Consider the following 55,847-nt stretch of genomic DNA (forward strand, 5'->3'; position numbering starts at 1 on the left):
CTTGGCACACTATTGAGTTCTCAAACAACAGACACACCCGGCACCACCCAACCAAACGGTTCAGGATCGCTCCGGAGCAACTTTTCAAACTTACCCGATCCTCCGTTCCGACGCAAATCCTTGTTCCAGGATTCTCGTCGGTGGGAAGTCGTCCCCACCTCTTCCAGAGGTGGGGACGAAAGCCCTACCAGAAGTGGTATTGATTTTGGGGTTTTGGCCGCCCGGGGTAACCAGCTCTTCGCTGTCTCCCTCGCGGCGACTTAGAAAACAATACACCTCCTCGGGCGGCTCCGCAAATCCCCTTCCGGGCCCTCCTGTTCCCCGTCATCCCGCGGACAAACCGGTCGTCGGCACCCAAACCCGCCACCCGCCGTCGGACTTTCCTTGTATGTGCTGCACCACAGTGACGGACGGTTAAAAGCAGAAAGGGCCGGCAACCGTGAGGTTGCCGGCCCTTTCTCAAGCAGCTGGTTTCAGCGGGGCTGAATTACCAGGAAGACTTGGTGATGCCCGGGAGTTCGCCCTTGTGGGCCATGTCGCGGAAGCGGACACGGGAGATACCGAACTTCTGGAGGGTACCGCGGGGACGGCCGTCGATGATGTCGCGGTTACGCAGACGGATCGGGGACGCGTTGCGGGGCAGCTTCTGCAGGCCCAGGCGGGCTGCTTCGCGTGCTTCGTCGGTTGCGTTTTCGTCAACCAGGGTCTTCTTCAGCTCGAGGCGCTTTGCAGCGTAACGCTCAACGATGACCTTGCGCTGCTCGTTGCGAGCAATCTTGGACTTCTTAGCCATGGTTTAGCGCTCCTCTCGGAATTCGACGTGCTGGCGGATCTTGGGGTCGTACTTCTTCAGGACCATGCGGTCCGGATCGTTACGACGGTTCTTGCGGGTTACGTAGGTGTAACCCGTGCCCGCGGTCGACTTGAGCTTGATGATCGGACGTACGTCCTTGTCCTTAGCCACTAGAGCTTCACCCCACGAGCGAGAATGTCGGCGACGACAACGTCGATGCCGCGTACGTCGATGGTCTTGATGCCTTTTGCAGAAACCTGCAGCGTGACATTACGGCGCAGGGACGGAACCCAGTAGCGCTTCTTCTGAATGTTCGGATCGAACCGACGCTTGTTGCGGCGGTGCGAGTGCGAAATGCTGTGCCCAAAGCCCGGCTCGGCTCCGGTCACTTGGCAGTGTGCTGCCATGACTTCTCCTCAAGAATTGAAAGTAATGATCCGCATATCTGTTGCTGGACCATGCTGCTAAGGGCGACCCAAAAATGAAGAAGGGCAACGGTTAGTCACGCAACTTGAGCCCCTAACTACCGGCCGCCCTGGAGAAATTACCGGACAACCGGAGCAATTGCGCACGCTCCGCGCACTTAGCGCCTACCAAGTCTACGAGTTCATGCAATTAAAGACCAATCCGGCCCCGGAGGGTGTATAAGGAGGGCCGGCGGCTAGAGCCGGGTGAGCTGGGGGTACTTTGGCTTCAGGCCGTCACCCGAGGACTTCCCGGTAACCCGCCGGACAACCCAGGGGCCCGCGTACTCACGGAACCAGCGGGCGTTTGCGCGGAGGGCATCCACGCCATCGAGCTCCGGGACGGGGGTCATGGGCGGGACGTCGATGGAGTGGTCATGTTCCAGGACGTCCAGCACGCGCTTGGCCATGTTGGCATGGCCCGCGGCGGACATATGCATCCGGTCCTGCGCCCACATACCCCAGTCGTAGTATTCACTGAAGCGCCAGTAGTCCACCAGCAAAGCGCCGTGATCGCCGGCGATGCCGCGGACCAGTTCGTTGTAGATGGCCGTCCGTCCGCGCGTCGTGCTGAAGACCTTCGAACCCCGGGCGTCGAAGCCGGTGAACATGACCACGGCGGCACCAGCGTCGCGCAGTTTGGCGATTGCGTCGTCGTACTCCACCAGGAGGTTGTCGATGTCGATCCTCGGGCGCAGGATGTCGTTGGCACCCGCGTAAATGCTCACCAGGGTGGGTTTAAGTTCGACGGCGGCATCCACCTGCTCAGCCAGGATCTGGCGAAGCTTTTTTCCGCGGATAGCGAGGTTGGCATAGCCGAAGCCAGGGTCAGCGGCTCCCAACTGCTCCGCCACACGGTCCGCCCAGCCGCGGATACCGTTGGGGCGGGTGGGATCGTCGTCGCCCACACCTTCGGTGAAGGAGTCACCAAGGGCCACGTACCGGGTAGTGAAATCCATTCGGCTAGTTTGCCATCAGTTGCTGGGAGCAACCAACCGTGCCATGGCCGCCTAGCTCTCCCGCAGAATCCAATGGTCGGCGTCCAACCGGCCTACCACTTTCTCGCCGATTCGCGCCAGGTCCAGCACATCCTGCTCCGTCAGGGCGTCCAGGAACAGGTCCCGAACCGTCTCAACGTGGCCGGGTGCCAGGCCCACGATGGTCGCCATGCCTTCTTCGGTGAGATGGGCCGTGGTGACGCGGGCGTCGTGCGGATGCGGACGCCGCTCCACCCACCCCCGCTTCTGCAGCTTGGTCACCACGTGCGAAAGCCGCGACAACGACGCGCTGCTGCGCGCAGCGAGCTCACTCATAGGCAGGAACCGCCCTTCCGCCTCGGACAGCATGGCCAGGACTGTGTAGTCGAAAAGGGATAGCTTTCCCGCTGCGTGGAGCTTGGTGTCGAGGGCCGCCGGCAGGAGCGTATTGATGCTTACCAGGGCCAGCCAGGCCCGGCGTTCGTCGGCGGTAAGCCAGCGGGGTTCGGTCATGCGCCCATTCTACGAGAAAAGGGCGGTTGATCCTTCAAGTAGCGGCGGAGCCGGCCGGTAGGCTGGGCGCATGTATGTTGTCTCACTGAGCTACCGGGTCCCCCAGGACATCGTGGACTTCCATAACGACGCGCACATCGCCTGGCTGCAGAAGGCTTTCGACGACGGCGTGTTCATCGCCGCCGGGCGCAAGGTCCCGCGGACGGGCGGTATGTTGCTCTCGAGGGCCGACCGCGCAACGCTTGACGCCAGCCTGGCACAGGACCCGTTCTATTCGAATGGCGTTGCCGACTTCGAAGTAGTGGAGTTCCACGCCGCCAGGGTGGCATCGGGCTTTGAGAACCTGCTGGACAGTTAGCGCCAAGTACTACCCGCCGGGGATTTGGCGGCGAGCTTTTTCAGGCCGCCCTTTGGCGGCACCTTTACCGGTTCCGGCCAGCGCGCCGTGAGCTGGTCACCTAGCGTGACGCCGCGCAGTTTCCGGCCGAACAGCGGCAGGACCCAGTCGTGGATCCAGCGCCGTTGGCGCTGCTCCCACTCCCGGAGGCTGAGCTTTGCCGGCGGTTCCCAGTCCTTGAGCCGGATCTTGTGCGGCACTCCCAACTGGTCCAGCACCTGGCCCGCCAGGTACTTGTGTCCGGCCTTAGACATATGGAGCCGGTCCGAGTCCCACATCCGGCGGTCATGGAAGGCGTCCAGGCACCAGTAGTCCACCAGCACGGCTCCGTACTTGGCTGCGAGGGCCCGGACTTGCTGGTTGTAGAAGTTGTTGCGCTTCTTCAAGGGCTCGAGGAGCGCGGAAACTTTCACATCGAAGCCCGTAAAGAGCACCAGGGTGGCGCCCGTATCCGCCAGTTGCGCCACGAGCTTCTCATAGTCGTCCATGAGCACGGCCATGTCCGTCTTCAGGTCCAGGATGTCGTTGCCGCCGGCGTAGAGCGTGACCAAGGTGGGCCGCATCGTCAGCGCAGGCTCCAGTTGCTCGCCAATGACGTGCCGGAGCCGCTTGCTCCTGATCGCCAGGTTCGCGTACCGCCATCCAGGCTGCGCCCTCGCCAGTTTCTCTGCCACCCGGTCCGCCCAGCCCCGGACCCCGTTGGGCAACCGCTCGTCCCGGTCCCCGACCCCTTCAGTGAAAGAGTCTCCAAGAGCAACAAACACCCGCCGCCCGGAATCAGGAAGCAAAGGTTCAGGCACCAGCCCAACGTAACGCTGTCAGGAAAAGCGAGGACGACGGCGGGATGAACATTGAGTACGAAAGCGTCCGTGAATAACCGGCTTTAAGTGCGAGAGGGTTGGAGGAAAACCCACGTTAAGTGCGAGAGGGTTGGCGGGGGCTGCGACGAGGGAGATTAGCCCTCGGCTTTGCCCTGGCGCCAGTACCCCATAAAGGCAACCTGCTTCCGGTCGATTCCAACGTCGCGGACAAGGTACCGCCGCATGTCCTTGATAACCGCAGCTTCCCCGGCGATCCAGGCGTAGAAAGGCATGGCACCAGCGGGCATGTCCGGGTTTTTGGTGGCTTGGATTTCGTCCGTCTCCATCCGCTGGGGGGTCTCCCAGAGGATGTCCACGTCCACGTTGACGTCCTCCGGCTCCGGTCCGGCGGCGCCGTCAGCGGCTTTGATGGCCACCCACCCGGGCACCGGAACCGCCTTGCGCACCGCTTCCTGGAGCAGCTCGCCGTGCGGCCGGGACCGTCCAATCGCGGCACCGCGCGCGAGCCAGGTGACCTCGATGTCGGCGGGCGAGGACAGTTCGAGGAAGTCGCCTGCCTCGGGGACCTCCAGGAAGGCGTGTCCGGTCATGTATTCCGGCAGGCTTTCCAGGATGGCGGAAATGGCAGGGACAGCCGTTTCATCGCCGGCGAGCAGAATGCGCTGCGCCAGTCCGGGCCGCCACTCGATGCCGCCGTAGGCCTCCGCCGTCAGGCACTGCGCGGCGCGGTTGTTCGGGCCAATAAGGGTGATTGCATCACCGGGCTTGGCATTGAGGGCCCAGTTGGCGGCAGGCCCGCCGTCACCATGGCTGTCGAAGTGCATCACGAAGTCGACGTCGATCTCCGGGTAAACAGTGTCCAGGCGGGCATTGCGGACGGTGTAGGTGCGCATGGAGCCGCGCACCGTGGGGTCCATGGCCAGCCATTCACGGTACCAGCCGGCGCGGCCCATTTCGAACGCCGGCAGGGGAAGTTCTGTGCCGTCCGCGGCGAGGGACGGGACCATGAGTTTGATCCGGAGGTCGAGGGTGTCCCCGTTGACGCCGAAGTCCCGCAGCGAGTACCCGCCAAACGTGATCCGGCGGAAGTTGGGGCTGAGTTCCTGCACTGAGGAAACAGTGACTTCGAATGCCAGGGTCATCGGTTCGGTGGAGGCGGCGGCAATATCGCGGGTCTTCATGAAACGAGCTCCAGTTCGTTGGCGGGGACGTGGTGTCGGCCGATCGGAATGATCAGGGGGGTTCCGGAGACAGGGTCCGGGATGACGCGCGACTCAAGGCCGAAGACGTCGCGGACCAGCCCTTCGGTGACCACGTTCCGAGGCTCGCCCACTGCCACTACGGCGCCGCCTTTCATGGCGATCACGTTGTCTGCATAGCGGGCGGCAAGGTTCAGGTCGTGCAGCACGATGGCCACGGTGGTGCCGCGCTGGCGGTTCAGGTCTGTCACAAGATCCAGGACTTCCACCTGGTGGGCAAGGTCGAGGTAGGTGGTGGGCTCGTCCAGCAGCAGGACCTCGGTTTCCTGGGCCAGGGCCATGGCAATCCAGACCCGCTGCCGCTGCCCGCCCGAGAGTTCGTCCACGTTCCTCCCGGCGAGGGCCAGCGTATCGGTGGCTTCGAGCGCCCGCTGCACGGCGGCGTCGTCCCCCTCACTCCAGCTGCGGAAGAAACCCTGGTGCGGGTACCGGCCGCGGCCCACCAGGTCGCGGACCAGGATGCCGTCGGGGGCGGTGGGATGCTGCGGAAGCAGGCCAAGGGTGCGGGCCAGTTCCCGCGCGGGGCGTGAGTGGATGTCCTTGCCGTCCAGGGTCACGGCGCCGGCCGCGGGTTTCAGGAGCCGGGACAGGCCGCGAAGGAGGGTGGATTTACCGCAAGCGTTGGCTCCCACGATCATGGTCACCCGGCCTTCGGGAATTTCGGCGGTAAGCCCGTCCACCACGCAGCGCTGATCGTATTTGAGCGTCAGGTCCTTGGCGTTGAGAACTGCCACGTCAGGCATCCTTTCGGTTGGCCGTGACCAGGAGCCACAGCAGGAACGGGGCGCCAAGCGCGCCGGTGATGACACCCACCGGCAGCGCCGTGCCGTCCAGCAGCAGGGGGGCGAGGTTAGCGGCGACGTAATCTGCGGCGAGGACAATCAGGGCGCCAACCAATGCCGACGCCGGGAGGCTGGCTTTGCCGGTGAAGCGCCGGGCGATGGGCCCTGCCAGGAAGGCGACGAAGGAGACCGGGCCGGCCGCCGCCGTCGCCACTGCTGCCAGCGACACCGCAGTGATCACCAGCGCCAGGCGGGTGGCACCCACCCGGATGCCCAGCCCCGCTGCGGCGTCGGGTCCGAGCTCCAGGATGCGCAACGGCCCGGCGATGGCAACAACTGCGGGAATCAGGACGGCGAGGGAGAGGGCAAGCACGCCGGCCCTCTCCCAGTTGGCGGAATTCAGGGATCCGTTGAGCCAGACGAGGACGTCCGCGGCGGTGCGAATGTCCGCACGGGTCATCAGGAAATTCACCACGGCATGCAGCGCGGCGGCGATTCCTACGCCCGCCAAAATGAGCCGGTTGCCAGCGGCATCGCCGCGGTTGGTTCCGCGCATCGCCCCGCCGCTGGAGATCGCGTAGATGATGGCGGCCACGCCGAGCGCGCCGCCGAGCGCAGCACCAGAGACCGCCGCTCCGGTGGCACCGAACACCACGATGGACACGACCGCTGCAGCGCTGGCACCGTAGCTGATGCCGATGATGTCAGGGCTGGCCAGTGGATTGCGGAGCATGGTCTGGAACAGGGCCCCGGCCAAGCCGAACGCGAGGCCGATCATGGTGCCGATGACAGCCCGCGGCAGCTTGTTCTCCATCACGATGAAGCTTGCCCCGGGGATCTTCTCGCCGCCGGTCAGGTGTGAGAGAAGGATCTTGAAGAAGTCCGGGACGGTGACCGTGTAGCTGCCCAGCAGGATGGAAACAGCGAACAGGATCACGACGGCGGCCGCCAGGATGGCGGTCCGGTTCAACAGCAGCCTTCCTCGGCGTTGCCCTATCACTTTTGGTCCCTTGGACCCCGGTTTGGCAGCCGTAACTGATAGCGCAACGGGGGTTTCTGCGGGTTTCCTGTCTTGGGCGAGAGTCCCTGCTTTCGAAATCATAGTCCCGCCCCCTTGCCCCGGCGGATAAGCCAGACGAAGACCGGCGCCCCGATGAGGGCTGTCATGATGCCGGCCGGGACTTCGCCCGGAAGGAGCACCACGCGGCCGACGATGTCCGCGCCGAGGAGCAGCACGGGAGCCAGCACCAGCGAGAACGGCAGGATCCAGCGGTAATCCGGGCCCGTGAGGAAACGGACAGCATGCGGGATGACCAAGCCAACAAAACCGATGGGGCCGGCCAGGGCGGTGGCCGAACCGCACAGCAGCACGATTCCGAGGGCGGTGATGCCGCGGACCAGACCTACCCGCTGGCCGAGGCCGCGGGCAATGTCGTCGCCGAGCGCCAGGCTGTTGAGGATACGGCCGGTCACCAGCACAATCAGCGCGCCGGCGGCGAGGAACGGCAGGCCGGGCAGCACTACCGACCAGTCCCTTCCTGCCACGCCGCCCACCTGCCAGAAGCGGAACCTGTCCAGGGTGTCCTGGCTGGAGACAAGGATGACGTTCATGAGCGAGAACAGGCCCGCGTTCAGCGCAGCGCCTGCCAGGGCCAGCTTCACCGGGGTGGCGCCGTCCCTGCCCAGGGAAGCGATGAGATAGACGACGACCGCCGCAACTGCTGCCCCGACGAACGCGAACCAGATGTAGCCGGAGAACGTGGCAACACCAAAAACGTAGATACCTGTCACCACGGCCAGGGCAGCCCCGGCATTCACGCCCATAATGCCGGGATCGGCCAGCGGATTGCGCGCCACACCCTGCATCGCTGCGCCTGCAAGGCCGAGGGCTCCCCCGGCCAGGATGCCAAGGACGGTCCGCGGGATGCGCGCATGCACCACGGCGTGGTCGCCGTTGGCGGGATCAAACGCGGTCAGCGCCTGCCATACAGTGCCCAGGGTCAGCCCCCTGGCGCCGATGGCCAGGGAAGCGCCGGCCAAAAGTGCAAGTACGACGACGGCGGCCAGCAGCCAGGCGGCGCGCTTCCCCCCGAAAGCGCGGCCGCGGGACGGGCCGTTAGGTCCTTGTGCCGGCAGTGAGGTGCCGGCACCCCCCTGCCCGGGGGCCGCCGTCGTCGTACTGTGCGTCATGGAAGGGTGCTTACTTCACTGTGTCCGCTGCGGCGGCCAGCTGCGGCAGGAACGTGTCCAGCGACCACGGCAGGCTCAGCGGGGAAGCCGCGGAGATGGACAGCGTCAGGGTGTTGTCCGAGTCGGCAACCAGGGCGCCGTTCTTGATGGCCGGGATCTGGCTGAGCAGCGGATCCGACTTGATGGCGTCGGTAGTGGAGGCATCCGGAACCCAGGTCACGAACACGTCTGACTGAAGCTCGTTGGCTTTTTCGGCGGACCACGGGATGAAGAATTCCTTGGAGCCCTTGGAGTTGTCGTCAACCACCGGAGCGAGTTTCATGCCGATTTCCGAGAGGAAGCGGGGGCGGTTGTCATTGGCGGTATAGACGTTGACGCCGTCACCCTTGGCAGGCTCGAGGTTGCCGTAGATAAAGCTCTTGCCCTCAATTTGCGGGTATTTGGCAACCTTCTCCTTGATGGTGGCCTCGGTGTCCGAGATCAGCTTGGTGGCTTCGGCGTCCTTGCCGAGGGCCTTTCCAATGATGGAGGTGGAGTCCTGCCAGGAGGTCCCGTAAGCCAGTTCAGGGTGGGCCACGACGGGCGCGATCTCACTGAGCTTCTTGTAGTCCTCTTCCGTGAGGCCCGAGTAAGCAGCCAGGATGACGTCCGGGGTGAGTTTGGCGATCTCGGTGAAGTTGATGCCGTCAGCTTCGGAGTACTGGGCAGGAGCCTTGTCGGAGCCGAAGCCGGTGCCGAGGCCTTCCAGCGCTGCATCCTTCCAGGGGGTGGAGCCCTTGTCGTTGCCGCCCCATTCATTCTTGGGAACGCCTACCGGCACAACGCCCAGGGCGATGGCGACGTCATCGTTGACCCACGAGACGGTGGCAACGCGCGTGGGCTGCTTTTCGATGGTGGTCTTGCCGTAAACGTGCTCGATGGTCACCGGGAACTGCGAGCTGCTGGAGCTGGCTGCACTGGCGTCGGTAGTGGAGGAAGCGGGGCCTGTGGCGCAGGCGGAGAGGGTGAGCGCCGCGGCGGCCAGAACGGCCGTGGCCTTGCCGGCTGACTTGAACAGCGTGCGGCGGGTGGCGCTGGGCCCGGAGAAGAGGGGGGAAGTCACGGAACTCCTTAAGTGAATGAAGCGAACTTAAGTAAGGCTAGCCTACCCTCGCGAGCATTACGCAAGGTTTCTGTTTCTTATTCCCCTTCGTGATAAAAGACACACTTCGTCCGGGTTTCAGGTCGCTGGACAGGGAAGATTCGGTTTTGGCAGGATGTCCCTGCCGCGGGTTTAGCCCAGTTTTCGAAAGTTTCAGCAATGCAATCCATCACGCCTCAACACATCCGCTCATCGTTCATCAATGCCAGCCGCTCCGAAGCTGCCAAGCTCACCCTCCCTAAAGACTTCGATTCCCTCGACTGGGAGAACCTTGACTTCCTGGGCTGGCGGGACGACAAGATGCCGCTCCGCGGCTACCTGGTGGTTCCGGGGCCCAAAGGCCTCACCGGAATTATGCTGCGCGCACCCGAAAGCGGCGCCCGGAAAAACCGCTCGGTACTTTGCGAGCTGTGCCGGGACGTATTTTCCAAAGAGGACGTACTCCTCTGGGTCGCCAAGCGCGCCGGACAGTCCGGCCGCGACGGCAACACCGTCGGCACGCTGATCTGCGCCGATTTCCTTTGCTGCGGCAACGTCCGGAAGGAGCCGCCGGCCAACGACATCAACCCGGACCCGGCAGCCGTGGTGCTCCGGCAGATCCGGGGCCTGCAGGACCGGACTGCCCAATTCCTGGGACGGGTGCGGGGCGGTAGCCGGCGCGAACCAGACTAACGCAGAGGAAGCCCGCCCTCACGGATGCGGAGGCGGGCCCCTCGACTGTGGGTCAGCGGTAGGAGAAACTCATCAGCACCGACTTCAGTGCCCGGCCTTCGTCACTCCAGTACCAGGCTTGTGCTGCCTCATCACCTGTGAACCGCGGTTCAGTAAACAGCACATCCGCAGTCAAAATGCGGTCGCCGATCCTGACAGGGGCGTATTGAACCTGCCCGTCCGGCGAGACTGGCGATCCCGGCGTCAGTCCCATCCTGTAATGAGTAGCGCCATCGGCTCGATCAATGAAGAACGAAGAACTGGGCGTGGGAACAGAAGCGCCGATCAGCCCCCGTACCGGATCAGTCTCAATTATGGTCCTGGAGACATTGCCGGCCGTAGCGTCACCAACCTGGCTGTAATAGATGTTGATCTGCTCCTTACCGCTGGCATCCAAGACGGTCGCCGTCTCCACTGCGGGGGACGCCGAAACCTGTTCATGCTCCACGCGCCAGCCTTCCGGGTGGGCAAAAGACAGGCGGCCATCTGCGAACGTGAAGGTCACCGGCCCTTTGGGAACCGGAGAAGAGGTAGCGGCGGGAACGATGGATGCAGAGGGACTCTGCGGAACCGCCCGGGCGGCAGGGCTGGTGGAGAAACCGCCGTCCGCGGCAGTGCCGCCGGCCGCACAGCCCGCGAGGGTGAGGGCTGCGACGGCGGTGAGCGCCATGAAGGTGGTGGCGCGGCGTGCTGGGCGCATCTGTGGTGCCTTTCGAGGGAAGGCCGTCAACCCATCAGGCGTGATGCAGGACCCAGCGTTCCGCACCTGCCCTGTGGGAGCACGACGGCAAGTATTTGATGCGCACCAGCATGGCACCGGGACTACGCCTTTCAATAGCTGCCAGGCAATATATCCATCGATTTGTTATGAAGCCGATCCGTTGATAACGGGCTAGCGCAAAACGATGTCCACCGGGTTCGCTTCGGAGCGCCAGGCTCCTTCTTCGCCCGGCCGCGGCCGGATGACCGGTGCCGTCAGCACTCCTGAACGGTTGGTGCGCTTGTCGCGGAGGATCTCGGTGACAGAGCCAAGATGCCGGGACAGGTCGATGACGTTTTCAGGGGCCGCCAGCAGCAGTTGGAACCCGAATTCGTGCAGCGCCTTGATTCCGGCCCCGGCGAACTCCTCGGATGCCAGCACAAAAGCCTCGTCCATCATCACGGTGCCGTATGTGGTGAAGCCCTGCTCCGCGATGCCCAGCTGGTAACTCAGTGCAGCAGCCATGATGAAGGCCGTGAAACGCTGGCGCTCGCCGCCGGACATGGACCCCGTGTCCGCATGCATAAAGACCTCGGTCTTCTTTGCCCCGCCTTTCTTGCCCGACGCCGGCCCGGCAACTTCCCGGTGCTCCTTGCACTGGATGAACAGGTGCCCGCGCACGTCCAGCACCTCCGCCCGCCAGCGCCGGTCCTCCGGCGCCTGCGAGCCCAAGCGCTTCACCAGGGTCTCCAGGGACTTGTAGCGGGCGGTGAGTTCCGCGTCGTCGTCCCTTTCCCCGTTGGTGCCGTCGGGCCTGCCACTTTCGGGCTTTGCCGGCCGCGCGTGCCGGGCCTTGAGCGCGTTCTGGATGGCGTCCTTGAACTGCTTCGCGGAGGGAGGGAGCGTCTGCTTGATATCCAGCTCCAGGAAGCTGCCCTCGTGGAAGTTGACCTGCGAAAGAATGCCGTTCAGCGGGAGGATACGGCTGGTGATGGAGCGGCGTTCCTCGTCGAGCAGATGCAGCAGTGTGCTGAAGGATTCGTGGGTGCGCTGGTTGAAGAACTGCCTGAACTCCGCTTCCTGGGCGGGCAGCCCGTCGCTGACAATCGCGTGGTAGCGGGTTTCAAAATCGCCGGCAGCACCGATGGTGGTGCCATGGTCGGCCGAGATGGCGCTGCCCCACTCGCGGACGAAGCCCTCGAAAATCCTCGTCAGGCGCTCGGCGGTGGTTTGCCCGCGAGACTCCGCTGCATGCAGTTCAGCCAGCAGGGCGGTCCGCACCCGGTTGGCGAGGTTGTCCAGCTCATGCATCTCCGTCACATGACCAAAATCGGCAAAGTACGGCTCCAGCGCGGTGACGGTGGCGTCCGACGGCGGCGCCTGGGCCAGGCGGTCCCGCGCAGCTTCCAGCAGGGAATCGGAAGCCGTCAGTTGCCGGTCCAATGCCTTGTACTCGCTCTGCAGGACAGCGGCGGCCTCGGTGCTGGCCTGGTGCTTCTGCCGCACTTCCTCGATGGTGGCGCGGAGGGGCTCGAGATCTGCCTGCGCTGCCAGGGCGTCCTTCAGCCGCTGTTCGATCCTGGCAAGCTCGTCGGCCGCAACTGCCGCCGAGACCTGTTCCCAAGGACGGTGATCCTCAGCAATGCGGCGCAGGGCGTCGAGCTGCCGGCTCATCCCCTGATGCGAGTCCTCGCGGGTCTGCGCCAGCTCTGCCGCCTTGGCAACCTCCTGCCGCAGGTCCTCCACCTGGCCGGCAACCAGCTCCAGCTTGGCGGCGTTATCGAACCCGAGGACGTAATCCTGCCGGCTGGTAAACCGGTCGTCCTTTTCCACAGTGTGCCGGTTGCGCTTCACCACGCCGCCCAGGCTGAGGCCCCGGTCCAGCACCGCCAGCTCGTCCGGGTCCTCCACACACGGGTAGGCGAAGTCCAGCGCGATTCGCTCGCGGATCCAGGACCCCGCTTCGCTCGCCACGCCCGTGGTCAGGATGTCCAGCTTGGTGAGCAGGTCGCCGTCGCGCACGTCCTCCAGCGCCAGCGCGCCCCCGGAAAGCGGCTTGGAAACGTCCACCGCCCGCAGCGCGCCGCGCACGTTGTGGCCGTTGAGGTAGCGCGTCACCGCGGCGAAGTGCTCGCCCGGCACCAGCAGCGTGGTGGCAAGGTTGCGGAGCGCGCGCTCTGCGGCGGGGCGCCACTTCTCCTCCCCCTCAGCTAGGTCCATCAATTCACCGGCGAAGGGCATCCGGTCCTCGGGAATACCGGTGGCGCCGGCGATTGCCGCCCGGTTTTCAATGCTCGACGGCGGCAGCAGCGACTTGCGCGTCTTCAATGAGACGAGCTCCTGCTCGGCCGCGGCCAGCTCCCGCTTCTTCGTTGCGTGGGCGTCGAAGGCTTCAAAGCGGAGTTCCTGCAGGGCCTGGGAATCATCCTTGAGCTCGGCCGACCTTGCCGCCGCCTGCTCGTGCGCCTGCTCCCAGCCGCCGGCACTCCACTCCAGCTGGAGGCCGGCGTCGGCCAACGCCTGGCGTGCCGCTTCCTCCACCTGCTGGCGAAGCTTCAGGCCCACCCGGGCGTTTTCCAGTGACTGCTCAATGGCGGAGATGGCGTTGCCGCCCTGGTTGTTGTACTCCGTCTCCAGCTGGCGCAGCTCCTTGGCCAGGCCGTCCCGGACTGCGCGCTCGGCGCCGAGCTCCTTGGCCTTCGCCTGGGCCAGCTCCTTGAAGCGGGCCAGCATCTTTTGGTGGACCGTCACGGCGAGCTGCTGCTTGTAGGCCTCGAATTCCTCCCCGGCGAGGTCCCGCAACCGGTTCGCGTCCAGCAGCGCCTGCGCGTACTCCCTGTTCAGTCCGGGCACCGGGGCCAGCTGGTCCCGCTGTTGCCGGACGTCCTCCAGCCGCTGCCGGATGGACATCAGGTTGCTGAACTCCTCGACGACGTCATCCGCCGCCGCGAGAGTAGCCGGAGCATCCAGGACCTGGTCCCGGAAGAAGGTGTTGACGCTGCCGCCCAGGCCCTTGCCCGCCTGGATAACGCGCAGGAGAGGAAGGGCCTGGTCCGAGTTGATCCCCAGCAGCCGGCGGAAGCGCTCTGCGAACGCCTTGTGCACATCGAAGACCTGGGCGTCCGGAAAAATCGTTTCCAGGGCAGCCTTGGTAAACCGCTTGTCCGCGATGCCCTCGAGCGCCTCCAGGTCCAGCGGCTGGTGGTCAACGAGGTAGAACCGTCCAACGCTCGACTCCGTGCCGTTCTTCGGCAGGTCGAACAGTGCTGACACTGTCACCCGGGTGCCGGCCGCATTGTCGAACGTCAGCGCGACGGCGGACCACGTGGCGCCCGGCCGCTGGAAGGCACTCGCGGACCCCTCCCCCACAGCCTTGTCGCCCACTTTGCCGCGCATGTATGTAAACGTTGTCCGCTTGTCCTCCACGGCCCCGCCAGAGCGCTGCGCAGCGGCCTCGTTGGACCTGGGCCTCGCATCGAAAACCCGGAGCATGGCGTCAAACAGCGTCGACTTTCCCACGCCCGAGTTACCCGTCAGGAGCGTGCCGTTCCGGTCCACATGCATGGTGTGGGCTCCGTGGAACGTGCCCCAGTTGACCACCTGCACCAGGGCAAGGCGCATCTGCCCCGGGTTCGTCAGCTCGCCCAAAGGCAGCATGGTTGCAATGCTCACTCGGCATCCTCCGCTTCGGTGGCGTCCTCGGTTTCAACCGGCCCAACCACCGTGTCCCGGTCAAGCTCGATGAGCGCTTCGGTGCCGGCGGCGTCCGTGGTGGCTGCTGCCAGGGCTTCTATATGGGCGGGAATGTCGCCGATGTTTTCGAAGGGGAGGGCCAGGGGCAGGGCGTTGGAGATGGTGTAGACGTCGTCAAGGCCCGTGGGCAGGAGGAGTTGGCGGGCCAGTAGCTTGGTGATGGCCCTGGTGACCACGTCCGAGTCGCGCAACGCGTCCTGCTGGCCTGCGGGCTGGTAGTGGGTGACCAGGTCGGCGATTTCCTCGCGGGTAATCGTTGGGTCTGTCTGCGCGGTGACGTGCCGGTCCAGCAGCAGGCGCATCCTCAGCAGGACGATGGTTTCCACCCGACTGAGCGCTCGCTGCTGCCGCAGGATGCTGGCACGCGTGCTGCCGCCGATGGCGTCCGGGTGGACCGGGCGCAGGACGGCGATCTTCCGGTCATGGTCCAGCTGCATCGTAAGGAACAGTTCGGAGAGGCGGCTGCGCAGGATGATCTGGTTGTCCAGCAGGACCGTCCAGAGCTTCTCGTCCCGGCCGCCGTCAACGTAGGGACCCTTGAGGAGCTTCACCAGCGCCTGCCGCACCTTCATGGACAGCACGCCGGTATCGCCGGGGAAGAGGGCGGCACCGTCGACGAAGGTGTCGCGGGGGGTTACGGCGCCGGCGAATGGGCGATCGCCGCCCGTCGCGGGCACAGTTCCGCTCTCCACTGGCATACCCCCGTTCTCATCCACATGGCTATCTCCGGGGTCAGCTTCGGGGACCGCCGTCGTCGTCATCTCTTCAGTCATGTCAATCCTTCGGGAGGGTGACCAACGGCAGGTAGGCCCTGCGCGTGGTGCCGTCAATCTGTTCGAAGTCCAAGGCATCCATTGCGTCCCGATCGAAGCCTGCCCCGGCGTGCAGGGCGTGCGAGAGGAGCGCCCGGATGGTGTTGATGTGCTGCTCTTCCGGCGGCAGCTGCTGCCACGCCTCGGAAAGGGTGGAAGCGCCGGCCATGGCAGAGCTGATGACCTCCGGCTTGGCCTTGGCGGTCCGCGGCGAGCGCACGCGGTCCGAGTCGCTGAAGGCGATGGGGTCGGCAAGTTTTGGCGGTGCGGCAAACTCGTCCGGGTCGAAGAGCTTCACCATGGACAGCGACTCGAACCCCGCGTTAAAGAGGACGGGCCCGGGCACCAGCCCCGGCCGTTCCCGTTCGTACGGAAGGGAACGGATCGCCTGCTCAGCTTCGCGGAGCACTTGCCGGAGCCGGACTGACTGGCGGAAGTCATCGCTTTGGACGTAGGTGTTGAGGCTTTCGCTGAGCTTGCCGTAAATCCGCTGGATCTGGCTGTGCTGCTGGCGGAGTTCGGCCACCAGGTTCTTCAAGGTTTCCCGGTCCTCGGCTGAGAGGTCGTCCGCGAACTGCCGGCTCAGGACCTCGCCGATTGCGGACCGGAACCTGAGCTGCTGCTGCGGATCCTCCAAAAACGCCGTGAAGGAACGGAACGTCCTGCCCTCCGGGCTCTGGCGGAGGCGTTTGTCGGCCTCCAGTACCTGCGCCATCGTGGCGCCCTTGGTCAGTGACTCCTCGATGATCTGGTTGCGCAGGCCGCCCACCAGTTCCTCGATCCGGTCACGCATCTTTTTGTAGTCGGCGGGGAGGCTCGCGGCGAGGTCCAGGATGTTTCCGGCAGCTTCAACTGCCTCGTCGTCATCCAGCAGGCCGTCGAACTCGCCGGAACTGATGTCCTGGATGAGCTGCTGGCGCTCTTCGATCTCCTCTTCCAAGGACTCGAGGCGGGCACTCTGGTCCGGATTGGTCTCGTTGGCGAGCTTCTCGACGTCTCCCAGCAGCGTGCCGAGGCGCGAACCGTTAAGGGTGGACCGCTCGCTGGAGAGGCTGTCGAGGAACGCCAGCACACGCGCAGCCGGTTCGGTGACTTCGTAGACGATCTGGCCTGACTGGTTCCGCCGCGTCAGGAACTGCCGGCGCGTCCATTCGTCGCCAAAGGCCTTCCCGTTGGCGCCCCCTCCCAGCCCGGGCTCCTGCCTGCGGAGCTCTTCAAGGAAGGAGTCGACGTCGGCATGGAACTCCTCGAGCGGCAGTTGCGGCCGGGTGCGGGTAAAGGAAGCCTGCAGCACCGCGATCACCCAGGGCGCCGAGCGCGTCAGGGCCCAGGCAGGTCCTTTGGTGAGGAGTTCGAGGTCCCGGAGCCGGGCGCTGATGGCGTCAGCGGATGACCTGGCGGAGCGGGGCACACACTCTCCTTGGGCTGTTTGGGTGGGCGGGGCAGGGGCTCCAAACGGAAAACTGCCAACAATAAGGTTAACGCAGGCGGCCGCGACCGCTCCGTGACCTACTTCGCCGTAGTATCTCGATCCCATATCAAGAGCTCTTCAAGCCTGCTGCGGCTCTGGCTGGGCACGCCGTCTGCCCCTACGCTCATGCTACTGATTTCGACCAAAGCAACGTTTCAGCAGGGGGACTCATGCAGTTCGATCTAAGCGCAGTGGAAACCGCCACCTTGGTATTCGTGGGCACACTGGTGTTCGCCTTTATCCTGGCCGCCTTCGTCCTCACGGCCGGACTGGTGGCGCTGGTGCTGCTGGGCACGGGAAAGCTCGGGTGGACAGTCGTTTCGAAGTCGCTCCTGGCCGTGGTCCATGGCATCAACGCGGGCTGGGACCGGCTGGTGCACCACGCCACGGCATTCGACGCCGCCGGAGACTTTCCGGGGCAGTCCTCCCCTAGCACAGGAACTTACCCGCGGGTAATATTGAGAGACAGCTAAAGGGTTCTCCAACCCGGCGGACCTGGCTAAGAAAGCTATCCGGCCAAGGAGATAACCCATGAGCTCCGCCACTGACAGCCCCTCAAAGACCGCCAGCTCCACCACCAACAGCGCAGCAACGGATGCTCCTGCGGAGGAGACCCCTGTTCCCGCGGGCAAGATCGGCGGGAGCGTCACCGCGGACGAGGCCCGCGCCGTCGCCGAGGCCGCGCGCGAAACCGGCTGGGACCGCCCGAGCTTCGCCAAGGGACTCTACCTGGGCAGCTTCGACCTCAGCCTTGTTCATCCCTGGCCCACCCCTGACCCGGCCGACGTGGAACGGGGTGAGGCGTTTATGGTCCGCCTCACCGAATACGCGCGGACCATGGACGGCCGGATTATCGAGCGCGAGGCGCAGATCCCTGACGGATACCTTCGGGGCCTGGCAGACCTTGGTGTCTTCGGGATGAAGATTCCGGAGGAATACGGCGGCCTGGGCTTGTCGCTGGTGTACTACGGCCGGGCGTTGGCCCTGCTGGGCAGCGTGCATCCCAGCCTCGGCGCCCTTCTTTCGGCGCATCAGTCCATCGGCGTGCCTGAGCCCGTGAAGGTTTTTGGCACTGCCGAGCAGAAGCGGGAGTACCTCCCGCGCTGTGCCGCCGGCGCCGTGACCGCGTTCCTCCTGACGGAACCCGACGTGGGCAGCGATCCAGCACGGATGGGCAGCACGGCAACGCCCACGGAGGATGGGGAGGCCTACCTGCTGGACGGCGTCAAACTGTGGACCACGAACGGTGTGATCGCCGAACTGGTGGTGGTCATGGCCGTGGTGCCGGCACGCACTGATGCAGACGGCACCAGGCACAAGGGCGGCATCAGCGCCTTTGTGGTGGAGATGGACTCTCCGGGCATCACCGTGGAAAACCGGAACTCGTTTATGGGCCTGCGGGGCATCGAGAACGGGGTGACGCGGTTCCATCAAGTGCGCGTCCCGGTGGCCAACAGGCTGGGCAAAGAGGGCCAGGGCCTGAAAATTGCACTTACTACGCTGAATACGGGCCGGCTTTCCATCCCGGGCCTTTGCGTCGGCTCAGGCCGCTGGAGCCTCAAGATCGCCCGCGAATGGTCCAACGCCAGGACGCAATGGGGCAGGCCGGTGGGCGAGCACGAGGCCGTGGGCAAGAAGATCGCTTTCATCGCTGCGTCCGCCTTCGCCCTGGACGCCGTCTTCGAGCTCTCCGCCGAACTTGCCGACGCCGGCCAGAAGGACGTGCGGATCGAGGCCGCCCTTGCGAAGCTCTGGTCGACGGAGATCAGCTGCCGGATAGCCGACGAACTGGTACAGATCCGCGGCGGCCGCGGGTTCGAAACGGCAGAGTCGCTGGCGGCGCGCGGTGAACGTGCGGTACCCGCCGAGCAGCAGCTGAGGGACCTGCGGATCAACAGGATCTTTGAGGGTTCCTCGGAGATCATGCGCCTGCTGATCGCCCGGGAAGCCGTGGATGCGCACCTTGCCGCCGCTGGCGACCTTGCATCGATGGACGCGAGCCTGTCCGACAAGGCGAAGGCCGCCGTCGGAGCCTCCGGCTTCTACGCCCGCTGGCTGCCGAAGCTGGTGGCCGGCGCCGGCATGGACCCGCGCTCGTACGGCGAGTTTGGCCGCTTGGCCAAGCACCTGCGGTTCGTGGAGCGTTCGTCGCGGCGCTTGGCCCGGCAGACGTTCTATGGCATGGGCCGGTGGCAGGCAAAGCTGGAACGCAAGCAGGCATTCCTGGGACGTGTGGTGGACATCGGTGCGGAACTGTTCGCCATGACGGCGTGCTGTTCACGGGCGGAGATGCTGCTTCATACCGCTCCCGACAAAGCCGCGAGCGCCTATGAGCTCGCGGAGGCGTACTGCGAGCAGGCCCGCGTGCGCGTCGACGAGTACTTCGAGCAGCTGTGGCGGAATACGGACGACGCCGACCACCACCTGACCCGAAGGGTCCTCGCCGGTGACCACAGGTGGCTGGAGGCAGGCGTACTGGACCAGTCGGAAGGCACCGGCCCGTGGATCGCAGATGCCTCCCCCGGGGCCTCGCAAAGGGAAAACCTGCACCGTAACTACCGCTGACGCCACCGGTCACAAAATAGTAAGCATCCTTGCTATCTCTGCGGCCCGATGATTGAGTTGACTCATGAGCAGCTCAACGGACCCAGAGAACCTGCCCCCACGACGCGCCCGGGAGGACGCTGACCGGAGCGGAAGTTACCGTGCCGCCGCGGCTGATGATGCCACCCGCAGCTACGACCAGCAGCCCGCAGCGGATACCACGCCGACCTCCACCTACGATCGGGTGCCGGCCGGCCACACCGGCTCAGCCGGTGCCTCTGCAGAGCGCGACTATGTCCCAGCGGCGTCGGCACCTGCTGTTGATCCGAACCTGACCGATCGGCAGACCGCCGTCGCCAGGGAGAAGGAGCGGTTCGGCGGCATCAAGGTGGGCTCGGCGTTCTTCGGCTGGCTGACCGCCACCGGTATGGCCGTGCTGCTGACCGCCCTCGTGGCAGCAGCCGGGACGGCCGTGGGCCTTGCAACCAATACCGACGTCAACGAGGCAGTGAACCAGGCGGCCCGGAACCAGGGCACCGTTGGCCTGGTAGGCATCATTGTGCTGCTGGTCATCCTGCTCCTCGCCTATTACTGCGGCGGTTACGTCGCGGGACGCATGGCACGCTTCAACGGTGCCAAGCAAGGCCTCATGGTGTGGATCTGGGCATTGATCGCGGCTGTCCTCGTATCCATCCTGGGCCTGGTGTTCGGGCAGCAGTTCAACGTGCTGGCCAACCTCAACAGCTTCCCGCGCATTCCAATTAATGAAGGGCAGCTGACCACTACCAGCATCATTGCTGCAGTTGTGGTGGCCCTGGTGGCACTGGCAGGCGCGGTGCTGGGCGGGCTGGCAGGCATGCGGTTCCACCGGAAGGTGGACCGCGCCGGCTTCACTCCGGACGAGGACAACAACGACGAGTAGTCAGGCCAGAACTTCCCCGTCCAGGTAAAACCAGCGGCCGTTCTCCCGCACGAACCTGCTGACCTCGTGATGCACACCGCGCTCGTTGCCGTGCCGGAACCATGCTTTGAACTCCACCCTCCCCTGGGCGTCCAGCGGGCCGCCGCGGTTCATGGAGACAATGTCCAGGCGCCGCCACTGCAGGTCCGGATCAAGGTCCAGGTTCGCCGGGGCCTTGTCCGGGTGCCAGGTACGCAGCAGGTAGGGCCCGTCCCGGAGTACAAACGCGCTGTAACGGGAGCGCATGAGCTGTTCTGCCGTTGCTGCTTCTGCGATGCCGGAGTGGAACCGTCCGCAGCAGACCGCATACGGCTCGCCGGACAGGCACATGCAGTTCGTGTTGGGTGTGTCCTCCGCCATAGTGCTCCTGTTTCCTGCTTCCGGCCGCGCAGTGCATGCCGTGGTTCCCCGTCCGACTATAGGCGCCCCGGCAACCTGCCAGCGGGCATAACAGCTTTAAAACAACCCGGGACGCACCGCTGCACGCGTCGGCGAGGTCCGGCAAAAATCCGTATGGTGGAGAAGGAGCTGTTGCTGGCGGAGGGGCGCAGGTGCGGGCTTCACGGCCGGCAGAGAGGAGAGATGACGTGGAAAATCCGGATACGCTCATTCTCAACCTGACCTTTTTGGGGACTGTGGGAATGGCTTTCCTGATGTTCCTGGTCCTCTTCCTGCTGGGGGTCATCACGCTGGTGCTCGCGGGGATAGGCCGGCTGGCAGCCGTCGCGCTGATGGCCTTGTTCGGCAGGCGCTCACGCAATGAAAGCGTCCAACTGGTCCGCCTGGGCGGCCCCTCCAGGGAAGGGCCCGACGGCGGCACTTCGGTTTCCGCTGCGGGTCCGGCCGGTGGGGGCGTGCCCGCCGCCAAAGCCCCGAAAGCCAAGCGCCAGCGCCGGGACTGGCGCTCCGCGCTGAAGCCGGCACACGTGCGTTCGGCGCTGCGCACCGCCGTCGTACGTCACCCCGCGCTGACGGCCGCGCGCCGCGAACCTCCCGTCCTCGCGGAGGACTGGGCCTCCGCTGTTGCTGAGGCGGATGCCAGGGCAATGGCGCGGGCTCGGGCGGCTGCACCGGAAATCAAGCTGTCTGTTCGGGATCTGCCCGATCCCCGTGTGCCTGCCGAAAAGGTGGTGGAGGTGGCTCCGCTCGTGGAGTCTTCCCTGGACACCCACGGCCCAAGCCGGGTGCCGCGGTCGTTCCAGAAAACGCAGGCTCCGCGGCCGCTGTCGCCGTTGGACACCGGGTCCCTGGTGTCATTGTCCGGTCCGGCGCAGGCGGTCAAAGGCGCCTCTTCGAAAAATTCAACCGCTAAGGGAACCGGCGCCGACCGCCAGGCGTCCACGGTTAACCCACATAAGGGCAGACAGCCCTTACCCTGAGCAACCATCTGGGTTAGCGTGAAACCCATGGAATTCAGATACCTCGGAAACAGTGGCTTCAAAGTCTCGGAAATTACCTTCGGCAACTGGCTCACGCACGGCTCCCAGGTGGAGAACGACGTCGCTTCCCAGTGTGTGAGGGCAGCCCTCGATGCAGGCATCAGCACCTTTGACACGGCGGATGTCTACGCCAACACGGCTGCGGAAACCGTCCTTGGCGAAGCCCTGAAGGGCGAGCGCCGCGAATCCCTGGAAATCTTCACGAAGGTCTTTGGCGCCACCGGACCCAAGGGCAAGAACGATCTGGGCTTGTCCCGCAAGCACATCATGGAATCCATCAACGGCTCATTGCGCAGGCTGCAGACGGATTATGTGGACCTCTACCAGGCGCACCGCTACGACTTTGAAACGCCGCTGGAGGAGACCATGCAGGCGTTCGCGGACATCGTCCGGCAGGGCAAGGCACTGTACATCGGCGTCAGCGAGTGGACGGCGGAGCAGCTCCGCGAAGGCCACGCCCTGTCAAAGGAGCTCGGTTTCCAGCTCATCTCCAACCAGCCGCAGTATTCCATGCTGTGGCGCGTCATCGAGGCCGAGGTTGTGCCGGCGTCCGAGGAGTTGGGCGTGTCCCAGATCGTCTGGTCCCCCATGGCCCAGGGCGTCCTCAGCGGCAAGTACCTGCCTGGCCAGCCCGCCCCTGAAGGCAGCCGGGCCACGGACCAGAAGGGCGGTGCCAAGATGATCGAACGCTGGATGCGGGACGACGTCCTGGCCGGGGTCCAGGAGCTCAAGCCCATCGCGGAGGAAGCCGGACTCTCCATGCCGCAGCTTGCCGTCGCCTGGGTGCTGCAGAACCCGAACGTCGCTTCGGCCATCATTGGTGCGTCCCGGCCGGAGCAGATCGCGGACAGCGTGGAGGCGGCAGGGGTGAGGCTGGAACCGGACGTCCTGAAGAAGATCGACGACGCCATCGGCTCCCTTGCCGAACGTGATCCCGCGCAAACGAAGTCCCCCTCCAAGCGGGAACACTAGCCGGTGGACTCCACTCCGGAACTGCCGGACCTGGCTGTTACCGGTTCCACCGGCGGCCTGGGCGGAATGGTGGCGCGGAGGCTCGCCGCGGCTGGTTCCGCCCAGCGCCTGCTGGTGCGGGACGCAGCACGGGCGCCCGAACTGGAGGACGCCGCGGCGGTGGTGTGCACGTACTCAGATTCAGAAGCAGCACGTCGTGCCCTTGGAGGCGCCAAGGTGCTGTTTATGGTGTCGGCCGCGGAGGCAGAGGACAGGTTGGACGAACATTTCACGTTCGTTGATGCTGCTGCCGACGCCGGCGTGGAGCACCTGGTGTACACCTCCATCTACCGCTGCGCACCGGACTCGACCTTCACCCTTGCACGCGACCACTACGCCACGGAAGAACACATCAAGGCTTCCGGAATGGAGTTCACCTTCCTCCGGAACAACCTCTACCTGGACTTCCTGCCACTGATGACGGGCGAGGACGGCGTTATTCGCGGACCGGCCGGCGAGGGTAGGTTTTCCGGTGTTGCCCGGGAGGACATTGCCCAGTGTGCCCTTGCCGTGCTGCGCGACCCTGCCATCCATAAGGGCAAGACCTATAACCTGACCGGCCCGGAAGAGCTTTCAATGTCAGGGGCAGCCGAGGTGCTCACGGCAGGAACGGGCCGGACGGTTGGCTACCATCCGGAAACGGTGGAGGAGGCTTACTCATCGCGGGCATCCTACGGCGCACCGCAATGGCAACTGGATGCTTGGGTGAGCACCTACACGGCTATCGCGGCCGGCGAGTTGGCGGGGGTGTCTCCTGATGTACATGGGCTGACCGGCCAGGATCCCCTCAGCCTGGCGGAGTTCCTGACCCGGCCGCAGCTGTAGTTGTCCCCACCGCCGGGGCGGGCCGTTGACGTGCCGGCGGGGCGGGCGTAAACCTGTGGCAAGGCATCATCCAGCCCTGCACAATTCCCGCCGACCAGAATCGCAGTGCCATGAAGCAGATCCACGACAACCTGCAGTCCACGCCTCCAGCTGAGGGTTCCGGCGCACCGGCCGCGGTGCCGGGCAGGCCCACTACCGGCCCGCTCACTCCGGAGGAACTCCAGCTGGGCGCCCGCAACCACTCCATGCCTCTGGAGGCCCTCCGCCGTGACGTCACTCCGCCGGGACTCCACTACATCCTCACGCACTTCGATATCCCCGACATCGATCCTGCCGCCTGGCACCTCCGGATCAGCGGCGCCGTGGAGCGGGCGCTGGAGCTGAGCATGGCGGCGTTGCGGAAGGATCCCGCCATCACCGTTCCCGTCACGCTTGAGTGCGCGGGCAATGGCCGGTCGCTCCTTTCACCACGGCCCATGAGCCAGCCCTGGGTCCTTGAAGGAGTGGGCACCGCACAGTGGACCGGCGTTCCCCTCGCGTACCTCCTCGGCAAGGCGGGGGTACTGCAGAACGCGGTGGAAGTGGTCTTCACCGGGGCGGATGCCGGTATCCAGGGCGGCGTCCCCCACCACTACGCGCGGAGCCTGCCGATCCGGGAAGCGCTGCGCGCCGACGTCGTACTCGCCTACAAAATGAACGGCAACGAACTGCCGCCCCAGCACGGTTATCCCCTGCGGCTTGTGGTCCCCGGCTGGTATGGCATGGCCAGCGTGAAGTGGCTGGAATCCATCGAGGTGGTCACTGCCCCCTTCGCGGGCTACCAGCAGCAAGTGGCATACCGCTACCAGGATTCAGCGGACGACGCCGGGACGCCGGTTTCGCGGATCAGGGTACGTTCGCTGATGGTGCCGCCGGGCGTCCCGGAATTCTTCACCCGCAAACGGGTGCTGCCCCAGGGACCCGTGATGCTGCAAGGCCGCGCCTGGTCCGGGCAGGCTGCGGTGACTGCTGTGGAAGTGGGCATCGATGACAAATGGCTGCCGGCGCACCTGGAAGAACCCGCGGGAGGATTCGCGTGGCGCAAGTGGACGCTGCCGTGGGTAGCGGACCCGGGCGAGCATGTGCTGGCCTGCCGCGCCACGGATGCCAGCGGAGCCACCCAGCCCCTGGAGCAGAACTGGAACTACCAGGGACTGGGCAACAACGTGGTGCAGCGCGTCAGCGTAAGGGTTGAGTAGCGGCCGCTATAAGGGCAGGTCTGGTTCCGCGGTCGGGATACTTTGTCTCCTGGACAGCAGCGCCCGGTCTATACTCGGTGCCAGCCATGACCAGTCTTCCTTCCTCCCCCGCCAGCGTCCGCATCGATGCGTGGCTGTGGGCCATCCGGGCCTACAAGACCCGCTCTGCGGCTACGGCCGCATGCCGCGCCGGCCATGTGCGGCTGAACGGCAGCCCGGCGAAGGCCTCGGCAACACTGGTCAACGGCGACACGGTGACGGTCCGGATGTCCGGTTACGAACGGATCCTCGAAGTGCGCCGGCTGATCAACAAGCGCGTAGGTGCGGAGGCGGCGTCCCACTGCTTTACGGACCACACCCCGCCGCGCCCCGTTGCCCCGGCGCTGGGCCTGCCGCAGCGTGACCGTGGTGCGGGCCGGCCCACCAAGAAAGACCGGCGCGAGATGGAACGCCTCCGCGGGGCATGATGCTGCCTGTCCGGAGTCTGATGGCGGCCTTGCCTAGCCTTTGACCCGCGCCCGCACCAGGTTCGCGAACGGCAGCTGCCCGTACTCCTCAATGAACGCCGTGTGGTACTCGGCTTCGGCCTTGTTCAAGCCTTCGGCGGGCAGTTCCTTCCAGGCGAGCAGCAACTGCCCGGCGTCCTTGAGTTGCCAGACCAGGCGGCCGTCCCAATGCCCCGGCGGCTTGCCCTGCCCGAAGTCCAGGAACTCCTGGATCTGCCGCCGAAGTCCTCGGTTGCCTTTGCTGCCCGGACCGGCCTTCCCCAGATAGAGCACAGCGGCGGCATCCACCCATTCGGCTGCGAGCGCGGGTTCCGGCAGTGAGGGGTCCTTCTTCTTGAAGACGCCGGCGGTGCTTTTCTTCAGGAATTCCGGCTGAAGCCCTTCCGGTGCGATAACGGCGAAGAGGCCTGTACCCTGCGGGACCCGCATGGCGTCAAGGTCCTTAAACGACCTGAAGCCCGCAAAGCCGTCATCTTTCAGGCCCTTCCTGGTGAACTGCATTCCTATATTGAACAGCACGCCTTCTACTGCGCCGCACCAAGGCCCTCAAGCGCGCCCACAGAGTAGGAACGGGGGCGTAACGGCGTGGTGCGCCTCATTTTCCCCTGCCCTCCTCCATGCGCGGAAGCGTAGAGTGGCCTAAGACGCCTGATTCTGGACGCCTTGCTGCTGAGGGAGAAATCGTGACGATTGATTGGGACGAAAAGAAAGCCCTGCTACAGGAACCGAACATCGCGAAGGTAACCCAGCTTTGCGACGAACTGATGGAGAAGAAGCCGGGTTCCATCGTCCCCTACATCGACCCGGTGCACGACGAGGATGAATGCCGGATCGTCAGCCTGCAGGTCAGCCCTGGAAAGGGCACCGAATCCGGCTTCGTCTCGCACTACAACGACGACGAAGCGGCCCGCCGGGCCACCCAGATCTACGAATTGGCTGAGCTCGAACCCCGCTACGTGATGCCGTGGAACGCCTATCCGTGGGTACGCGATCCGGGTATGCCGTCAGCGCTGAGCGTGCAGGAAAAGACCGACGGCCTGCGCCCGTTCCGCCAGTTCCTGAAGATCAACTCACGCGTTTCCGCGATCATTGCCCACGGCACTGACGCTTCCACTTTCCTCACGCTGTTCGAGAAGACCTACCATTCATCGCTCAAGAACAGCGGCATCAAGGTCTACAAGGCCACGGCCCTGGGCGGCCGGGCGTTCGCTGTCTCCGAGGCGAAGCAGGAAGAGCTTCTGGCCAAGAGTGTAGACATCTACAAAGACGCGATGCAGCGGGCAGGCATCCAGCACCTCTAAGCCAGTGACGCGACCGGACGTGCTCGACTGGCTGCTCGACTCCGACCCCGCCATTCGCTGGCAGGTCCTGCGCGACCTCACCGACGCGTCGCCTCAGGAGGTTCAGGCCGAACGAGAGCGGTTGGCAAACCAGGGCTGGGGCGCCAGGCTCCTCGCCCTGCAGGACACGGACGGGCAGTGGGCGGGCGGTACCTACTGGCCCGCCTACGACGACGACCCCGATGGTCAGCCCTGGACGGCCACCACCTACAGCCTGCTTCTCCTGCGCGACTTCGGCCTGGACCCCTCCAGCCGGGAAGCCCGGCAAGCTATCGCGCTGGTCCGCGCGAACTGCCGCTGGGAGGAAGGCAACCAGCGCTTCTTCGACGGCGAAGTGGAACCGTGCATCAATGGGATGACCGTGGCACTCGGGGCATACTTCGGAGAGAACGTGCACGCAGTGGTGGAGCGGCTGACCCGCGAACAACTGGCTGACGGCGGCTGGAACTGCGAGGCGGAGAGAGGCTCCACCCGCTCCTCCTTCCACACCACCATCTGCGTGCTGGACGGACTTCTCGAGCACGAACGGAGCACTGGAGGCACCGTTGAATCGCGGGAGGCGCGGCACCGCGCCGAGGAGTATCTCCTGAATCGCCGGCTGCTGAGGCGGGAGTCCAGCGGCGAGCTTATTAGCCGGGACTGGCTTCAGTTCTCCTACCCCACCCGCTGGTTCTACGACGTCCTTCGCGGGCTGGACTATTTCCGTGCCGCCGGCGGCGCCCGCGATGAACGCCTCGAAGAGGCGGTGGAGGTGCTGCGGTCAAAGGAACAACCGGACGGCAGGTGGCTGCTGGAAAACACCCACCCCGGCAAGGTCCACTTCCCACTGGAGGACGGCGACGGACAACCAAGCCGATGGAACACCCTCCGCGCTCTTCGCATACTGCGCTGGTACGAGGGTCCATGAGGGCATGCGCAGCCCGGCCTAGCCTTCCATCAACCTCCGGCGGTGCTTCAACTCCTTGACCCACGCCCTGGTGACCATGCCGGGAAACGGGCCGCCGTCGTCGTTACCTTTTTGGCCGGGCCCCTTTAGGGCACGGAAGGCCGTCCCGGCCTCCAGATCCTGGATCAGCGGGCCAGACGCCTTTAGCGCAATCTCCAGAACCTGGGCAGCCGCCCGGTCTGTGAGTCCCAGTTCTGTGGCCCAGCCCAGGAAGTGGCGGCGCGAAATCCCGGTCCTCTTCCCGTCCATGGCCAAGGCCAGGGTTTTGTCGCCGTAAACCACCGTGGAGGGGATGTCGTACACCGGCGCGATGACCCATTCTCCGTGGGGCTGCTGGACCATCGAAACGTTCTTCGCATGCAAGTCCCCGTTGCCGGTCAACCAGGCATACGCCGCCTGGATCGCCAGGTTTCGAAGCGCTGGAAGCGGTGCTGAGCAGTAGTCCGCTAGCGCACGGCACACCTGGCCATACCCCACGTTGTACTTGTCCGCCGGGTAGAGCTTCAGCACCTGCGCCCCGTCCTCCACAGCGAGGCGCCGCACATTATCGGACCCTGCCTCCGGGAGCGGCACGCGGTCGAAACGCTCCACCAACAGCCCCGGCCGCCCGGCAACATCCCGGATCAGCCGGACGCGGCTCAGCGGAATTCGAAGCCTGGCGGCGTAGCGGAACATGACGTACTCGTTCTCCACTACATGCGGAAACTCCGGCGCGTTGAGCTTCAGGATGAACTGGCGCCCGGTGCTGGCCACCGGCACGGAAATCATTCCGGCGGACAACTTGTCCTGGACACCGGCCAGGGCTACCGGATCAATCAGGTCAGGGTCGCCGAGCAACTGATCGAAATCGACAGGCCTGCGTGGATCCAGGCGGACCGCGTGATCATCAGGGTTCAAGGGTTCCCCGTGGCCGACGATCTGGACGTCTCCCACCGGGTTGCCGCCGGCCGCGATCAAAAGGGACAGGTCGTCGTCCGCGCTGGTTTTGATGGATCGACGCAGGGCGTTGAGGCGGCGGCCCTCAGGCAGCAGCCCGGTGAAATAGGGCGGAGCGGCCCCTGCACTGGACAGCACAGGTCCGCTCGCCAGCGGCAGGGAGGTGGCGACGGCGGGTCCACCGGCGCTGAGGTAGCTTGCCAGGTAGCTGAACCTGGTACCGCCGTCGTGCCGTTCAAGCCGGGCGGCGAGGACCCCCGCCTTATAGATGTCGGCGACGCGGTGCCTCACGATGTTGTGCCTTCAGCGCTTCCCGCACCTGCCTGGGCGCGGGCGGCGTGGCTGGTCCGGGTGGCGATGTGCAGCTCAAGCCCCAAAGTGTCGAGGACCGCGATCAGCGAGTCCAGCTGGATACTGGGCTTCCTCTGTTCCACGAAACGGATGAACCGTTCGGAGACACCGGCCATGTCGGCCAAGTCCCGCTGGGTGAGGCCAAGGATGATGCGGCGTGAGCGCACTTCGTTAGCCAGGGAGTCTGTAAATGCCAAGTCCATGACAGTCCTATGGGTACGCTCGTGCCGGTTATTGCTGTATTAGGGAAGCCTAGTCGCGAGGCGACCCGGAGAAAAGAGAAAACCGGTACAAACGTGCCGTTCCCGCTTATGTCGCGAAGACTCCGGCAACCTTGAGCCAAACTTGAGCTAAAGCTGAGGGGTAGCGCACAGCATTAAAAGAAAGCTTCAGGGTTCGTCGAGGTCAAGCAGAGTGCCGCAGATTTCTGATGTGTCAATCAAAGGGGGGACCTCGATCAAAAATCTCATCATTGCGTCAGTTGCAGCGGCCGGCCTGGTTGCCGGCTCGGTTGCAGTAAGCGCGGCAGCCAACGCTGATAACGGCACGGTCGTCAGAATCGTGGACGGTGACACCCTAGTGGTGTCGATCAACAACGCGGATCACACAATCCGTTTGCTGAACGTGGACACTCCAGAAACTAAGGACCCGAACCAGCCGGTCGAATGCCTCGGGCCGCAGGCTACTGATTACCTTGCCAGCGTCCTTCCGCCGGGCACCTCCGTGCGCCTTGAGTTCGACAAGAAGCGGCACGACCGCTTTGGCCGCACCCTCGCAGGCGTATTCGCTCCTGACGGCAGTCTCGTCAATGCAGAGATCGCACGTGAGGGACTGGGCATACCGGTCCAGTATGACGGGAACGTCAGGTTCCTGCCGCCGGTGGAAGAAGCTTACGAGGAAGCCCGGACCGAAAAGACCGGGCTCTTCTCGGAGACCATCAATTGCACATTGCCCGGGCAGCTCGCCCAAACTGCGCAGGCGCTTGAAGAAGCTGCCGGTGCTGCGCCTGCAACCACTTCGGCCGCCGCCGGCGCGGCCGCCGCGGTGCTCGTGACGGAACTGGCAACCGCCAAGTCGCTACGGGCAGTCTTTGCTGCGACCAAGGACGCAAACAGGGCTATCTATTGGGCCGGGCTTTCAGCAGCCGCCACGACGGCCGCCCTGTCTACCCTCGACAGCAGGATCTCGGTGGGTGAAAAGAAGCGGGACGAATTCATGTCCCTCCAGACAAACTTGGTTGCAGCTGAAAAGAAGGCCGAAGAGGAACGCCTGGCTGCCGAAGCTCGCGCCGCCGCCGAAAAGAAGGCCGCTGAAGAACGTGCAGCTGCCGAGAAGAAGGCTGCCGACGAAGCCGCAGCCGCCGCAAAGGCAGCAGCGGACGAAGCCGCCCGGCAGGCCGCTGCTGAAGCAGAGCGGCTTCGCAGGCTGCCCGCACCGGCGCCGTACGTAGCCCCGGCTCCCAGGCCGTATGTCCCACCGGCTCCTGCCCCGTATGTACCACCGGCACCTTCCAAGTACACAGGTCCCAGGTGTTACGCACCGGGCGGGAAGACCTGGAGCCCCTGCTAGACGCCCAACGACAGCGGGTCCGAGAGCTCGGATGCTCTTCGGATCCGCTGTTGTAATTGTCGAATCAGGACGTCGCTTGATCGTCCGAGTGGGCGCTCTTGCGGCGTTCCTCAAATGCTCCGGGCGACCTGCAGAATGCCGTCGTCCACGCCTCCGGCGATGGCCTTTTGGTGCTCAATTGCGGGAATTTGAACCCTATCGACAGCATCGAGCCGGGGTTCGGGCCGCGCGCAAGAAGATGTGCGCGGTAACCGAGGTAGATTCACCTTCACGTCCGGAGCCCGTCATTCGCCGAGAACGTTTCCTCCCGGATCATCCTGATCGACTCCGCCCGCCTGGTTACGCTCAAGATCAAGTACCGTGTAGGCGTGCAGGTGAAGCAGAGCTACGACGAGGCCGGAGCTGGACGAGGACTACTTTGAGTAAACCGACCGCAAATCTCTACATCGACGGATTCAACCTGTACCGAAGGCTGCTCCACGCCATCCTCAAGACAAATGGCTGGATCTGGAAGCGTTAGCCGAGTACGTCCTTCCCGACTACGAGATAAACCGGGTCCGCTACTTCACAGGGATCATCAAGCCGCTGCCCTGCGCGGACCCCAATCGCCCCAGCGTCATCAGGCCTATCTGCGCGCCTTGGCTACACTGCCACGGACTTCGGTCCATCTTGGGAAGTTTCGCATCGACCCGAGGATCATGCCCGTCCATCCGACAGAGTTCGATTCAGACGGAAATCCAGTCACGGCCAAAGTCAAGAAAACGGAAGAGAAAGGTTCCGACGTTGCGTTGGCCAGCTACTTGCTGCTCGACGCATTTAAGGATGAGGCGGATGTGTACGTTGTATCCACTAACGACTCCGACTTGGTCATGCCCATGCGGATGGTCTCCGATGACCTTCATCGGGCTACGGGCCTGTTATCGCCTATGGAACCTAAACGCTCCAGCAACGAACTCAAGCAGACCAACCCCTCCATTCACCGACAGATCACAGTTGCGGCGCTTGCTGCCTGCCAGTTGCCAGAAGTCATCCATCGATGGCAAAGGGAAAGTACATCGGCCATCGAAGTGGCGCTTAAATTCCGAAGGCCCCGATCACTCGAGCCTTCGAACCAGTAGCCGAAGCATCTCGGGGTGTATTCACACTACAGCCAGATCTGTTCCCGTAAATACAGGACGCCCTCAAACCCTTCCAAACACCACCTAGGATCTTCAAATGAGGCGAGTCGGAGCAAACGCCGTCGCTGAAGCCTACGAGAACGGATACGAGCGCATGGCCCTGATGGTCATGGCGGCTGGCAGGCACGGGCAAGCGGCGTACCGTCTCGCTGCACAACGAGCTCGCACCCGTCCGGGCCCACGTGCTGTCCGGCGAGGACAAAGTTGTGAAACTGGAATCCTCCGCACGATCGAAGACCGCGTACGCGTCAGTTAGCCGCCCCGCATTGACAGCAGCTGTGACCCCTGCCATATTTAAGGCGTGAACCTGTCAGACAGCCGGACAGCAGGACAGCCTGCGGCCCTTCCGCTCGCCCGGCTTAGTGCTGCCGAAGCGGTGTTCAATGCGATCCGGCAGGACATCGAGTCGGGACGGCTGGCGGTGGGTGCCAAACTGAGCTCGGAGGCCACGCTTTCCCAGCAGTACGGGGTAAGCCGGTCAGTCATCCGGGAGGCGCTCCGCTCCTGCACTGCCCTTGGCCTCACCGTCACCAAAACGGGCAAGGGGACGTTCGTCGTCGCCAACAAAGTGGCCAACGATCTCACCTTGGGCCAGTACTCAGCCCGGGACCTCACCGAAGCGCGCCCGCACATCGAAGTACCCGCAGCCGGACTGGCCGCGGAACGCCGCAGCGACGAAGAGCTGGAAACTCTTCGCCACATCGTCGCCGCCATGGCCACCGAAACCGACCCCGAGTCCTGGGTTTCCCTGGACTCGAGCTTCCATGCTGCCATCGCCCGTGCCAGCGGCAACAAGGTATTCGCCAGCGTGGTGGCGGACATCCGTGGCGCTCTGGCCCACCAGTCCGAGACCCTGAACATGGTGGCGGACCGGCAGCACGCCTCAGACATCGAACACCAGCACATCCTGGCCGCAATCGAGGCAGGCTCGGCCGAGGAAGCCCGCGAGGCCATGGCACACCACTTGCACGCTGTCGGTGTTGCCCTCGAATCCATCCTGAACAGCTAGCCCCAGCCAAACCCAGCCAAGGAATCCATGCTCTCCCCTGCACTTTCACCTGCCCTCAGTGCTGCCGCCCTCCCGCAGCACACGCCGCTGGTTACTGCCACCCGCGACGGACTGGTGGAGAGCGTCCACTACGGGTCAGCTATCGCACTCGAAGCTGACGGCACAACAGTGGCGGCCGCGGGTGCTCCCCTGGCGCCGTTTTATCCCCGGTCCTCCCTCAAGCCGCTTCAGGCCGTAGCCATGGTGCGCGCCGGCCTCGAGCTGCCGGCTGATCTGCTCGCCCTGGCCGCGGCAAGCCACTCCGGCGGCGCAAAGCACCGCCAGGGAGCCCTGCGGATCCTCGAACAATACGGGCTGAGCGTCAGCGACTTCGAAAACAGCAGGGACCTCCCCTACGGTGCGGGTGAGCGGGAGGAGTGGCTGCGCAACGGCGGCCGCTCCACCCAGCTCACCCAAAACTGCTCGGGCAAGCATGCCGCAATGGTTGCCACCTGCACCATCAATGGCTGGCCGGTCAAGGGTTACCTGGACCCGTCCCACCCGCTGCAGCAGTTGGTTGCCAGGACCGTCCTGGACCTGACCATAGAGACACCACTCGCCGCCAGCACCGACGGCTGCGGCACCCCGCTGTTTGCCCTCACCCTGCGAGGCATGGCCCGTGCCTTCGGTGTGATTGCGAAGGCTGCCGCGGACGACGACGGCGGGCCGGCTTCGCAAAGCGCGGAAGCCGCCGTCGGGCTCGCCATGCAGGGTCACCCGGACATGGTGGCCGGGGAAGGCCGGGACGTCACCGCGCTGATGCGCCTGCTCCCGGGCTCCGTGGCCAAGGACGGCTTCGAAGGCGTGCAGCTGGTGGGCCTGCCGGACGGTGCCGCCGTTGCCGTGAAGATTGCCGACGGCGGCGACCGCGCCAGGATGCCTGCCACGGTCAAGCTCCTCGACGCGCTGGGCGTGGACACCACGCCGCTCTCATCAATCGCAACCGCACCCGTTCTCGGCGGCGGCCACCAGGTGGGCCTGCTGCAGGCCGCCGACTTCCTGCCCACATCAACAATGTCCATACCCGTCAACGAAGCCCTGTAAGGACCCCATGACCACGATCAACACTGCCGCGCCCGTCCGGTCGGAACACGACCTGCTCGGAGATCGCGACGTCCCCGCCGATGCCTACTGGGGCGTGCACACCCTCAGGGCCGTGGAGAACTTCCCCATTACCGGCCAGAAGCTCTCATCCAACATGCACCTGGTCCGGGGCCTGGCAGCAGTCAAGCTTGCGGCGGCCCGCACCAACCGGGAGCTCGGGCTGCTGGACGCTGAACGTTCCGACGCCATCGAGCGGGCGTGCCAGGACATCCTGGACGGCCGGCTTGCCGACCAGTTCGTGGTGGACGTCATCCAGGGCGGCGCCGGAACGTCCTCGAACATGAACGCCAACGAGGTCATCGCCAACCGTGCCTTGGAAATCCTCGGTCACCCCAAAGGCGACTACGCCCGCCTGCACCCCAACGACCACGTCAACCTGTCCCAGTCCACGAATGACGTCTACCCGACGGCAGTAAAGCTGGGCACCATCTTTGCTGCCCGGGAGCTGCTGGACGCCTTGGCCGAACTCGAGGAAGCCTGCGCATCTAAGGCGCTGGAGTTCCGCACGGTGGTCAAGATGGGCCGCACCCAGCTGCAGGACGCCGTGCCGATGACCCTGGGCCAGGAATTCGGTACCTACGCCATCACCATCGGCGAGGACCGGCTCCGTCTTGCCGAAGCCGACCTGCTGATCCACGAAATCAACCTCGGCGCCACTGCGATCGGCACTGGCCTGAACGCACCCCTGGGCTATGCCGAGGCAGCCTGCCGGCACCTCGCCGGCATCACCGGCCTCCCGCTGGTCACCGCCCCGGACCTCATCGAAGCAACGCAGGACGTGGGCGCCTTCGTCCACCTCTCGGGAGTGCTGAAGCGCGTGGCCGTGAAGCTCTCCAAGATCTGCAACGACCTCCGCCTGCTCTCCTCCGGCCCGCGCGCCGGTTTCGGCGAGATCAACCTCCCGGCCGTGCAGTCCGGTTCCTCCATCATGCCCGGCAAGATCAACCCGGTGATCCCGGAAGTGGTCTCCCAGGTTGCCTATGAAGTCATCGGCAACGACGTCACCATCACAATGGCCGCCGAAGCCGGTCAGCTCCAGCTCAACGCCTTCGAACCCGTCATCGTCCACAGCCTCCACAAGAGCATCTCTCACCTCGAAGCCGCGTGCCGCACCCTCACGGCCCGTTGCATCCGGGGTATCACTGCCAATACGGAACACCTCCGCCTCACCGTGGAACAGTCCATCGGCCTTGTCACAGCCCTGAATCCCCACCTGGGCTACGCCACCGCAACAGCCATCGCGCAGGAAGCACTGGCCACCGGCAAGGGCGTGGCCGAGCTCGTCCTCGAACACGGACTCCTCACCAGCACCCAACTGCAGGAACTCCTCAGCCCCGAACGCCTCGCCAACCTCAGCAAACCGGTCCCGGCCCCAAATCAAACGGCATCTTAAAAGGACATCCCCATGACTAATCCCCCCATCACAGACCACACCGTCCCGCCACAGGCGCATGCTTCTGAGTCGGCGTTGCATGCCGAGGACAAGGGTTATCACAAGAACCTCAAGCCGCGGCAGATCCAAATGATCGCGATCGGCGGTGCGATCGGTACCGGCCTGTTCCTGGGCGCCGGCGGCCGGCTCAACGCCGCGGGCCCGTCCCTGGTTATCGCGTACGCCGTCTGCGGGTTCTTCGCGTTCCTGATCCTGCGCGCCCTGGGCGAACTGGTCCTTCACCGCCCTTCCTCGGGTTCATTTGTCTCCTACGCCCGGGAATTCTTTGGCGAAAAAGCAGCCTTCGTTTCCGGCTGGTTCTACTGGATCAACTGGGCCACCACCACCATCGTGGACATCACCGCCGCGGCCCTGTACATGAACTTCTTCGGCAACTACATTCCCTGGATGGCAGCGGTCCCGCAATGGGCCTGGGCCCTGATCGCCCTGGTCGTGGTCCTGGCCCTGAACCTGGTCTCGGTCAAGGTCTTTGGCGAAATGGAATTCTGGTTCGCCCTGATCAAGGTCGCAGCCCTGGTCGTGTTCCTCATCGTGGGCACCTACTTCGTCATCTTCGGCACCCCCGTGGACGGCCAGCAGGTCGGCTTCAGCCTCATCTCCGATAACGGCGGGATCTTCCCCAACGGCCTGCTGCCCATGATCATCCTCATGCAGGGCGTCCTGTTCGCCTACGCCTCCATCGAACTCGTTGGCACCGCCGCCGGCGAAACCGAAAACCCCGAAAAAATCATGCCCAAAGCCATCAACTCCGTGGTCTTCCGCATCGCGGTGTTCTACGTCGGCTCCGTGATCCTCCTGGCCCTGCTGCTGCCCTACACCTCCTACGAAAAAGGCGTCAGCCCCTTCGTGACCTTCTTCGGCTCCATCGGCATCCAGGGCGTGGACGTCATCATGAACCTCGTCGTCCTCACCGCCGCCTTGTCCTCCCTCAACGCCGGGCTCTACTCCACCGGCCGGATCCTGCGCTCCATGTCCGTCAACGGCTCCGCCCCCAAATTCGCCTCCCGCATGAACAAAGCCGGCGTCCCCTACGGCGGCATCGCCATCACCGCCGGCGTCTCCCTCCTGGGCGTCCCGCTGAACTACCTCGTCCCGGCCGACGCCTTCGAAATCGTCCTCAACGTCGCCTCCGTCGGCATCATCATGACCTGGGCCACCATCGTCCTATGCCAGATCCAACTCCACCGCTGGGCCAACAAAGGCTGGCTCAAACGCCCCTCCTTCCGCATGTTTGGCGCCCCCTACACCGGCTACCTCTCCCTCCTCTTCCTCGCAGGCGTGCTGATCATGGTCTTCATCGAATCCCCCCTCACCATGCTCGTCACCGCCATCGCCTCCATCCTGATGGTCTTCGGCTGGTACGCCTGCCGCAAACGCATCCGCGAAATCGCCGAAACCCGTGACGGCTACACCGGCACCGCCCCCGTGATCGCCAACCCACCGGCGGACACCTTCAAGAAGTAATCCCCTCTACGGCGTACGACGGCGGCACCCCAGGTTCTCGAATTCGAGAAGCTGGGGTGCCGCCGTCGTACGTTGTTGTTCAACTCCCGCTTAGTGGGATGGTTTTACCACCATCGCCGAACCACCGCCACGCCTGGCCGGTTCGGCCACAGCAATGACCTTGTTGTCATCGAGGAACTCGATGGCAGTAGCTGCGCCGATTTCGGCTGCGGAAGTACCCGGCGTACCCGCAGCGGCGAAATTGTGGCCGTACCGTGTGGCGAGGTCCTTGCCGTACGGCGCGTCGATGAACGCCTGCTCAGCGGTTACGTTTGCGGTGTTGCGCTGTGAGGCGCGGGGAGCCGCCAAGGCGTCCTCAAGGCTCATGCCCAGGTCGATACGGTTAATCAGCGTCTGCAGGACGGTGGTGATGATGGTTGAACCGCCCGGGGAACCAAGCGCCAGGAACGGTTCGCCGTCCTCGAGCACGATGGTGGGCGACATGGACGAACGCGGCCGCTTGCCCGGCTCGATACGGTTGGGGTCGGTTTCGCTGTACACCGGTGAGAAGTCCGTCAGCTCATTGTTCAGTATGAAGCCGCGGCCTGGAACCACAATGCCGGAACCGCCGGTCTGCTCGATGGTGAGCGTGTACTCCACCACGTTGCCCCACTTGTCCGAAACCGTGAGGTTGGTGGTGTTGATGTTTTCCGTATCCGAGGCGTCAGTAAGCGCTGCCGGCCTTGCCGGGCACACGCCGTCGTATGACCCCGCGTCCCCTGCAGCCACAGGCTTTGTGGCCGCCCGATGGAGGTCAATGGCGCAGGACCGTTCTTTTCCGAACACCGGGTCCAACAATTCCTCCGTGGGGACATCCACGAATGCCGGGTCGCCCACGTACTTTCCACGGTCGGCAAACGCGAGCGCGCTGGCCTCAAGGTAGTGATGAAGGACCTTTGGCTTGTCCTCCCGAAGGGACGGCAGGTCAAACACCTCAAGGATGTTCAGCGCCTCGCCTACGGTAGTGCCGCCGCTGCTCGAAGGCGCCATGCCATAGACGTCATACCCGCGGTACTCAATGTGGGTGGGGTCCTGGTCAAGGGCCTTGTAGTCGTCCAGGTCCTCGGTGGTCATGACGCCCGCAGGTCCGGGCAACGCAGTCTGGCCCGGAGTGCTGGGGGCATTGCGCACCGTGGACACGATCTCTTCCGCCAGCGGGCCCTCATAGAACTCGTCGACACCCTTGTGCCCGAGGAGGCGGTATGTCTCGGCTATATCCTCGTTCTTGAAAACGGCTCCGACTGCAGGTGCATCGTTATCCGGGCCGGGCAGGAAAAGCTCCCTCGTCGCCTCGAATGGCAGGAAGCGCTCCCTGTTCTCCAGCGTCTGGAGGCGGAAGGTTTCATCCACCAGGAAGCCATCCTCCGCCACGTCAATGGCAGGCTCCAAGGCTTCCCTGAGGCTCATGCTGCCCCAGCGGTCCAGCGCCCGTTCCCAGGTTGCCGGTGTACCCGGCACGCCGACCGAGATTCCACTGGTTGCCTGCTTCTTGAAGTCATAAGGCGTCCCGGTGGCGGGGTTGATGAAGGCGTCCCGAGGCATCGCTTGAGGGGCGGTTTCCCGGCCATCAATGGTTTTGACCCTGCCTGTGTCCGCGTCATAGAACACAAAGTAGCCACCGCCGCCGATGCCGGCGCTGTAGGGCTCGGTTACGCCGAGGGTGGCTGCCGCGGCGACAGCGGCGTCAACTGCGTTGCCGCCCTTGCGAAGGACTTCGATGGCCGCCGCGGAGGCGTCCAGGTCAACGGTGCTGACGGCTCCGCCGTACCCCTTGGCGACAGGGGCCTTTTCGGAGTCGTCGGCCTCCCATGAATGGGCAGAGGCCGGGCTTACCAATACTCCAGTCGTCACGCTCATCGCCAGCGCCGCCGTAATGGCAGCTCCCCGGCGTCCCAGATGTGGCATGGTTGCTCCTGAATGGGTTCGAGTGAGGTGAATCACACGCTACTCCTCGCACCATCTACTCTCAACGGCTGCGACTACCCCTCTTGACGCACGCCAAACCCGGGTTTATCCTCGCCCCATCCTGCCGTTTCAACGGCTTGCGAGGAGGACCGTGTTGAACAATCCGGAAGCAAAGATTGTTGTAGGTGTGGACGGTTCTGATTCCTCCGTGCAGGCCCTGCGGTTGGCGGCCAAGCTGGCGCCTGCACTCGACGCGCGGATCCATGCGGTGGCTTGCTGGGATTTCCCCCAGATCTACGCTGGCTACGTTCCGCCCGACTTCGACGCCTTTGAAGGAGCCGCAAGGCAGACCTTGGCCGAGGCTCTCGGCAAAGCGTTCGGGCCGGATGCCCCCGTGGAGATTACCCAGGCCATAGTCCGCGGCCCGGCGCCGGCGAAACTGGTGGAAGCCGGCGCTGACGCCGCACTCCTGGTGGTGGGCCGCCGCGGGCACGGCGGCTTCATTGGCATGCACCTTGGGTCAGTGAGCTCAGCATGCGTTTCGCACGCCGCCTGCCCGGTCCTGGTGGTGCATGCCGACAGCAGCCACCGCCACCACCATCTCTGGAGAGGCTCCAAGGACAAGGGCGCCGCGAAGCTCTAGCCGCCCGAACCTTCCTGGCGTAACGCAACGCCCCGGCGACTCCGGGCCGGGGGCCGATCCCCTATGCTCAGCAGAGTGCCCCTTGGCGCCGGCGCCCGCGGGGGTGGCGTAAGGAGCAGTTCAACGACGAACCAACCGGGAGACAGTATGACCAACTGGCGGATCAGGGATTTCCACTCGGCCGACCTCGACGGGATCCTGCACCTCTGGGAGACCCTCAAATCCCACAACGTCGAACCCGTGTACGCACTGTCCGAGGTCCTCGCATCGTGTGAAAAGGACCATGCCGTGGTGGCGGTGCAGGGCGAGCAGGTGGTGGGGGCCGCCGTCGGACGCGCCGCCCACGACCAGGGCTGGATCGTTTTCCTGGCCACGCTGCCCGAATACCGTGGCCGCGGGATCGGCACCTCGCTGCTGGCCGCCGTCGAAAGCCGGATGGCGCCGCATGGGCTGAACAAACTCTCGGCGCTCATGCCCGAATCGGAAACCCGTGTGGAGGCCTTCCTGGGCCGCGGGTTCGCTCTCAAGAAAAACCTGCGCTACTTCGAGCGGACCATCCCCGTCCAGCGGCAGGAGCTCGGCGCGCTGGGCCAGCTCGGCGGCCGAGTCCTGGCCCGCGACCTGTGGGAAAACGTGGCCGGCATGCGCAAGGAAAAGGAACTGCTGGAACGCCGCCTGGTCCTCCCCCTGGCCGAGGCCGACCTCGCGGACGAATTCGGCGTCGTCCCGCCCCGTGCCGTGGTGCTCTTCGGCCCGCCCGGCACCGGCAAAACCACCTTCGCCAAGGCCATCGCCTCCCGCCTGGAATGGCCCTTCGTTGAGGTGTTCCCCTCCCGGCTGGCCGCAGACCCGCAGGGCCTGGCCGGCGCCCTGCGCGAGACCTTTCTGGAGATCGCCGAACTGGAGCACGCCGTGGTGTTCATCGACGAGGTGGAGGAGATCGCGTCCCAGCGCTCGGGCGAGCCGCCGTCGCCGCTGCAGGGGGTTACCAACGAGCTGCTCAAGATCATCCCGGCGTTCCGTGAACAGCCGGGCCGGCTGCTGGTGTGCGCCACGAACTTCATCCGCGCCCTGGATTCCGCGTTTCTGCGCCACGGCCGGTTCGACTACGTCATCCCCATCGGCCTTCCCGACCGGCAGGCCCGCGAGGCCATGTGGCAGCGGTTCATCCCCGCCCCGGTGGTGGATGACGTGGACGTGGAACTGCTGGTGGACAAAACCGAGGGCTTTTCTCCCGCCGACATCGAGTACGCCGCCCGCAGCGCCTCCCAGCGTGCGCTGGAAAAGGCAGTGTACGACGACGGCGGGCTCGCTTCCGGCGGCGCACTTTCCGTCCGGGAGGCGGTGCGGAAGGGGCCCTCCACCCAGGACTACCTGGACGCAATTGGTGACACCCGCACCACGGTCAGTGCCGAAGTGCACCAGGACTTCCTGGAGGACATCGACGCCCTGGGCCGCGTGTAAGGCAGTAACGTTTGATGCATGTCCTCCAACCCCCTCCGGCATGCAATGGCGCGCATGGGCGGCCGCGATCCGCATGAAAAGCACCGAGCCGCCACACCGCTTGAACTCTTTTTCGACCTGACCTTCGTAATCGCCTTCGGCGTTGCCGGCAGCCAGTTCGCCCATGAAATCGCCGAAGCACACATCGTTGCCGGGCTGATGGGGTTCTCCTTCGCGATGTTCGCCGTCATCTGGGCATGGATTAACTTCACGTGGTTCGCCAGCGCCTACGACACCGATGACTGGATCTTCCGCGTGGTCACGTTGATCCAGATCGTTGGCGTCCTGATCCTTGCCATGGGAATCGAGCCCATGTTCCATTCGCTGGTGGAGGGAAAACATGTGGACAACGCGGTGATCGTGGGCGGCTACGTGATCATGCGGCTGGCACTGGTTGCCCAATGGCTTCGCGCAGCCAGGCAGGATCCTGCCCGCCGCGAGACATGCCTGCGCTACGCCAAATACCTTGCGGTGGTGCAGCTCGGTTGGATTGCGGTACTGATCGTCGAGGCGGACGTTCCCACCACATTCTTCATGATTGTGCCCTTGATCGTCCTGGAGATGGCCACCCCGTACGCCGCCGAACGCAAAGCGCGGACCCCGTGGCATGCCCACCATATTGCCGAGCGGTACGGGCTGCTGGCCATCATCGCTTTGGGTGAATGCCTCATCGGTGCGATCGAGACGCTCCGCGCCATCGTGGCCAACCACGGCTGGAGCGTGGACGCCGCACTGGTTGGCTTTGGCGGCACAGCCTTGGCTTTCGGTATGTGGTGGATTTACTTCATGCTTCCCACCGGACGCGCGTTGCACCTGCGGCGCCACCGGTCTTTCCTGTTCGGCTACGGCCACATCCCTATTTTCGCCGCGATTGCCGCCACCGGCGCCGGGCTGCACGTGGCGGCGTACTTCATCGACCACGAGGCACACATCAGCGGCGCAGTTGCTGTGGCCAGCATCGCGGTTCCGGTGGCACTGTTCAAGGGTTCGCTGACCTGGCTGTACAGCGTGATGGTGGGCCCGGACCGGACAGTCATCATCGTGGCAGCAGGCGTGCTGGCGGCCCTGGCCGCATCAGTCGGCATGGCGGCAGCCGGAGTTTCGGTCCCGGCCTGCATGCTGGTAATCGTGCTGGCGCTCGGCATGTCGATCGTCGTCGATGAGCGCCGCGGTTCCGACCGACTGCATCACGCCCTGGAAAAGCTCGAGGCTACTGCTCCCCGGCCGTCCTAGCATCCAGGCCCGCGCCACCGGCGGCATCCGGTTCCCCGTAGGACAGGTTCTCGTAGTCGGTGGTGTCTGCCTCGTCCAGCTGGTTGTCCAGCTCTTCCAGCAGCCACGGGTTGACCCGTGCAAGGATCTTCCGGACCTCCTCCACCTCGACGGCGGCGTACAGTACGGGACGGGCATCGCGGTACTTGGTGACAGGCGGTTTGTCCGGCCATTTCTCCGCCAACGCCTGAACCCTCTCGGGCAGTGAGTTGTGGGCGTTGTCGGCGATCTTGACCAACGCAGCATCATGGTCTTCAGCGATTTCGCGGATCCCGGCCTCGTAGTCGTCCGGGTTTTCGTGCAGCCGTTTGGTGACGCGTTCGATAATTTCCACAGCCCGCTCGGACACGCCCATGTCCAGCAGCGCCTGGCGGGTCATTGGAGTGTCTTCGGCGATGTCGTGCAGGTACCCGGCGATCCGGATATCGTCATCGAAATCGGCGAGGGCATCGCCAACGGCGAGGACATGTTCCCGGTACGGGCGCTTCAGCTTGTCCTTCTGCCGGTTGTGGGCCACCTCGGCGAGTACCTTGGCGGTCTCAACCGTGAATCTGGGCGCCGGGCTCTGCTCCGCGGCATGCTGGTCTGACATGACCTAAGCCTAGGCTGAAGAGGCGGCTTGGGCTGAACCGGCGGAAACCGGCCTGCGCGCCTACTGCTTGCCGTACTTCCGATGAACCGCCTGCTTGCTCACCCCCAGGCACTGCGCAATGGCTTCCCAGGACAATCCGGCCTGCCTTGCGCTCCGGACAAGCGAGGACTCTGTCCGGCTCACTTCCTTCTGCAGTTCAGCGACGGCGTGCAGGGCCTCTGCCGGCCCCATTCCATCCATTGATCCCACAAGGGTCTTCATGCGATCCACCTCCATTGCGTCAACATTAGTTGACGCTCAATCGGGTGTCAACTAAAGCTGACGATCAGTCGGTGCACGCAGCGTCCTGATGAAGCCGAGGCTCGAGGCCCGTAACGTCCATCCCCCTCCACACCCACGGTTCCAGCGGCAGGGCGGACGGGTCGAAGGCCCGCAGGGCCTTCTCAAGCGGACCGGCAGGCAGTCCCAGCGACTCGAGCAGCCGGTCCCGCACGGCAGCGGCGGGGCTCCCCGCACCTGCCAGATCCTGGAGCGTCACCGCACCGTCCCGCTTTGCCAGCCGGACGCCGGCTGCATTCACCACCAACGGAACATGCACATATTCCGGAGATGGAATATTCAGGAGCGCTGCGAGGAACGCCTGACGCGGAGTGGACGGGAGGAGATCGTCGCCGCGGACCACCTGATCGATGCCCTGCTCAGCGTCGTCCACCACCACTGCGAGGTTGTAGGCCGTCACACCGTCGTTGCGCCGCAGCACGAAGTCATCCACCATGCCGGTGTAGGTGCCGTGAAGCAGGTCGCGGACGCTGTAGTGCGCGACCTCGGCGCGCAGCCGGATGGCAGCGGGCCGCGTCGAGCGCTTGAACTCAAGCTCTGCGGGGTCCAGATGCCGGCAGGTCCCCGGATACGCACCCTGCGGCGCGTGCGGAGCGGACGGTGCCTCCTGGATTTCACGCCGCGTGCAGAAGCACTCGTACGTCAGTCCGGCAGCCTCCAACCGCGAAACCGCGGCGGCGTAGAGCGGGCCGCGCGCAGTCTGGCGAACCACCTCGCCGTCCCAACTAACACCAATGGCCGCCAGGTCCCGCAACTGCCCAGCTTCGGCTCCGGCCCGTGCGCGGTCAAGATCTTCCACCCGGAGCAGGAACTTCCGGCCCGTGGACCGGGCGAACAGCCAGGCAAGGATTGCCGTCCGAAGATTCCCTACATGGAGGTCACCGGAGGGACTGGGGGCAAAGCGGCCTGCGGAGGTCATGGGTCAACCCTATGCGGGAAGGAAATGTGCCGGGACAGCACAAGAGCCCCTCAGCTACTGACTTCGGAAGAACCGACGTCGGTAGCTCAGGGGCTCTTGCAGTGTTTGCAGAATGACCGAGGTGTGAACAAGTGTCAATCAGCGGCGGCTTCCTTGCGGGAAGCGGTGTCCAGTTTCCGGGTGGTGTGCCGGGAACCTGTAAGCCTGAGGGAATCAGCGGTAGCTTTTGCCTTCGTTGCCACTATTTGAGCATAAAACAGGCAGGGAGGACCAACAGGCACTGTTCTCGTTGGTCAATTTGACCAATGGCTCACGGCATGCAGGATGCGAATTGATCGATATGCTTCCATTTCTGTCCAACGGCCTATCCCACCGGTGCGGGCACCGGGGCAGCGGGTGGCTCGGCCTTGGTCCGCCGTTTCCCGAAACGCAGGTACAGGGACGGCAGGATGAAAAGGTTGAGGAGCGTTGAGGACACCAGTCCGCCGACAATGACTACAGCCATGGGATGTTCGATTTCATGGCCTGGGATAGTGCCCATCATGATCAGCGGCACCAGCGCCAGCCCGGTGGCGAGCGTCGTCATCAGGATGGGAGAGAGCCGTTCCCCCGCACCCCGCAGCACCAGCTCGGGCCCGAACTTCTCATTTTCGTATTTTTCAAGGTGCTGGCAATGGCTGATGAGGAGGATGCCGTTGCGTGCCGCGATGCCCAGAACCGTCAGGAACCCTACGATCGAGCCGAGCGAGAGAACGCCGCCGCTCAGATAGGCCGCGAACATTCCGCCGACGAGCGCCACAGGGAGTGTAAACATGATCAACGCAGCCAACCGCCAGCTGCCAAATGATGCCTGGAGCAGCAGGAAAATGACCAGGAGAGCAGCCGCGGCAAAGGTCAGGAGCTGGCGGGTGGCGGCTTCGCGTTCCGCGAACTCCCCAAGGACCTCGGCGTGGTAGCCGGCGGGGAATTCCACCTCGGCGAGCTCTTCCTGCAGTTTCGTCACCAAGGCACCCAGTTCACCATCGGATGCCGCATTGGCGCTGATATCGATCCTGCGGGAGTTGTTGTTCCGGTCAATAACGCCCGGAGTTGCGTTAACCCTTACGTCCGCCACCTCGGCGAGCCGGATCGGCACTCCGGATGGAGTATCGATGGGCAGGTTGCCGAGACTGGTTACATCTGAGCGGGTCTCCGGGGGACTCCAGATACGGACGTCGAAGACCTTGCCCTCCCGCCACAGGTCGCCCACTTCCTCGCTGGCGACCATCGCTGCCGCAGCCCGCCGGACGTCGCCGGGCTTAATGCCATGACGCTTTGCCGCCTCGAGGTTGACCTCGACGTCCACCTGCGGAATATCCACCTGCAGCGATATGTGCTCCTCGACGGCCTCGTCTATGCCACCCATCACCTCCTCGACTTCCTTGGCCAGCTCGCGCAGGGTTTCCAGGTCATCGCCGTAAACCCGGACCACGACCGCGTCGCCTTCGCCGGTGAGGACCTCACGGATCCGCTCCTTCAAGTAGGTCTGCACGTCGCGGTGAATCCCGGGATATCCGTCCACCACTTCCTGCACGGCGGCCAGGGTCTTGTCGTAGTCGGCCGCGGGATCCACGCTGATCCAGTTCTCACCGAAGTTCACCCCCACCACCTCATCTGCCGCCAGCGCCTGCCCGATGTGGGCGCCGCAGTTCAGGACTCCCTCTACCGCCAGCAACTCCCTGCAGGCCCGTTCGCTGATGCGGACCTCCTCGGCCAGCGACGTGCCCGGTTGGGTCACCCAGTGCATGAGGAAGTCGCGTTCCTTGAACGAAGGCAACAGTGCCTGGCCCAGCAACGGGGCCACCAGGACGCCGGAGAGAGTCAGGGCGGTAAAAGCGAGATAGCCAGGCCCTGGGCGCCGGATAACCCGGGACATGACCTTGTGGTAGCCGCGCTTGAGGACCCGGACCAATGGCGGGTCCCGCGGATCCAGCGGAGCCTTGCGTAGGAAGATGAGCGCAAGGGCTGGAGTGACCGTGAGCGCCACCAACATGGAGGCGAAAACTGCCAATGTATAAGCGCTGGCCAGTGGACGGAAGAAAGCCCCGGTTAGGCCTTCAAGGAAGAAGATGGGCACCGCGGCCACCACAATGATGAGGGTGGCGTACACGATTGGCCCGCGGACCTCCATGGAAGCCTCAAGCACAACGGATGCGGTGGATTGGCCGCTCCCGCTTTCCCGATGCTGCCTCAACCGGCGAATGATGTTTTCGATATCGATGATGGCGTCATCCACCACAACGCCGACAGCGATGACCAGACCGGCCAGCACCATGGTGTTCACCGTGCTGCCGGTCATCATGATGACCACGCCTGCTGTGATGAGGGACAAGGGAATGGCAATCAGGCTGATGAGGGCCGTCCGCCACTGGAAAAGGAAGGCCCCCAGCACCATCATAACCAGCACGATTCCCAGCAGCAGAGCCAGGCTCAGGTTTTCGAGCGACTGTTCTATGAAGGTGGCCGGCCTGAAAATGGCGGTGTCGACGTCGATTCCCGACAATGCCGGAGCCATCTGCTCCAGCGCCTCCTCCACTCCCCTGGTTACTTCCAGGGTGTTGCCCCACGGCAGCTTCTCCACGATGAGCATCAGGCCTTCGCCGTCATTGATGACGGCGTCACCAATCAGGGGGTTATGGTCCATCACGACGTCGGCCACGTCGCCCAGCCGCAGGGGGTTCCCGTCGCGTTCCAGGATAGTGATCTTGGCGAGATCCTCAGGAGTGCGGATGGGCAGGACGTGTGAAATGCCAAGGCGCTGGTTCGGGGTGTCTACAAAACCGCCCGTGCCTACCATGTTGCCGGATGAGTGCTTGAGCAGTCCGGCGTGCATGGCGTCATTGGTGGTTGACATCACCTGTTCCAGGGAGACCTTTTCGGCCAGCAGCCGGTCAGGCCTAACGCGCACCTGGAGCGTTTCCTTCCGTTCACCCCAGATGGCAACGTTGGCCACCCCCGGAACGGAGAGCAGGTGTGCCCGCAGCTTGTAGTGGGTCAACATGGACATTTCGATCAAGCTCAGCTCGTCCGAGGACAAGCCGATCTTCATGACCCGGCTCGTGGAGGACAAGGGCTGCAGCATCACCGGTGGCGTTGCCCAGCTGGGCAGCGTCGGAGTGACCGTTGCGACTCTTTCCGAAACCAGCTGCCGCGCCTTCAGCAGATCCGTACCGGGATCGAAAATCATCAGAACTGAGGACAGCTGGGAAACCGACTTTGACCGCAGCTCGTCCAGCCCCTCCAAGCCGTTGAGCGCGTCCTCAAGCGGAACCGTGACCAGCTCCTCCACTTCCGCGGCCGTCAGGCCCAGGGCTGCTGTCTGGATTTCCACCCGGGGCGGTGCGAACTCGGGAAACACGTCCACCGAAGCTGAACTGATCTGGACGGCACCAACCATCATGATTCCGACGGCGAGCGCTACCACCACCGAGCGGAACTTGAGACTGAAAGCAATAAGCTTGCGCATAGCTGGTCAGTGCGCCGTATCCAGTTCAGCACCCAGGAGTTCGGCTGCGCCTACCGTTACAATCCTGGTGCCAGGCTGGGGCCCGCTGGCCAACTTCACGGCGGGAGCCTCGATCCGTTCAACCGCCACGGGGGCCCGGACAAACACCAGCGGCTCCGGGTTGGTGTAGACCCAGGTGCCGCCAGTGGCGTCATAGATCAGGGCCGAGTAGGGAACCTGGAGTTTACCCTCGACGGTTTCCACCGTGCCTGTTGCCACCCCCAGCCGTTCTGCAGCTTTCTCCGTCAAGGTGATGCGGCTGACTTCCTGGCCGTCAACCTCCTCCAGGGTGGCCGCTTCCAGCCCGGTTGCTGCCGGCGCCGCCTCAGGCACTTCCCCGCATGCGGCCACAGGGCCACAGACCAGGCAAGCCATAACCATGGCACCGAACAGGTGGCGCTTCCAAGGCACGTTCGCAGTCGTCATGATACTTCCGTTCTTACAGTGCGCCCCGCGGCGTCGGTGGGGCCTTGTGGCTTCAGGGGATCCTCCGGAGCGCCAGTGCCAAACAGGATCAGGAGGGTTGGAAGGACAAACAGAACAAGCAGGGCGTGTGTCACCAAGCCACCCCATACCACGACGGCCAAGGGCAGGATAGTTTCCCTGCCAACCACTCCCCCCAGTACCACCAAGGGGATCAGGAATGCAGCGCTGATAACCGCAGCAATCACGAGCGGGACCACGCGTTCCTGGGCTGCCTGCAGAATTGAGGAGCGCGAACCACCCTGTTCGGGGGCCTCCTCCCGCGCCTCTACAGTTGCCGCAGTGTTGGAAGCGCCCGGCGATTGGGCGCGCCGGACCAGCAGGATGGAGTCACGCACGGCCATGGCCAACAGCGCCGCGAAGGCAAGGAGAGTCACCTGGGAGCCGATCCCGCCTGTGACGAATGCGCCCAAGACACCGCCTGCCAGGGCGAGGGGCAGTGCAAGGAATACAACCAGTGCCACGCGCCAGCTTCCCAGCGCGGTCTGGAGGAGGACCAGGACGCCGATCAAGGCTGCTCCGGCGACGGCCAGGACCAGTTGCATAGTGTCCTGCCGCTCCGAGTATTGGGACGGCACTTGTGCGTGATACTCCATGGGGAAATCAAGGTTGGCCAGCTTGGCGTTGACATCTGATGTGATGTCCCCGGTGGACCTGCCGTCCACTTGGGCTACCACGTCGATGTGGCGGGAGGTATCGATGTGGGTGATCACCGATTCGTTGGGCGCAATGCGGACATCCGCCAACTCCCCGAGCCGCACGTGGCCACCGCCAGGCTTGTCAATGAGCAACTCCTGAATGCTGGTGAGGCTCGAGTTGGTCGCCGGAGTTCCCTTGACCACCACTTGGAAGACCTTCTGCTGCTCGAAAAGGAAGCCGACGTCCACACCCTGCAGCAAAGTGGCCGCTGCACGCCGCACATCACCTGGTTTGACGCCAGCCTGCTGTGCCTTGTCCAGGTTAACCTCGATCTCGGTGATGGGCTGGAGCTGGGGAAGGGACAACTGCGGGTCAACCAGGCCAGGCGTGGTGGACATCATCTCCCTGACGTCTTCCGCGGTTTCCCGCAGGACTTGGGGATCGACCCCGAAGACCCTGACCGAGAACTCATGTTCTGACCGGCTGCGTTCCGCATCGAGCCGGTTCTGACCATATGTGACAACGCTGCCGCTGATCCCTGGGTAGCCTGCCGCAACTTCTTGCACAGCCTCGGCCACATTCACGTAGTCGGCGTCCGCCTCCATGGTTACCCAGAGTTCGCCTGAATTTGCCCCCACTACCCGGTCGGAAGTGATGGCACGGCCCACGTGCCCCCCTACATTGGCGACTCCCGGGATGTTCTCCAGTTCTTTGCTGGCAAGTGCGGATATCCGGCTCATTTCGGTATTCGACGTCCCTGCCATCCCGTCCCACTCCACCAGCAGGATCCGGTCCTGAAGTGCAGTTACCGAGGGCTGCCCGGCAGCCAGGAGCGGAACCCCCGCTACCGCAGCTACTACGAGCAGAGCACCTGCCGCCAGCACCCACCGGGATTTCGCGGCGCTCCGTTCGGATGCTGTCCGGATACCTGCCCTGATTTTGCCCGGGAGCATCGGAGCGCGCTCCTCGCCCCCCATGAAGGTGAGGGCCAATGCCGGGGTCAGGAGCCATGCAACGACCAGGGCGACCGCGAGCGCCAGCAGGAAGGACAGGACCAAGGGAACAAAAAGGGCCCGGTTCAACCCTGTCAGGAACAGCACGGGCAGCAGGACGAGCACCATGGTGAGTCCGGCGAAGATGATTGCATTGCGGGTCTGCTGGAGGGCGGCAGTAATGAGTGCCATCCGTGGCTCCGTCTTCACCTCTGCCTCCGCCGGGCCGCCGTCCATGCTCCCGCCGTCCGTGACGTCAGTGGAAGTCGCAGCCGCCGCCCGCCGTCCTGAACCGGGGGTGGAAAGCTCCCGCCGCCGGCGTAACCCGTTCAGGTCAGTCACGAGGTCGGTCACAACCACGACCAGAGCCAGAACCAGCCCGGCGAAGACCATGACGTTCAGCCCGATGCCGAGCACGAACAGCAAGAGCAAAGCTGCCGCCGCGGATACTGTCAGGACAATTAGACCCACAAGGGCCATCCGCCAGGACTTGAAGAAGAGTCCGAGGAGGAGGGCCGCTAGCAACAAACCGACGATGAAGCCCGTGCCCAGGTTCTGCACCGCGGACTCAAGGAAAGTTGCAGGCCGGTAGACGCTTGTGTCCACGTTGATTCCCGAAAGACCAGGCTTCAAGTCCTCCAATGCCGCTTCGAGCGCTGCTGTGATTTCAGCCGTGTTGGCCTCAGGAAACTTCTCGATGACCAGCATGAGGGCGGGGTCCTCATCCACCACTGCGTCACCAATAAGCGGCTGGTGGTTTTCCTTCACCGTTGCCACATCGCCAAGTACGAGCGGAGCGCCTGTCACGTTTTCGACGCTGACCTGCGCCAGGTCGCTGGGTGTGGTGATCGGCAGGACATGCTGGATCCCGATGCGCTGGTTATCCGTTTCCAGGAAGCCGCCCGTTCCCGGTGTTGAGGCCTCGAGGAACGTCAGTGGCGATACCCACACCGCATTGCCCGTTGTCCGAATGATCTGATTGAGTGTTACCCCCCGCGCCTGAAGCGCTTGGGGGTCCACTTCCACCTGCATCTGCTGCTCACGCTGGCCCCAGATTGAAAGGTTCGCAACCCCGGGAACACCCATCAGGCGTGGCCTGATATTCCATCGCGCAAGGACGGACATGTCGATGAGCGGAACGTCCGACGACGACAGCCGGACCATCATGACCCTGCTGGTGGAGGACTTCGGCTGCATCAGGACGGGAGGTGCGGAAACCCGCGGCAGCGAGTGGGCCTGAACCAGGCGCTCGGCAACAAGTTGGCGCGCCCGTGGCAAGTCCGTCCCCGGCTCGAAGAGCAACTGGATGGAGGAAAGGCCCGGAACCGACTGCGACCGGATCTCATCCAGATACGCGACTCCATTTAGGAGGTCCACTTCCATCGGTGAAGTTATCAGTTGTTCGACTTCAAGGGCGGACAGTCCCAAGGCCTCGGTCTGGATCTCAACTTGGGGAGGCTCGAATTCGGGCAACGCGTCTACTGAGGACCTGGGAAAGTACCAGAATCCCATCGCTATTATTCCTGCGGCCAATGCCAGGATCAGCAGCCGGAATTGGAAACTCCATCGTGCAAACAAACCGGTCATCGCTCATCCAAGCTGCAGGGTGGTGGCCTCATTGCCAGTGCTCTAAGCTTCCCCCTGCGCAGCACCGGCAAACAGTCCCAAGATTAGTTAGGCGAACCCCCAAAATAGGGGGTTTTCACCCTCAGGAAGGGGGTCATTCACCTATACCCCGGGGCTCGAAGCGGAGCATACTTTGGCATAACAAGATTTAGGGGAACCGTGTACTTGATGCGCAAAGATGCGCGCAGGAACCGGTGATTGGGGAAATGGCAATGACGGCAGAAGCTCTTGACAGCGGCGTATCCCAAACGACTGTCCTGGTAATTGATGACCACACCTCATTTGCGGAATTGCTGACGTTGGCAGTTGACCGTGAACCGGACCTGCAGGGCCTGGGTTACGCCAGGAACGCATCGCTCGGCCTCCATATGTGCCGAACTCTTCAGCCGGACGTCGTGGTCATGGGCTGGGGCCAGCTGGACCACCGGGGCCCCGCAATTGCTGCAGAGATCGTTTCTGCGCTGCCGGGAATACGGGTGGTGATGCTGGCCAGCGAGCCCACGAGACAGGGCTTGGCGCAGGCGGCCGCTGCCGGTGCCTCCGCGTTCCTGGCCAGGGACACGCCCCTTACCAAGCTCCTTGCTACGGTCCGGCATTCGCATGCCGGGATCATCGAAGTCGATCCGCAGATCCTGGCGGCTTTCGGAGAACAGGCGCAGCTACCAGAGCCTGTGTCAGCCGTGCCCTTGTTGACCAAGCGGCAGATGGAAGTGCTGCGGCTGATGGCGGAGGGTAAGGATGTGCGAGCGAATGCCAAGACCCTTGGGATCTCCCAAAACACCTGCCGGGGCTATGTAAAGGCCATCCATTCCCGGCTGGGAGTCCATTCGCAGCTCGAAGCCGTGGTAATTGCCCGCCAGCTAGGCCTGGTGCCTTCCGGCTAATACAGTTGGCCTAGCTGACTTTGTCCGCTCCTGAACCGGGGTAACGGTGTTGAATCCTGAACGAAGGGCCGGGCTGTGCAGGAACTGGACGCCACCGACAAGCGCATCTTGCAGGGGCTGGACGAAGACCCGCGCGTCCCCATCATGGTGCTGGCCCAGCGGCTGGGCCTGGCCCGCGGAACGGTGCAGAGCAGGCTGGAACGGATGACGGCGTCGGGAGCCCTGCGCCCCAACAGCAGCAGGGTGCTTCCCGCCGCGCTGGGACGCGGAGTGGCCGCTTCCGTAAGCGCCGAACTGGACCAGAGCCACCTGAACGAGGCCATTGCCGCGCTCCGCGAAATTCCGGAGGTGCTCGAATGCCACGCGCCGGCCGGCGATACCGACCTGCTGATCCGCGTGGTCGCGACAAGCCCGGACGACCTCTACCGGGTCTCGGAGGAAATCAGGCTTTGCCCGGGCATCGTGCGGACCTCCACCAGCATGTTCCTCCGCGAGGTCATCCCCTACCGCACCACCGGCCTGCTCAACAACTGACACGGCTAGACCGGCGGCCCCGCGTTGGACTTCAGGTTCTTCATGACCAGGGTGGAGGTGAGCCGTTCCACGCCCGGCAGGGAGGTGAGTTCGGCGTCGTAAAAGCGCTGGTAGGCGGGCAGGTCCTCGGCGATAACCTTCAACAGGTAATCGGGCGAACCGAAAAGCCGCTGGGCCTCCACGATGTTCGGATTATCTGCGACCCGGTTTTCGAAGACCTCCATGGTGGAGCGGTCCACCTGCCGCAAGGTCACGAACACGATCGCTTCGAACCCCAACCCCACAGCCGATGGATCGATGTCCGCCCGATAGCCCCGGATGACGCCCGACTGCTCCAGATCGCGCAGCCGCCGGTGGCAAGGGGCCACAGTTAGACCGACCTTGCCGGCAAGTGCGGTGGCTGTCATGCGGCCATCCTCCTTGAGGTGGCGCAAGATATTTCGGTCAATATGGTCGATCACGCAAAGATCTTACCGCCAGCGCTGCATTGCGCGCGAAAAGGGAAAGCACTTCCGGAGCAAAAGTATCTAAGGTTTCTCCTGACGGACCACCTGGCAGGAGAAACGATGAACGCGGAGCTGTTTTTGGCCTTTGTGCTGGTAGCCGCGGCCCTGGCCTGCACGCCCGGCGTGGACTGGGCGTATTCCATCGCTGCGGGCCTGAGGCAGCGCAGCTTTGTGCCCGCTGTTGCAGGGCTGTGCAGCGGATACGTCCTGCATACAGCCTTACTGGTGGCGGGACTTGCTGCCCTGCTCACGGGAATGCCTGGCGTCCTCGGCTGGATTACCCTGGCCGGCGCGGGGTACCTGATGTGGCTGGGGGTGAGCACGCTTCGTTCCTGGCGCGCAGCCAGCTTTTCGGCCGGGGCCGGCAATGACGGCAGCACCCGGCTCCGCACCTTCCTGCAGGGCATGGGAACCAGCGGCATCAACCCCAAGGGCCTGCTCTTCTATGTGGCGCTCGTTCCCCAGTTCGTGAGCGCTGAAGCGTCCCTGCCTGTCCCGGTGCAGTCGGGCCTGCTGGGCCTGACGTTCGTGCTGCTCGCAGGGCTCGTGTACACCGCCGTCGCCCTGTTGTCCCGTACCCTGCTGCAGAGCAGGCCGGGGGCCGCCCGGATGGTGACGCTGGCCAGCGGGGTGATCATGGTGGCGCTCGGCGCCGTACTGCTCGGCGAACAGCTCCTGCCGATGGTTTCCGGATCCCGGTTCTCGGGGAGCTAGCAAGGGCGAACTTACTCGTCGCTGAGCTTCTTCCAATCCTGTTCCCAGATCCGGCGCATCTCCTCGTCTTTGCGGATGGGAACCGGCGCTGCGATTTCCCGCTGCGGCACCGGATCCTCGTGCCGCCGTCCCCAGTCGCGCGGGTTGAGTGACCTGCGGCTGGAATCAAGAAGCAGCAGTGCCCGGTCCGTGAGGGCGTCGTTCCGCAGGGTGAGGTGGGTCTTCCGCCGTCGCAGGACCTCTGCAAGCGCCTGGTTCGCCGCATCCAGCCGGCCCTCCCGCCGCAGGGCCCGCGCACGCACCAGCAACAGTGCTGCAGAGAGGTCGTCCGCGTTGAGCAGCCCGTCGGTCCAGTCGATCACCGTCCGGCTCCGTCCCAGGGCCAGGGCGAGCGAGCAGCGCGCCAAGGCCATGGGGAGCGACGGCGGCAGTCCGGTCAAGGCGTCCAGCGCCGCCTCAGTGCGCCCCGTCTCCCGCAGCGCGTGAGCCAGTGCCAGGAACACCGACTCCTCGCTGAACAGGACAGGGATCTCCACGCGCTCGGCCAGCTCAATGCGCGTGACGATCCTGGTGAGGTAGGTGGATGAATAGCGGTTGGCTTCGTCTTCATTCCTGGTGGTCAGCCCGCGCTGGAGGAGCTCGGAGGCGCGCAGGTAGCCGCCCTGTTTATAGACCAGCAGCCCGGACATGAGGTAGCAAAGGCCGGCCCACCCGGGGTAGGTGCGCGCCAGCGTGATCAGCTGTTCGGGCTGGCGGCTCGTGAAGACCGCCTCGTGCACCGCCTTGGCCGGTTTGGGCAGCATCCGCTTCAGCCGCGGAACCTCCCCGTCCACAGAGAGCAACGCAGGGTTGCGGCCGCCCAGTACGCCGGTGAGCAGGCCGCCCACTCCCCCCGCGAGGTCATGGACGGGCGTGCGCAGCTGGGGCTGGCCGAAGGGCGTGAGGTCGCGCCTGTCCCAATAGATCGGTGCAGTATCCCCGGCGGTCATCTTTCCATGCTAACCGGGACTTCTGACAGCCGGGGCGGCCCCTGAAGAAGGCGGCGCAGGGACGGGACCGCCTGAGGGCCTTGCCTGCTCAGGACAATTCCGTAAGGGTGGTAACCACCCTTAGCAGTTTCCTCATCAGAACAGGAGAATGCCGTGCAAATCGACAAGTCCCAGATCCTCGAGCTCCTCAGGAACCAGGGAGACAATGACAAGGCAGCCCAGGCCGAGTCCGAGCTGCCGGACCAGGTGGACACCGACCAGCATGCCGGACTCCTGTCCAAGCTGGGCATCAACCCTGCCGACCTGCTGGGGAAGCTTCCCGGCGGGCTCGGGGACAAACTGGGCGGACTGGGCCTCTAACTCAGGGCCTTTCCATAAACCACTCGGTGAAGGCGGAAGCCCGCCCGGACGGGTCGAAGCGAAGGACCCAGAGGTTGTCATACGTGGGGCGTTCGCCCGAGTAGGTGGTCACGCCCTGGATAAAGGCGGTGTCGCCGTCCGTGCCCAGCAGCTCCCAGCTGAAGGTCCAGTCGCCGGGTTCATCGCGGGCGGCGAGCCAGCCGTCGACGATTCCATCCTGCCGCTGCCACGCCTGCGGGTCATGGGGACGCGTCTCGTACCGTGCATCCTCGGTAAAGAGTGCACGGATGTCCTCGGGCTTATTGCTGGTCCATGCGGCCTGGTACTTTTCCATCCACGCGGACACGTGCTCACGTGCTGAACTTCGCTCGGTCATGCTGCCGTTCTACGCCCTGGCGGGTCCGGCCCGCAAGCGCTTCAGCCGTTGGCGGCGGCGATCCACACGCCCACCACCCACGTGCTGGCGGCGAGGCTGGCCAGCCCGAACTCGGCGAGCATGCCCAGCCCGGTTGCTTTGAGGGCGGCCCAGCTGGAGGTCGCCGCTGTACTGATGTTCCGGGTCCGAAGGAACTCGCAGAGCAGGAGGCCGGCAGCGAAACCGACGAAAAGCCCCACGACGGGGATGATGAACATTCCCACGACGCCCGTGACAAGCGCGGCTGCGATG

At 64.4% G+C, this 55,847-nt stretch carries 55 protein-coding genes (1 of these 55 running past the window's edge); 25 read left to right on the plus strand and 30 right to left on the minus strand.

The annotated features are described in order from the left end of the window. Positions 1-487 precede the first annotated feature (487 nt). From rpsN to AC5RUQ_RS00025, 5 genes are all read right to left on the minus strand, one after another. Positions 488-793 carry a 30S ribosomal protein S14 gene (gene rpsN, locus AC5RUQ_RS00005; RefSeq protein ID WP_163166363.1) on the minus strand — a complete coding sequence of 102 codons (306 nt, stop codon included), beginning with the start codon at positions 791-793 and terminating at the stop codon, positions 488-490. Between the two features lie 3 nt (positions 794-796). Then, positions 797-964 carry a 50S ribosomal protein L33 gene (rpmG, locus tag AC5RUQ_RS00010; RefSeq protein ID WP_013602737.1) on the minus strand — a complete coding sequence of 56 codons (168 nt, stop codon included), beginning with the start codon at positions 962-964 and terminating at the stop codon, positions 797-799. Then, on the minus strand, positions 964-1,200 hold the full coding sequence (rpmB, locus tag AC5RUQ_RS00015; protein ID WP_003798559.1) for a 50S ribosomal protein L28: 237 nt from the start codon (positions 1,198-1,200) through the stop codon (positions 964-966). Before rpmB ends, rpmG begins: the two co-directional genes overlap by 1 nt. 254 nt (positions 1,201-1,454) lie before the next feature. Further along, positions 1,455-2,216, minus strand: coding sequence for an SGNH/GDSL hydrolase family protein (locus AC5RUQ_RS00020; RefSeq protein WP_493945363.1), 762 nt, complete (start codon positions 2,214-2,216; stop codon positions 1,455-1,457). Between the two features lie 51 nt (positions 2,217-2,267). Beyond that, positions 2,268-2,747: a MarR family winged helix-turn-helix transcriptional regulator gene (locus tag AC5RUQ_RS00025; RefSeq protein ID WP_493945364.1), complete on the minus strand. Its 480-nt coding sequence runs from the start codon at positions 2,745-2,747 to the stop codon at positions 2,268-2,270. Positions 2,748-2,817: 70 nt separating this feature from the next. Between AC5RUQ_RS00025 and AC5RUQ_RS00030 the strand changes: the two genes are divergently transcribed. After that, positions 2,818-3,105: a YciI family protein gene (locus AC5RUQ_RS00030; protein ID WP_163166369.1), complete on the plus strand. Its 288-nt coding sequence runs from the start codon at positions 2,818-2,820 to the stop codon at positions 3,103-3,105. Here the strand turns inward: AC5RUQ_RS00030 and AC5RUQ_RS00035 are convergent. From AC5RUQ_RS00035 to AC5RUQ_RS00060, 6 genes are all read right to left on the minus strand, one after another. Beyond that, positions 3,102-3,947 (minus strand): SGNH/GDSL hydrolase family protein, encoded by an 846-nt coding sequence (locus tag AC5RUQ_RS00035; RefSeq protein ID WP_493946363.1) that lies wholly within the window; start codon positions 3,945-3,947, stop codon positions 3,102-3,104. The genes AC5RUQ_RS00030 and AC5RUQ_RS00035 overlap by 4 nt on opposite strands. 152 nt (positions 3,948-4,099) lie before the next feature. Further along, positions 4,100-5,146: a siderophore-interacting protein gene (locus AC5RUQ_RS00040; protein ID WP_493945365.1), complete on the minus strand. Its 1,047-nt coding sequence runs from the start codon at positions 5,144-5,146 to the stop codon at positions 4,100-4,102. Beyond that, complete coding sequence (locus AC5RUQ_RS00045) at positions 5,143-5,958, minus strand: ABC transporter ATP-binding protein (protein WP_493945366.1); 816 nt, start codon at positions 5,956-5,958, stop codon at positions 5,143-5,145. The genes AC5RUQ_RS00040 and AC5RUQ_RS00045 overlap by 4 nt, the downstream gene beginning before the upstream one ends. 1 nt (position 5,959) lies before the next feature. After that, positions 5,960-7,108 (minus strand): FecCD family ABC transporter permease, encoded by a 1,149-nt coding sequence (locus AC5RUQ_RS00050; protein WP_493945367.1) that lies wholly within the window; start codon positions 7,106-7,108, stop codon positions 5,960-5,962. Then, positions 7,105-8,196 carry a FecCD family ABC transporter permease gene (locus AC5RUQ_RS00055; RefSeq protein ID WP_493945368.1) on the minus strand — a complete coding sequence of 364 codons (1,092 nt, stop codon included), beginning with the start codon at positions 8,194-8,196 and terminating at the stop codon, positions 7,105-7,107. The genes AC5RUQ_RS00050 and AC5RUQ_RS00055 overlap by 4 nt, the downstream gene beginning before the upstream one ends. A 10-nt stretch (positions 8,197-8,206) precedes the next feature. Further along, positions 8,207-9,298 carry an iron-siderophore ABC transporter substrate-binding protein gene (locus tag AC5RUQ_RS00060; RefSeq protein WP_493945369.1) on the minus strand — a complete coding sequence of 364 codons (1,092 nt, stop codon included), beginning with the start codon at positions 9,296-9,298 and terminating at the stop codon, positions 8,207-8,209. A 198-nt stretch (positions 9,299-9,496) separates the two neighbouring features. Here AC5RUQ_RS00060 and AC5RUQ_RS00065 point away from each other — a divergent pair, with 198 nt between their 5' ends. Continuing rightward, on the plus strand, positions 9,497-10,009 hold the full coding sequence (locus tag AC5RUQ_RS00065) for an FBP domain-containing protein (RefSeq protein WP_493945370.1): 513 nt from the start codon (positions 9,497-9,499) through the stop codon (positions 10,007-10,009). A gap of 52 nt (positions 10,010-10,061) precedes the next feature. Here the strand turns inward: AC5RUQ_RS00065 and AC5RUQ_RS00070 are convergent, their stop codons facing one another. From AC5RUQ_RS00070 to AC5RUQ_RS00085, 4 genes are all read right to left on the minus strand, one after another. After that, on the minus strand, positions 10,062-10,748 hold the full coding sequence (locus AC5RUQ_RS00070; RefSeq protein WP_493945371.1) for a hypothetical protein: 687 nt from the start codon (positions 10,746-10,748) through the stop codon (positions 10,062-10,064). A gap of 192 nt (positions 10,749-10,940) precedes the next feature. Further along, on the minus strand, positions 10,941-14,420 hold the full coding sequence (locus tag AC5RUQ_RS00075; protein WP_493945372.1) for an ATP-binding protein: 3,480 nt from the start codon (positions 14,418-14,420) through the stop codon (positions 10,941-10,943). Beyond that, on the minus strand, positions 14,417-15,274 hold the full coding sequence (locus AC5RUQ_RS00080) for a DUF4194 domain-containing protein (protein ID WP_493945373.1): 858 nt from the start codon (positions 15,272-15,274) through the stop codon (positions 14,417-14,419). The genes AC5RUQ_RS00075 and AC5RUQ_RS00080 overlap by 4 nt, the downstream gene beginning before the upstream one ends. Position 15,275: 1 nt before the next feature. Then, positions 15,276-16,724: a DUF3375 family protein gene (locus tag AC5RUQ_RS00085; protein ID WP_493945374.1), complete on the minus strand. Its 1,449-nt coding sequence runs from the start codon at positions 16,722-16,724 to the stop codon at positions 15,276-15,278. 230 nt (positions 16,725-16,954) lie between these two features. Here AC5RUQ_RS00085 and AC5RUQ_RS00090 point away from each other — a divergent pair, with 230 nt between their 5' ends. The 3 genes from AC5RUQ_RS00090 (at position 16,955) to AC5RUQ_RS00100 (ending at position 20,250) form a co-directional block, all read left to right on the plus strand. Beyond that, positions 16,955-17,257 (plus strand): hypothetical protein, encoded by a 303-nt coding sequence (locus tag AC5RUQ_RS00090; RefSeq protein ID WP_493945375.1) that lies wholly within the window; start codon positions 16,955-16,957, stop codon positions 17,255-17,257. A gap of 58 nt (positions 17,258-17,315) precedes the next feature. Further along, positions 17,316-19,349, plus strand: coding sequence for an acyl-CoA dehydrogenase family protein (locus AC5RUQ_RS00095; protein WP_493945376.1), 2,034 nt, complete (start codon positions 17,316-17,318; stop codon positions 19,347-19,349). Positions 19,350-19,413: 64 nt separating this feature from the next. Beyond that, a complete protein-coding gene (locus tag AC5RUQ_RS00100; protein WP_493945377.1) occupies positions 19,414-20,250 on the plus strand; it encodes a hypothetical protein in 837 nt (278 codons plus the stop codon). On the opposite strand, the gene AC5RUQ_RS00105 is transcribed toward AC5RUQ_RS00100, so the two are convergent. Then, positions 20,251-20,649 carry a YchJ family protein gene (locus AC5RUQ_RS00105; RefSeq protein ID WP_493945378.1) on the minus strand — a complete coding sequence of 133 codons (399 nt, stop codon included), beginning with the start codon at positions 20,647-20,649 and terminating at the stop codon, positions 20,251-20,253. A 227-nt stretch (positions 20,650-20,876) separates the two neighbouring features. Between AC5RUQ_RS00105 and AC5RUQ_RS00110 the strand changes: the two genes are divergently transcribed. The 5 genes from AC5RUQ_RS00110 (at position 20,877) to AC5RUQ_RS00130 (ending at position 25,269) form a co-directional block, all read left to right on the plus strand. Beyond that, on the plus strand, positions 20,877-21,668 hold the full coding sequence (locus AC5RUQ_RS00110; protein ID WP_493945379.1) for a hypothetical protein: 792 nt from the start codon (positions 20,877-20,879) through the stop codon (positions 21,666-21,668). Positions 21,669-21,695: 27 nt separating this feature from the next. Further along, positions 21,696-22,700 (plus strand): aldo/keto reductase family protein, encoded by a 1,005-nt coding sequence (locus AC5RUQ_RS00115; protein WP_493945380.1) that lies wholly within the window; start codon positions 21,696-21,698, stop codon positions 22,698-22,700. Between the two features lie 3 nt (positions 22,701-22,703). Continuing rightward, positions 22,704-23,564 (plus strand): SDR family oxidoreductase, encoded by an 861-nt coding sequence (locus tag AC5RUQ_RS00120; protein ID WP_493945381.1) that lies wholly within the window; start codon positions 22,704-22,706, stop codon positions 23,562-23,564. Between the two features lie 110 nt (positions 23,565-23,674). Further along, positions 23,675-24,802: a sulfite oxidase gene (locus AC5RUQ_RS00125; protein ID WP_493945382.1), complete on the plus strand. Its 1,128-nt coding sequence runs from the start codon at positions 23,675-23,677 to the stop codon at positions 24,800-24,802. 86 nt (positions 24,803-24,888) lie between these two features. Further along, entirely contained in the window at positions 24,889-25,269 is a 381-nt protein-coding gene (locus AC5RUQ_RS00130; RefSeq protein ID WP_163166413.1) for an RNA-binding S4 domain-containing protein, read from the plus strand. 33 nt (positions 25,270-25,302) lie between these two features. Here the strand turns inward: AC5RUQ_RS00130 and AC5RUQ_RS00135 are convergent, their stop codons facing one another. Then, a complete protein-coding gene (locus AC5RUQ_RS00135; protein WP_493945383.1) occupies positions 25,303-25,809 on the minus strand; it encodes a hypothetical protein in 507 nt (168 codons plus the stop codon). A gap of 182 nt (positions 25,810-25,991) precedes the next feature. Between AC5RUQ_RS00135 and AC5RUQ_RS00140 the strand changes: the two genes are divergently transcribed. Both AC5RUQ_RS00140 and AC5RUQ_RS00145 read left to right on the plus strand, forming a co-directional pair. Next, on the plus strand, positions 25,992-26,609 hold the full coding sequence (locus AC5RUQ_RS00140; protein ID WP_493945384.1) for a uracil-DNA glycosylase family protein: 618 nt from the start codon (positions 25,992-25,994) through the stop codon (positions 26,607-26,609). 4 nt (positions 26,610-26,613) lie between these two features. Then, entirely contained in the window at positions 26,614-27,555 is a 942-nt protein-coding gene (locus tag AC5RUQ_RS00145) for a hypothetical protein (protein WP_493945385.1), read from the plus strand. Between the two features lie 18 nt (positions 27,556-27,573). On the opposite strand, the gene AC5RUQ_RS00150 is transcribed toward AC5RUQ_RS00145, so the two are convergent. Then, positions 27,574-28,821 carry a type II toxin-antitoxin system HipA family toxin gene (locus AC5RUQ_RS00150; RefSeq protein ID WP_493945386.1) on the minus strand — a complete coding sequence of 416 codons (1,248 nt, stop codon included), beginning with the start codon at positions 28,819-28,821 and terminating at the stop codon, positions 27,574-27,576. After that, positions 28,818-29,084 (minus strand): helix-turn-helix transcriptional regulator, encoded by a 267-nt coding sequence (locus AC5RUQ_RS00155; protein ID WP_493945387.1) that lies wholly within the window; start codon positions 29,082-29,084, stop codon positions 28,818-28,820. The genes AC5RUQ_RS00150 and AC5RUQ_RS00155 overlap by 4 nt, the downstream gene beginning before the upstream one ends. Before the next feature lie 229 nt (positions 29,085-29,313). Here AC5RUQ_RS00155 and AC5RUQ_RS00160 point away from each other — a divergent pair, with 229 nt between their 5' ends. The 6 genes from AC5RUQ_RS00160 (at position 29,314) to AC5RUQ_RS00185 (ending at position 36,697) form a co-directional block, all read left to right on the plus strand. Further along, complete coding sequence (locus AC5RUQ_RS00160; RefSeq protein WP_493945388.1) at positions 29,314-30,450, plus strand: thermonuclease family protein; 1,137 nt, start codon at positions 29,314-29,316, stop codon at positions 30,448-30,450. A 698-nt stretch (positions 30,451-31,148) separates the two neighbouring features. Next, positions 31,149-31,568 (plus strand): PIN domain-containing protein, encoded by a 420-nt coding sequence (locus AC5RUQ_RS00165; RefSeq protein WP_493945389.1) that lies wholly within the window; start codon positions 31,149-31,151, stop codon positions 31,566-31,568. 361 nt (positions 31,569-31,929) lie between these two features. Continuing rightward, positions 31,930-32,637 (plus strand): FadR/GntR family transcriptional regulator, encoded by a 708-nt coding sequence (locus tag AC5RUQ_RS00170; RefSeq protein WP_493945390.1) that lies wholly within the window; start codon positions 31,930-31,932, stop codon positions 32,635-32,637. A 27-nt stretch (positions 32,638-32,664) separates the two neighbouring features. Then, entirely contained in the window at positions 32,665-33,720 is a 1,056-nt protein-coding gene (locus AC5RUQ_RS00175) for an asparaginase (protein ID WP_493945391.1), read from the plus strand. A gap of 7 nt (positions 33,721-33,727) precedes the next feature. Beyond that, positions 33,728-35,173, plus strand: a complete 1,446-nt coding sequence (locus AC5RUQ_RS00180; protein ID WP_493945392.1) for an aspartate ammonia-lyase — start codon at positions 33,728-33,730, stop codon at positions 35,171-35,173. 12 nt (positions 35,174-35,185) lie between these two features. After that, entirely contained in the window at positions 35,186-36,697 is a 1,512-nt protein-coding gene (locus tag AC5RUQ_RS00185) for an amino acid permease (protein ID WP_493945393.1), read from the plus strand. A 90-nt stretch (positions 36,698-36,787) separates the two neighbouring features. Here AC5RUQ_RS00185 and ggt read toward each other — a convergent pair whose 3' ends face one another. Beyond that, on the minus strand, positions 36,788-38,641 hold the full coding sequence (gene ggt / locus AC5RUQ_RS00190; RefSeq protein WP_493945394.1) for a gamma-glutamyltransferase: 1,854 nt from the start codon (positions 38,639-38,641) through the stop codon (positions 36,788-36,790). 151 nt (positions 38,642-38,792) lie between these two features. On the opposite strand from ggt, the gene AC5RUQ_RS00195 reads away from it, so the two are divergent. The 3 genes from AC5RUQ_RS00195 (at position 38,793) to AC5RUQ_RS00205 (ending at position 42,020) form a co-directional block, all read left to right on the plus strand. Then, the gene (locus AC5RUQ_RS00195) at positions 38,793-39,284 is read left to right on the plus strand and encodes a universal stress protein (RefSeq protein WP_493945395.1); all 492 of its coding nucleotides are present in this window, start codon (positions 38,793-38,795) and stop codon (positions 39,282-39,284) included. 147 nt (positions 39,285-39,431) lie between these two features. Beyond that, positions 39,432-40,748, plus strand: a complete 1,317-nt coding sequence (locus AC5RUQ_RS00200; RefSeq protein WP_493945396.1) for an ATP-binding protein — start codon at positions 39,432-39,434, stop codon at positions 40,746-40,748. Positions 40,749-40,766: 18 nt separating this feature from the next. Then, a complete protein-coding gene (locus AC5RUQ_RS00205) occupies positions 40,767-42,020 on the plus strand; it encodes a low temperature requirement protein A (protein ID WP_493945397.1) in 1,254 nt (417 codons plus the stop codon). Here the strand turns inward: AC5RUQ_RS00205 and AC5RUQ_RS00210 are convergent. From AC5RUQ_RS00210 to AC5RUQ_RS00235, 6 genes are all read right to left on the minus strand, one after another. After that, entirely contained in the window at positions 41,998-42,651 is a 654-nt protein-coding gene (locus tag AC5RUQ_RS00210; RefSeq protein ID WP_493945398.1) for an HD domain-containing protein, read from the minus strand. The two genes, AC5RUQ_RS00205 and AC5RUQ_RS00210, sit on opposite strands and share 23 nt — an antisense overlap. 60 nt (positions 42,652-42,711) lie before the next feature. Beyond that, a complete protein-coding gene (locus AC5RUQ_RS00215) occupies positions 42,712-42,912 on the minus strand; it encodes an AsnC family protein (RefSeq protein WP_493945399.1) in 201 nt (66 codons plus the stop codon). Between the two features lie 64 nt (positions 42,913-42,976). Then, on the minus strand, positions 42,977-43,909 hold the full coding sequence (gene gluQRS / locus AC5RUQ_RS00220) for a tRNA glutamyl-Q(34) synthetase GluQRS (RefSeq protein ID WP_493945400.1): 933 nt from the start codon (positions 43,907-43,909) through the stop codon (positions 42,977-42,979). Positions 43,910-44,273: 364 nt separating this feature from the next. Then, on the minus strand, positions 44,274-47,414 hold the full coding sequence (locus AC5RUQ_RS00225; protein WP_493945401.1) for an efflux RND transporter permease subunit: 3,141 nt from the start codon (positions 47,412-47,414) through the stop codon (positions 44,274-44,276). Positions 47,415-47,420: 6 nt separating this feature from the next. After that, complete coding sequence (locus tag AC5RUQ_RS00230) at positions 47,421-47,879, minus strand: hypothetical protein (RefSeq protein ID WP_493945402.1); 459 nt, start codon at positions 47,877-47,879, stop codon at positions 47,421-47,423. Beyond that, complete coding sequence (locus AC5RUQ_RS00235; RefSeq protein WP_493945403.1) at positions 47,876-51,154, minus strand: efflux RND transporter permease subunit; 3,279 nt, start codon at positions 51,152-51,154, stop codon at positions 47,876-47,878. The genes AC5RUQ_RS00230 and AC5RUQ_RS00235 overlap by 4 nt, the downstream gene beginning before the upstream one ends. A gap of 251 nt (positions 51,155-51,405) precedes the next feature. Between AC5RUQ_RS00235 and AC5RUQ_RS00240 the strand changes: the two genes are divergently transcribed. Both AC5RUQ_RS00240 and AC5RUQ_RS00245 read left to right on the plus strand, forming a co-directional pair. Continuing rightward, on the plus strand, positions 51,406-52,077 hold the full coding sequence (locus AC5RUQ_RS00240) for a response regulator transcription factor (protein WP_493945404.1): 672 nt from the start codon (positions 51,406-51,408) through the stop codon (positions 52,075-52,077). A 75-nt stretch (positions 52,078-52,152) separates the two neighbouring features. Continuing rightward, positions 52,153-52,611, plus strand: coding sequence for an Lrp/AsnC family transcriptional regulator (locus AC5RUQ_RS00245; protein WP_493945405.1), 459 nt, complete (start codon positions 52,153-52,155; stop codon positions 52,609-52,611). A 5-nt stretch (positions 52,612-52,616) separates the two neighbouring features. Here AC5RUQ_RS00245 and AC5RUQ_RS00250 read toward each other — a convergent pair whose 3' ends face one another. Then, the gene (locus AC5RUQ_RS00250; protein ID WP_104043726.1) at positions 52,617-53,072 is read right to left on the minus strand and encodes an Lrp/AsnC family transcriptional regulator; all 456 of its coding nucleotides are present in this window, start codon (positions 53,070-53,072) and stop codon (positions 52,617-52,619) included. A gap of 105 nt (positions 53,073-53,177) precedes the next feature. On the opposite strand from AC5RUQ_RS00250, the gene AC5RUQ_RS00255 reads away from it, so the two are divergent. Next, positions 53,178-53,831: a LysE family translocator gene (locus tag AC5RUQ_RS00255; protein WP_493945406.1), complete on the plus strand. Its 654-nt coding sequence runs from the start codon at positions 53,178-53,180 to the stop codon at positions 53,829-53,831. Between the two features lie 11 nt (positions 53,832-53,842). Here the strand turns inward: AC5RUQ_RS00255 and AC5RUQ_RS00260 are convergent, their stop codons facing one another. After that, complete coding sequence (locus tag AC5RUQ_RS00260) at positions 53,843-54,820, minus strand: hypothetical protein (RefSeq protein WP_493945407.1); 978 nt, start codon at positions 54,818-54,820, stop codon at positions 53,843-53,845. 153 nt (positions 54,821-54,973) lie between these two features. Here AC5RUQ_RS00260 and AC5RUQ_RS00265 point away from each other — a divergent pair, with 153 nt between their 5' ends. After that, complete coding sequence (locus AC5RUQ_RS00265; protein ID WP_163165253.1) at positions 54,974-55,180, plus strand: hypothetical protein; 207 nt, start codon at positions 54,974-54,976, stop codon at positions 55,178-55,180. Between the two features lies 1 nt (position 55,181). Here AC5RUQ_RS00265 and AC5RUQ_RS00270 read toward each other — a convergent pair whose 3' ends face one another. Continuing rightward, positions 55,182-55,556, minus strand: a complete 375-nt coding sequence (locus AC5RUQ_RS00270; protein ID WP_493945408.1) for a nuclear transport factor 2 family protein — start codon at positions 55,554-55,556, stop codon at positions 55,182-55,184. 41 nt (positions 55,557-55,597) lie between these two features. Next, a protein-coding gene (locus AC5RUQ_RS00275; protein ID WP_493945409.1) for a DUF456 domain-containing protein crosses the window boundary here: on the minus strand, positions 55,598-55,847 show its 3' end. The gene runs 254 nt beyond the window's last position; the window shows 250 of its 504 coding nt (coding positions 255-504); the start codon falls outside the window, past its right edge; it ends in the stop codon at positions 55,598-55,600.

This window comes from Arthrobacter sp. MDT2-3 (assembly GCF_059090465.1).

Bases quoted from the DNA above. Each gene is read 5' to 3' on its own strand.
- AC5RUQ_RS00100 (WP_493945377.1), top strand. From the start codon at position 19,414: ATGAGCAGCTCAACGGACCCAGAGAACCTGCCCCCACGACGCGCCCGG.
- AC5RUQ_RS00230 (WP_493945402.1), bottom strand. From the start codon at position 47,879: ATGACGACTGCGAACGTGCCTTGGAAGCGCCACCTGTTCGGTGCCATG.
- AC5RUQ_RS00215 (WP_493945399.1), bottom strand. From the start codon at position 42,912: ATGAAGACCCTTGTGGGATCAATGGATGGAATGGGGCCGGCAGAGGCC.
- AC5RUQ_RS00240 (WP_493945404.1), top strand. From the start codon at position 51,406: ATGACGGCAGAAGCTCTTGACAGCGGCGTATCCCAAACGACTGTCCTG.
- AC5RUQ_RS00095 (WP_493945376.1), top strand. From the start codon at position 17,316: ATGAGCTCCGCCACTGACAGCCCCTCAAAGACCGCCAGCTCCACCACC.
- rpmB (WP_003798559.1), bottom strand. From the start codon at position 1,200: ATGGCAGCACACTGCCAAGTGACCGGAGCCGAGCCGGGCTTTGGGCAC.
- AC5RUQ_RS00090 (WP_493945375.1), top strand. From the start codon at position 16,955: ATGCAGTTCGATCTAAGCGCAGTGGAAACCGCCACCTTGGTATTCGTG.
- AC5RUQ_RS00050 (WP_493945367.1), bottom strand. From the start codon at position 7,108: ATGATTTCGAAAGCAGGGACTCTCGCCCAAGACAGGAAACCCGCAGAA.
- AC5RUQ_RS00030 (WP_163166369.1), top strand. From the start codon at position 2,818: ATGTATGTTGTCTCACTGAGCTACCGGGTCCCCCAGGACATCGTGGAC.
- AC5RUQ_RS00135 (WP_493945383.1), bottom strand. From the start codon at position 25,809: ATGCAGTTCACCAGGAAGGGCCTGAAAGATGACGGCTTTGCGGGCTTC.
- AC5RUQ_RS00065 (WP_493945370.1), top strand. From the start codon at position 9,497: ATGCAATCCATCACGCCTCAACACATCCGCTCATCGTTCATCAATGCC.
- AC5RUQ_RS00200 (WP_493945396.1), top strand. From the start codon at position 39,432: ATGACCAACTGGCGGATCAGGGATTTCCACTCGGCCGACCTCGACGGG.
- AC5RUQ_RS00115 (WP_493945380.1), top strand. From the start codon at position 21,696: ATGGAATTCAGATACCTCGGAAACAGTGGCTTCAAAGTCTCGGAAATT.
- AC5RUQ_RS00130 (WP_163166413.1), top strand. From the start codon at position 24,889: ATGACCAGTCTTCCTTCCTCCCCCGCCAGCGTCCGCATCGATGCGTGG.
- AC5RUQ_RS00255 (WP_493945406.1), top strand. From the start codon at position 53,178: ATGAACGCGGAGCTGTTTTTGGCCTTTGTGCTGGTAGCCGCGGCCCTG.
- AC5RUQ_RS00235 (WP_493945403.1), bottom strand. From the start codon at position 51,154: ATGACCGGTTTGTTTGCACGATGGAGTTTCCAATTCCGGCTGCTGATC.
- AC5RUQ_RS00180 (WP_493945392.1), top strand. From the start codon at position 33,728: ATGACCACGATCAACACTGCCGCGCCCGTCCGGTCGGAACACGACCTG.
- AC5RUQ_RS00175 (WP_493945391.1), top strand. From the start codon at position 32,665: ATGCTCTCCCCTGCACTTTCACCTGCCCTCAGTGCTGCCGCCCTCCCG.
- ggt (WP_493945394.1), bottom strand. From the start codon at position 38,641: ATGCCACATCTGGGACGCCGGGGAGCTGCCATTACGGCGGCGCTGGCG.
- rpsN (WP_163166363.1), bottom strand. From the start codon at position 793: ATGGCTAAGAAGTCCAAGATTGCTCGCAACGAGCAGCGCAAGGTCATC.
- AC5RUQ_RS00270 (WP_493945408.1), bottom strand. From the start codon at position 55,556: ATGACCGAGCGAAGTTCAGCACGTGAGCACGTGTCCGCGTGGATGGAA.
- AC5RUQ_RS00225 (WP_493945401.1), bottom strand. From the start codon at position 47,414: ATGCGCAAGCTTATTGCTTTCAGTCTCAAGTTCCGCTCGGTGGTGGTA.
- AC5RUQ_RS00260 (WP_493945407.1), bottom strand. From the start codon at position 54,820: ATGACCGCCGGGGATACTGCACCGATCTATTGGGACAGGCGCGACCTC.
- AC5RUQ_RS00070 (WP_493945371.1), bottom strand. From the start codon at position 10,748: ATGCGCCCAGCACGCCGCGCCACCACCTTCATGGCGCTCACCGCCGTC.
- AC5RUQ_RS00205 (WP_493945397.1), top strand. From the start codon at position 40,767: ATGTCCTCCAACCCCCTCCGGCATGCAATGGCGCGCATGGGCGGCCGC.
- AC5RUQ_RS00040 (WP_493945365.1), bottom strand. From the start codon at position 5,146: ATGAAGACCCGCGATATTGCCGCCGCCTCCACCGAACCGATGACCCTG.
- AC5RUQ_RS00055 (WP_493945368.1), bottom strand. From the start codon at position 8,196: ATGACGCACAGTACGACGACGGCGGCCCCCGGGCAGGGGGGTGCCGGC.
- AC5RUQ_RS00020 (WP_493945363.1), bottom strand. From the start codon at position 2,216: ATGGATTTCACTACCCGGTACGTGGCCCTTGGTGACTCCTTCACCGAA.
- AC5RUQ_RS00025 (WP_493945364.1), bottom strand. From the start codon at position 2,747: ATGACCGAACCCCGCTGGCTTACCGCCGACGAACGCCGGGCCTGGCTG.
- AC5RUQ_RS00185 (WP_493945393.1), top strand. From the start codon at position 35,186: ATGACTAATCCCCCCATCACAGACCACACCGTCCCGCCACAGGCGCAT.
- AC5RUQ_RS00155 (WP_493945387.1), bottom strand. From the start codon at position 29,084: ATGGACTTGGCATTTACAGACTCCCTGGCTAACGAAGTGCGCTCACGC.
- AC5RUQ_RS00105 (WP_493945378.1), bottom strand. From the start codon at position 20,649: ATGGCGGAGGACACACCCAACACGAACTGCATGTGCCTGTCCGGCGAG.
- gluQRS (WP_493945400.1), bottom strand. From the start codon at position 43,909: ATGACCTCCGCAGGCCGCTTTGCCCCCAGTCCCTCCGGTGACCTCCAT.
- AC5RUQ_RS00125 (WP_493945382.1), top strand. From the start codon at position 23,675: ATGAAGCAGATCCACGACAACCTGCAGTCCACGCCTCCAGCTGAGGGT.
- AC5RUQ_RS00080 (WP_493945373.1), bottom strand. From the start codon at position 15,274: ATGACTGAAGAGATGACGACGACGGCGGTCCCCGAAGCTGACCCCGGA.
- AC5RUQ_RS00165 (WP_493945389.1), top strand. From the start codon at position 31,149: ATGCCCGTCCATCCGACAGAGTTCGATTCAGACGGAAATCCAGTCACG.
- AC5RUQ_RS00210 (WP_493945398.1), bottom strand. From the start codon at position 42,651: ATGTCAGACCAGCATGCCGCGGAGCAGAGCCCGGCGCCCAGATTCACG.